Origin of the sequence: Lysobacter sp. OAE881, from assembly GCF_040546665.1 — a bacterium.
Taxonomy (GTDB): domain Bacteria; phylum Pseudomonadota; class Gammaproteobacteria; order Xanthomonadales; family Xanthomonadaceae; genus Lysobacter_J; species Lysobacter_J soli.
Genome location: NZ_JBEPOG010000001.1, coordinates 1,243,559 through 1,299,450, shown reverse-complemented (window position 1 = coordinate 1,299,450; position 55,892 = coordinate 1,243,559). Strand labels below are relative to the sequence as shown.

Annotated in this window: 56 protein-coding genes (2 of these 56 running past the window's edge); 10 read left to right on the top strand and 46 right to left on the bottom strand. The window is 66.1% G+C overall.

All coding sequences use genetic code 11. The features are described 5' to 3' along the window. Positions 1-889 carry the 3' portion of an aldo/keto reductase gene (locus ABIE51_RS06080; protein WP_192631611.1) on the top strand. 137 nt of this gene lie to the left of the window's left edge, so the window shows 889 of its 1,026 coding nt (coding positions 138-1,026); the start codon falls outside the window, past its left edge; it ends in the stop codon at positions 887-889. A 34-nt stretch (positions 890-923) separates the two neighbouring features. Next, a complete protein-coding gene (locus ABIE51_RS06075; RefSeq protein ID WP_192630054.1) occupies positions 924-1,943 on the top strand; it encodes a zinc-binding alcohol dehydrogenase family protein in 1,020 nt (339 codons plus the stop codon). Positions 1,944-2,414: 471 nt separating this feature from the next. Here the strand turns inward: ABIE51_RS06075 and ABIE51_RS06070 are convergent, their stop codons facing one another. From ABIE51_RS06070 to ABIE51_RS06055, 4 genes are read right to left on the bottom strand one after another with little or no spacing between them, the layout of a single operon-like run. Beyond that, complete coding sequence (locus ABIE51_RS06070) at positions 2,415-3,194, bottom strand: fructosamine kinase family protein (RefSeq protein ID WP_354503642.1); 780 nt, start codon at positions 3,192-3,194, stop codon at positions 2,415-2,417. A gap of 10 nt (positions 3,195-3,204) precedes the next feature. After that, a complete protein-coding gene (locus ABIE51_RS06065; protein ID WP_192630052.1) occupies positions 3,205-6,012 on the bottom strand; it encodes an AAA family ATPase in 2,808 nt (935 codons plus the stop codon). Continuing rightward, entirely contained in the window at positions 6,005-6,748 is a 744-nt protein-coding gene (locus tag ABIE51_RS06060; RefSeq protein ID WP_192630051.1) for a hypothetical protein, read from the bottom strand. The genes ABIE51_RS06065 and ABIE51_RS06060 overlap by 8 nt, the downstream gene beginning before the upstream one ends. After that, entirely contained in the window at positions 6,745-8,268 is a 1,524-nt protein-coding gene (locus tag ABIE51_RS06055; RefSeq protein ID WP_192630050.1) for a hypothetical protein, read from the bottom strand. The genes ABIE51_RS06060 and ABIE51_RS06055 overlap by 4 nt, the downstream gene beginning before the upstream one ends. Before the next feature lie 189 nt (positions 8,269-8,457). On the opposite strand from ABIE51_RS06055, the gene ABIE51_RS06050 reads away from it, so the two are divergent. The 4 genes from ABIE51_RS06050 (at position 8,458) to ABIE51_RS06035 (ending at position 13,121) form a co-directional block, all read left to right on the top strand. Next, the gene (locus ABIE51_RS06050) at positions 8,458-8,817 is read left to right on the top strand and encodes a YciI family protein (RefSeq protein ID WP_192630049.1); all 360 of its coding nucleotides are present in this window, start codon (positions 8,458-8,460) and stop codon (positions 8,815-8,817) included. Positions 8,818-9,378: 561 nt separating this feature from the next. Further along, positions 9,379-11,448: an oxidoreductase gene (locus tag ABIE51_RS06045; RefSeq protein WP_192630048.1), complete on the top strand. Its 2,070-nt coding sequence runs from the start codon at positions 9,379-9,381 to the stop codon at positions 11,446-11,448. A 466-nt stretch (positions 11,449-11,914) separates the two neighbouring features. Beyond that, the gene (locus ABIE51_RS06040) at positions 11,915-12,373 is read left to right on the top strand and encodes a cell wall hydrolase (RefSeq protein WP_115843805.1); all 459 of its coding nucleotides are present in this window, start codon (positions 11,915-11,917) and stop codon (positions 12,371-12,373) included. A 136-nt stretch (positions 12,374-12,509) separates the two neighbouring features. After that, entirely contained in the window at positions 12,510-13,121 is a 612-nt protein-coding gene (locus tag ABIE51_RS06035; RefSeq protein ID WP_115843807.1) for a glutathione S-transferase N-terminal domain-containing protein, read from the top strand. A gap of 66 nt (positions 13,122-13,187) precedes the next feature. Here ABIE51_RS06035 and ABIE51_RS06030 read toward each other — a convergent pair whose 3' ends face one another. Beyond that, positions 13,188-13,742 carry a hypothetical protein gene (locus ABIE51_RS06030; protein WP_192630047.1) on the bottom strand — a complete coding sequence of 185 codons (555 nt, stop codon included), beginning with the start codon at positions 13,740-13,742 and terminating at the stop codon, positions 13,188-13,190. Between the two features lie 352 nt (positions 13,743-14,094). Between ABIE51_RS06030 and ABIE51_RS06025 the strand changes: the two genes are divergently transcribed. After that, positions 14,095-16,722: a TonB-dependent receptor gene (locus ABIE51_RS06025; protein ID WP_192630046.1), complete on the top strand. Its 2,628-nt coding sequence runs from the start codon at positions 14,095-14,097 to the stop codon at positions 16,720-16,722. Between the two features lie 78 nt (positions 16,723-16,800). Here the strand turns inward: ABIE51_RS06025 and prpC are convergent, their stop codons facing one another. The 6 genes from prpC to ABIE51_RS05995 form a co-directional block, all read right to left on the bottom strand. Further along, entirely contained in the window at positions 16,801-17,946 is a 1,146-nt protein-coding gene (prpC, locus tag ABIE51_RS06020; protein ID WP_354504817.1) for a bifunctional 2-methylcitrate synthase/citrate synthase, read from the bottom strand. A gap of 261 nt (positions 17,947-18,207) precedes the next feature. Then, entirely contained in the window at positions 18,208-19,095 is an 888-nt protein-coding gene (prpB, locus tag ABIE51_RS06015; RefSeq protein ID WP_192630044.1) for a methylisocitrate lyase, read from the bottom strand. A 95-nt stretch (positions 19,096-19,190) separates the two neighbouring features. Continuing rightward, a complete protein-coding gene (gene prpE, locus ABIE51_RS06010; protein WP_192630043.1) occupies positions 19,191-21,083 on the bottom strand; it encodes a propionate--CoA ligase in 1,893 nt (630 codons plus the stop codon). A gap of 152 nt (positions 21,084-21,235) precedes the next feature. Continuing rightward, positions 21,236-22,219 carry a malate dehydrogenase gene (locus tag ABIE51_RS06005; RefSeq protein WP_192630042.1) on the bottom strand — a complete coding sequence of 328 codons (984 nt, stop codon included), beginning with the start codon at positions 22,217-22,219 and terminating at the stop codon, positions 21,236-21,238. 101 nt (positions 22,220-22,320) lie between these two features. Continuing rightward, positions 22,321-23,526, bottom strand: a complete 1,206-nt coding sequence (locus ABIE51_RS06000; RefSeq protein WP_192630041.1) for a pyridoxal phosphate-dependent aminotransferase — start codon at positions 23,524-23,526, stop codon at positions 22,321-22,323. Positions 23,527-23,804: 278 nt separating this feature from the next. Then, positions 23,805-24,302: a peptidylprolyl isomerase gene (locus tag ABIE51_RS05995; RefSeq protein ID WP_115843821.1), complete on the bottom strand. Its 498-nt coding sequence runs from the start codon at positions 24,300-24,302 to the stop codon at positions 23,805-23,807. A 205-nt stretch (positions 24,303-24,507) separates the two neighbouring features. On the opposite strand from ABIE51_RS05995, the gene typA reads away from it, so the two are divergent. The 3 genes from typA to ABIE51_RS05980 all read left to right on the top strand — a co-directional run bounded on the left by typA (position 24,508) and on the right by ABIE51_RS05980 (position 28,552). Further along, the gene (typA, locus tag ABIE51_RS05990) at positions 24,508-26,337 is read left to right on the top strand and encodes a translational GTPase TypA (RefSeq protein ID WP_115843823.1); all 1,830 of its coding nucleotides are present in this window, start codon (positions 24,508-24,510) and stop codon (positions 26,335-26,337) included. A gap of 32 nt (positions 26,338-26,369) precedes the next feature. Further along, positions 26,370-26,837: a DUF2127 domain-containing protein gene (locus tag ABIE51_RS05985; RefSeq protein WP_115843825.1), complete on the top strand. Its 468-nt coding sequence runs from the start codon at positions 26,370-26,372 to the stop codon at positions 26,835-26,837. Positions 26,838-26,899: 62 nt separating this feature from the next. Further along, positions 26,900-28,552, top strand: coding sequence for an amidase (locus tag ABIE51_RS05980; RefSeq protein WP_192630040.1), 1,653 nt, complete (start codon positions 26,900-26,902; stop codon positions 28,550-28,552). A 70-nt stretch (positions 28,553-28,622) separates the two neighbouring features. On the opposite strand, the gene ABIE51_RS05975 is transcribed toward ABIE51_RS05980, so the two are convergent. From ABIE51_RS05975 to rpoB, 35 genes are all read right to left on the bottom strand, one after another. Continuing rightward, the gene (locus tag ABIE51_RS05975; RefSeq protein ID WP_115843829.1) at positions 28,623-30,011 is read right to left on the bottom strand and encodes a class II 3-deoxy-7-phosphoheptulonate synthase; all 1,389 of its coding nucleotides are present in this window, start codon (positions 30,009-30,011) and stop codon (positions 28,623-28,625) included. 118 nt (positions 30,012-30,129) lie between these two features. Next, positions 30,130-30,633 carry a disulfide bond formation protein B gene (locus ABIE51_RS05970; RefSeq protein WP_192630039.1) on the bottom strand — a complete coding sequence of 168 codons (504 nt, stop codon included), beginning with the start codon at positions 30,631-30,633 and terminating at the stop codon, positions 30,130-30,132. 201 nt (positions 30,634-30,834) lie between these two features. After that, entirely contained in the window at positions 30,835-31,209 is a 375-nt protein-coding gene (rplQ, locus tag ABIE51_RS05965; protein ID WP_115843833.1) for a 50S ribosomal protein L17, read from the bottom strand. Between the two features lie 282 nt (positions 31,210-31,491). Next, positions 31,492-32,490 carry a DNA-directed RNA polymerase subunit alpha gene (locus tag ABIE51_RS05960; RefSeq protein WP_115843835.1) on the bottom strand — a complete coding sequence of 333 codons (999 nt, stop codon included), beginning with the start codon at positions 32,488-32,490 and terminating at the stop codon, positions 31,492-31,494. A gap of 19 nt (positions 32,491-32,509) precedes the next feature. Continuing rightward, positions 32,510-33,139, bottom strand: a complete 630-nt coding sequence (gene rpsD, locus ABIE51_RS05955; protein WP_115843837.1) for a 30S ribosomal protein S4 — start codon at positions 33,137-33,139, stop codon at positions 32,510-32,512. Positions 33,140-33,153: 14 nt separating this feature from the next. Further along, complete coding sequence (gene rpsK / locus ABIE51_RS05950) at positions 33,154-33,546, bottom strand: 30S ribosomal protein S11 (protein WP_115843839.1); 393 nt, start codon at positions 33,544-33,546, stop codon at positions 33,154-33,156. An 11-nt stretch (positions 33,547-33,557) separates the two neighbouring features. Then, positions 33,558-33,914: a 30S ribosomal protein S13 gene (rpsM, locus tag ABIE51_RS05945; RefSeq protein ID WP_115843841.1), complete on the bottom strand. Its 357-nt coding sequence runs from the start codon at positions 33,912-33,914 to the stop codon at positions 33,558-33,560. A gap of 235 nt (positions 33,915-34,149) precedes the next feature. Further along, a complete protein-coding gene (gene secY / locus ABIE51_RS05940; RefSeq protein WP_115843843.1) occupies positions 34,150-35,514 on the bottom strand; it encodes a preprotein translocase subunit SecY in 1,365 nt (454 codons plus the stop codon). A gap of 7 nt (positions 35,515-35,521) precedes the next feature. Then, positions 35,522-35,965 (bottom strand): 50S ribosomal protein L15, encoded by a 444-nt coding sequence (gene rplO / locus ABIE51_RS05935; protein ID WP_181902862.1) that lies wholly within the window; start codon positions 35,963-35,965, stop codon positions 35,522-35,524. Beyond that, positions 35,965-36,165, bottom strand: coding sequence for a 50S ribosomal protein L30 (rpmD, locus tag ABIE51_RS05930; RefSeq protein WP_192630038.1), 201 nt, complete (start codon positions 36,163-36,165; stop codon positions 35,965-35,967). Before rpmD ends, rplO begins: the two co-directional genes overlap by 1 nt. Beyond that, the gene (gene rpsE / locus ABIE51_RS05925; protein WP_115843850.1) at positions 36,158-36,700 is read right to left on the bottom strand and encodes a 30S ribosomal protein S5; all 543 of its coding nucleotides are present in this window, start codon (positions 36,698-36,700) and stop codon (positions 36,158-36,160) included. Before rpsE ends, rpmD begins: the two co-directional genes overlap by 8 nt. A gap of 161 nt (positions 36,701-36,861) precedes the next feature. Beyond that, positions 36,862-37,215 (bottom strand): 50S ribosomal protein L18, encoded by a 354-nt coding sequence (gene rplR, locus ABIE51_RS05920; RefSeq protein WP_115843852.1) that lies wholly within the window; start codon positions 37,213-37,215, stop codon positions 36,862-36,864. 29 nt (positions 37,216-37,244) lie between these two features. Beyond that, entirely contained in the window at positions 37,245-37,772 is a 528-nt protein-coding gene (gene rplF / locus ABIE51_RS05915) for a 50S ribosomal protein L6 (RefSeq protein ID WP_115843855.1), read from the bottom strand. Positions 37,773-37,785: 13 nt separating this feature from the next. Next, entirely contained in the window at positions 37,786-38,184 is a 399-nt protein-coding gene (gene rpsH / locus ABIE51_RS05910; RefSeq protein WP_115843857.1) for a 30S ribosomal protein S8, read from the bottom strand. A 160-nt stretch (positions 38,185-38,344) separates the two neighbouring features. After that, a complete protein-coding gene (gene rpsN / locus ABIE51_RS05905; RefSeq protein ID WP_115843859.1) occupies positions 38,345-38,650 on the bottom strand; it encodes a 30S ribosomal protein S14 in 306 nt (101 codons plus the stop codon). Positions 38,651-38,665: 15 nt separating this feature from the next. Continuing rightward, entirely contained in the window at positions 38,666-39,208 is a 543-nt protein-coding gene (gene rplE / locus ABIE51_RS05900; RefSeq protein WP_115843862.1) for a 50S ribosomal protein L5, read from the bottom strand. Between the two features lie 11 nt (positions 39,209-39,219). Further along, positions 39,220-39,534, bottom strand: coding sequence for a 50S ribosomal protein L24 (gene rplX, locus ABIE51_RS05895; protein WP_192630037.1), 315 nt, complete (start codon positions 39,532-39,534; stop codon positions 39,220-39,222). Between the two features lie 13 nt (positions 39,535-39,547). After that, positions 39,548-39,916 (bottom strand): 50S ribosomal protein L14, encoded by a 369-nt coding sequence (rplN, locus tag ABIE51_RS05890; RefSeq protein WP_056136003.1) that lies wholly within the window; start codon positions 39,914-39,916, stop codon positions 39,548-39,550. 14 nt (positions 39,917-39,930) lie between these two features. After that, positions 39,931-40,200 carry a 30S ribosomal protein S17 gene (gene rpsQ / locus ABIE51_RS05885; RefSeq protein WP_115843866.1) on the bottom strand — a complete coding sequence of 90 codons (270 nt, stop codon included), beginning with the start codon at positions 40,198-40,200 and terminating at the stop codon, positions 39,931-39,933. A gap of 10 nt (positions 40,201-40,210) precedes the next feature. Then, positions 40,211-40,396, bottom strand: coding sequence for a 50S ribosomal protein L29 (gene rpmC / locus ABIE51_RS05880; protein WP_115843868.1), 186 nt, complete (start codon positions 40,394-40,396; stop codon positions 40,211-40,213). After that, positions 40,396-40,809, bottom strand: coding sequence for a 50S ribosomal protein L16 (rplP, locus tag ABIE51_RS05875; RefSeq protein WP_055902334.1), 414 nt, complete (start codon positions 40,807-40,809; stop codon positions 40,396-40,398). The genes rpmC and rplP overlap by 1 nt, the downstream gene beginning before the upstream one ends. Before the next feature lie 3 nt (positions 40,810-40,812). After that, positions 40,813-41,541, bottom strand: coding sequence for a 30S ribosomal protein S3 (gene rpsC / locus ABIE51_RS05870; RefSeq protein ID WP_115843870.1), 729 nt, complete (start codon positions 41,539-41,541; stop codon positions 40,813-40,815). Positions 41,542-41,555: 14 nt separating this feature from the next. Continuing rightward, on the bottom strand, positions 41,556-41,891 hold the full coding sequence (gene rplV / locus ABIE51_RS05865; RefSeq protein WP_115843977.1) for a 50S ribosomal protein L22: 336 nt from the start codon (positions 41,889-41,891) through the stop codon (positions 41,556-41,558). Positions 41,892-41,901: 10 nt separating this feature from the next. Next, entirely contained in the window at positions 41,902-42,171 is a 270-nt protein-coding gene (rpsS, locus tag ABIE51_RS05860) for a 30S ribosomal protein S19 (protein WP_057943874.1), read from the bottom strand. Positions 42,172-42,177: 6 nt separating this feature from the next. Continuing rightward, positions 42,178-43,005 carry a 50S ribosomal protein L2 gene (rplB, locus tag ABIE51_RS05855; RefSeq protein WP_115843872.1) on the bottom strand — a complete coding sequence of 276 codons (828 nt, stop codon included), beginning with the start codon at positions 43,003-43,005 and terminating at the stop codon, positions 42,178-42,180. Between the two features lie 10 nt (positions 43,006-43,015). Further along, positions 43,016-43,312 carry a 50S ribosomal protein L23 gene (gene rplW / locus ABIE51_RS05850; RefSeq protein WP_115843875.1) on the bottom strand — a complete coding sequence of 99 codons (297 nt, stop codon included), beginning with the start codon at positions 43,310-43,312 and terminating at the stop codon, positions 43,016-43,018. Continuing rightward, positions 43,309-43,914: a 50S ribosomal protein L4 gene (gene rplD, locus ABIE51_RS05845; protein WP_157029552.1), complete on the bottom strand. Its 606-nt coding sequence runs from the start codon at positions 43,912-43,914 to the stop codon at positions 43,309-43,311. Before rplD ends, rplW begins: the two co-directional genes overlap by 4 nt. 12 nt (positions 43,915-43,926) lie before the next feature. After that, positions 43,927-44,580, bottom strand: a complete 654-nt coding sequence (gene rplC / locus ABIE51_RS05840) for a 50S ribosomal protein L3 (RefSeq protein ID WP_115843877.1) — start codon at positions 44,578-44,580, stop codon at positions 43,927-43,929. A gap of 10 nt (positions 44,581-44,590) precedes the next feature. Then, a complete protein-coding gene (gene rpsJ, locus ABIE51_RS05835) occupies positions 44,591-44,902 on the bottom strand; it encodes a 30S ribosomal protein S10 (RefSeq protein ID WP_036137876.1) in 312 nt (103 codons plus the stop codon). A gap of 402 nt (positions 44,903-45,304) precedes the next feature. Then, positions 45,305-46,495, bottom strand: coding sequence for an elongation factor Tu (tuf, locus tag ABIE51_RS05830; protein WP_115843879.1), 1,191 nt, complete (start codon positions 46,493-46,495; stop codon positions 45,305-45,307). Between the two features lie 81 nt (positions 46,496-46,576). Continuing rightward, positions 46,577-48,697: an elongation factor G gene (fusA, locus tag ABIE51_RS05825; protein ID WP_115843881.1), complete on the bottom strand. Its 2,121-nt coding sequence runs from the start codon at positions 48,695-48,697 to the stop codon at positions 46,577-46,579. A 147-nt stretch (positions 48,698-48,844) separates the two neighbouring features. Next, positions 48,845-49,312, bottom strand: coding sequence for a 30S ribosomal protein S7 (gene rpsG / locus ABIE51_RS05820; RefSeq protein WP_055902462.1), 468 nt, complete (start codon positions 49,310-49,312; stop codon positions 48,845-48,847). A gap of 56 nt (positions 49,313-49,368) precedes the next feature. Then, positions 49,369-49,743 carry a 30S ribosomal protein S12 gene (gene rpsL / locus ABIE51_RS05815; RefSeq protein WP_115843883.1) on the bottom strand — a complete coding sequence of 125 codons (375 nt, stop codon included), beginning with the start codon at positions 49,741-49,743 and terminating at the stop codon, positions 49,369-49,371. A gap of 316 nt (positions 49,744-50,059) precedes the next feature. Further along, entirely contained in the window at positions 50,060-54,289 is a 4,230-nt protein-coding gene (gene rpoC, locus ABIE51_RS05810) for a DNA-directed RNA polymerase subunit beta' (protein WP_115843885.1), read from the bottom strand. Positions 54,290-54,384: 95 nt separating this feature from the next. Further along, on the bottom strand, positions 54,385-55,892 hold the 3' end of the coding sequence (gene rpoB, locus ABIE51_RS05805; RefSeq protein WP_157029550.1) for a DNA-directed RNA polymerase subunit beta. Its footprint extends 2,662 nt past the window's final position; the window shows 1,508 of its 4,170 coding nt (coding positions 2,663-4,170); its start codon lies beyond the right edge, outside the window; the stop codon is at positions 54,385-54,387.

The window sequence follows — 55,892 nt, the reverse complement described above, 5'->3', positions numbered from 1 at the left end:
CATCTGCTTGGATGCCGGCCTCAACCTGTTCGACAGCGCCGACGTGTACTCCGGCGGCATGGCCGAAAGCATCCTCGGCGAAGCGATCAAGGGCCGCCGCGACAAGGTGCTGATCTCGACCAAAGCGACGTTCCGCTTCGACGAGAACGATCCCAACGGCGTCGGGTCGTCGCGCTTCCACCTGCTGCGCACGATCGACGCGCAGCTCAAGCGCCTGGGCACCGACTACATCGACCTGTTCCAGCTGCACGGCTTCGATGCGAAGACGCCGGTGGAGGAAACGCTGCGCACGCTCGACGATCTCGTGCGCGCGGGCAAGATCCGCTATCTCGGCGTGTCGAACTTCTCCGGCTGGCACCTGATGAAATCGCTCGCCGTCGCCGACCGTTACGGCTGGACGCGCTACGTCGCCAACCAGGCGTACTACTCGCTGATCGGACGCGATTACGAGTGGGAGCAGATGCCGCTCGGCCTCGACCAGGGCGTCGGCGGCGTGATCTGGAGCCCGCTCGGCTGGGGCCGCCTCACCGGCAAGATCCGTCGCGGCCAGCCGCGCCCGGAAGTGAGCCGACTGCCGGGCAGCTCGGACTTCGGTCCGCCGGTGGACGAGGAGCGCCTGTATCGCGTCGTCGATGCGCTCGACAGGATTGCGGAGGAGACGGGCAAGACCGTGCCGCAGATCGCGCTCAACTGGCTGCTGCAGCGTCCGACCGTGTCGACGATCGTGATCGGCGCGCGCAACGAGGAGCAGCTGAAGCAGAACCTCGGCGCGGTGGGCTGGAACCTCACACCCGAACAGGTGGCCGTGCTCGACGAAGCCAGCGCCATAACGCCGGCCTATCCGTACTGGCACCAGCGCACGTTCGAGCGCAATCCGTCGCCGGTGTGATGCGCCCACTTCTTTCTGTCCCTCAGGAAACCCCATGAAAGCCGTCGCCCTCACCCGCTATCTCCCCATCGACGATCCGCAGTCGCTCGTCGACGTCGAACTTCCCGATCCCGCCGCGCCCACCGGCTTCGATCTGCTCGTGCGCGTCGAAGCGGTGTCGGTGAATCCCGTCGACACAAAGGTGCGTTCGCCCAAGCCGCAAGTCGAAGCCCACCCGAAGGTGCTCGGTTATGACGCGGCCGGTGTCGTCGAAGCCGTCGGCGACAAGGTCACCGGCTTCAAGCCCGGCGATCGCGTGTACTACGCCGGAGACATCACGCGGCCGGGCAGCAACGCGCAGCTGCAGCTGGTGGATTCGCGCATCGTCGCGATCGCACCCAAGACGCTCGATGCGGCGCAGGCCGCGGCCTTGCCGCTCACCGCGCTCACCGCGTGGGAACTGCTGTTCCAGCGCATGCCGTTCGATTCCGAGCACGGCGGCAAGGGCAAGTCGCTGCTGATCATCGCCGGCGCGGGCGGCGTGGGTTCGATCGCGATCCAGCTCGCACGTCGCGCGGGTTTCACCGTCATCGCCACCGCGTCGCGCGAAGACACCATCGCGTGGTGTCGCGAACTCGGCGCGCAGCACGTCATCGACCATCGCAAGCCGCTGCACCCGCAGCTGAAGGCGTTGGGTTTCGAAACCGTCGATGCCGCGCTGAATCTCTACGACACCAATCGGTACTGGGAAGAGCTCGGCGAGATCCTCGCGCCGCAGGGCCACGTCGGCCTGATCGTCGAACCGAAGGAACCGGTGCGCCTGGGCGACCCGTACAAGTTCAAGTGCATTGGCATCCATTGGGAAATGATGTTCGGCCGCCCGCGCTACCAGACGCCGGACATGGACGAACAGGGCCGCATCCTCGCGCGCGTCGCCGAGCTGATCGACGCAGGCGAACTGCGTGGCACGCATCGCGACACGCTCTCGCCGATCAACGCCGAAAACCTGCGCGAGGCGCATCATCGGCTGGAGTCGGGAACGACAATCGGGAAGCTGGTGCTCGCGGGTTGGTGAAGCGTTACCCCTCTGCCCTCGGCGACTGAAGGGAGTCCAGAGCTGAGGGGTTTACGTGAGGGTCGGGGCGCGCGATGTCGTGACGCTGACGTCGCTCCCTACCGCACAAGTGAGCAGCGCACTTGGATCAGACCTCACCGCGACGTTGCCCCGGGTGCGCTTCGCTCACCCGGGCCACAACAGCCGCACTCCACGTCCGGGACCACCATGACGGTGATGTGGTTCACCGCCGTCGAAGTACCCGCGCGTTACGGGCCTGGATCCCGGCTTTCGCCGGGATCACGGTGATGTGGTTCACCGCTGCCCGAGTGCCCGGATGTTAAGGGCCTGGGTCCCGGCTTTCGCCGGGATGACGATGATGTGGCTTACCGCTGCCGGAGTGCCCGGCTGTTAGGGCCTGGGTCACGGCTTTCGCCGGGATGACGGTGTCCGTGTGACTGAATACTGCCGGCAGCTGCCGCGCAGCGAAGATCACCCGAACCGCTGCAACACATCCCGCACACCACCCAGATAGCTCCCACCAAACAGATTCAGGTGGTTGAGCAGGTGGTACAGGTTGTAGACCGGCGCGCGCTCACGCCAATCTGGCGCAGGTTTCGCAGCAGCGTCGTACGCACGCCAGAACGCATCCGGCGGCGAACCGAACAGCGTGAGCATCGCCAGCTCCGACTCGGCCCAGCCGAAGTGCACCGCGCCCGCGTCGATCAACGCTGGCGTGCCGTCGGCGCAGCAATGCAGGTTGCCGAGCCATAGATCGCCGTGCAGCAACGATGCCGGCTGCTGGGGAATCAGCTCACGAAGTCGCGAGCACACACGTTCGACCGCGTCCATGCCTTCGGCAGTGAGATGCCCGCCCTCCAGAGCGCGACGCGCCTGCGGACGCAGACGGTGCTCGGCGAAGAACGTCCACCCATCGTCCGTCCACGGATTGGCCTGCGGCGTCGGGCCGCAGAAGCCATCGCGCTTGAAACCGAACCGCGCATTGCGCAACGCGTGCTGCGCGGCGAGGCCTTCGCCGGCGAGCGTCCAGAACTTTTCCTTCGGCGTACCTTCGCCGAGGTCTTCCAGCACCAGCCGTTCCGGTTCCAGCGCGAGCACGCGAGGCACGCGCATCGCACCTGCGCCGGCCAGCGTCGCCAGGCCCGTCGCTTCGGCGGTGAAGAACTCCGCTGGTGCGCCGGGCCAGCGCTTCACGACGACCGCAAGGTTGCGGTACGTCGTGTGCTGGATCTGCTGACGGCCGTTCGTCACGCGCGTCGCCTCACGCCGCCTGCGCGTCGTCGCGACGGTCGCGCTTGAGCACCGCGACGGGTTCCGCCCATGCATTGCCGCCGCGACGCTTGCTCGTCGCCAGCACCAGGTCGGACGGCTCGAACACGTTGAGGTTGTGCGTGATCGGCGTGGTCAGGATGTACTGCGCGTCGGTCGAACGCAGGAAGCGGCCGACCTTTTCGATGTTGAACACGTCCAGGTGCGCGAACGGTTCGTCGATGAAGACGAAGCCGCCCGGCTGGTCCTCGTCGCGCAGCAGCCCGACGAGCAGCAGCAGCGACTTCATTACCTGCTGGCCGCCCGACGCTTCGCCGTCGTCCAGCCCGATCCAGCCCTTGCGGTCGAAGTCGAACTTCACCGTGAGCCCCGCCTGCGCGAGCGCGACATCCTCGTTCACCAGCTCGGGCATTTCGACATCGACGCCGATGCCGGCGAGTTCGCCCAGCGCCGCGAGGTTCTTCTTGTAACGGCGCACCGTGGCGCGCAACACGTTGATGTACGCGCCGCGCGCTTCCTCGGTGATACGGCGCGCGCGATGCAGGTGCGCCTCGCGCTTGCCGATGGTCGATTCCAGCCCGTCGTGGTCGGCGGCGAACTTGTCGCGCAGCGCGATGCAGCCTTCGTCCTCGATGTACCCGCCGCGCTGCAGGCGCTCGTCGATGCGTTCCAGCTCGCGCCGCACGGCGCCCGCGCTTTCGTATTCCTCGCGCGCCTGGCGCAAGGCGTCGGCGCTGCGCCACGCGTGCGGCATCAGCGCGCGCTTGCGGCGGAACTCGACGATGCGCTGCACCAGCTGCTGGCGTTCCTGCGCGATCTGCTGCGCGCGCTCGCGCACTTCGTTGTCGAGCGAACGGATCTCGCCCGCGCGTGTGGCATCGGCGATGCTTTCGGCCTTGTCTTCCGCTTCAAGCCCATCAAGGCGGGAACGCGCCTCCGACAGCGCCACCGCCGCCTGCTGCGCGGCTTCGGCCATCGCGGGAAGTCGTTCGGCGGCGTCGGCGAATTCCGCTGCACGCGTGACCAGTTCCTGACCGGCGTCGAGGCCGAGCAGTCGCGCCTGCTCTGCATCGACGCGCTTGCCCAGCTCGCTCAGTTCGTCCTCGCGCGCATGCGCACGCTGCTGGATGTCGATCTGCTCGGCGCGCAGTTCGTCCAGTCGCGCCTGCCGCGCGCCGCTGCCGAAATGCGGTGCGCCGCCGCCGATGTGGCGACCGCCGCGATGTTCGCGCAGGTAGCCCTTCAGCGTGATCCAGTCCTGCCCCTTCGGCAGGCGACGGCCGTCCTCGATGTCCTCCACGCGCTGGATCTTGTCCAGTTGCTTGGGCAGCCACGACGGCGGCTCGGCGGAGAACTTCACCACTTCCAGCAGCGAGCCCTTCGTCGCCTTCTCCACCGGCGTGCGCGTGGACACCACGAAGTGGCGATACTGCATCTTCTCGCCCAGCTTCCACGCCGCACCTTCGTCGCGCGGATTCTCCAGCACGATGAGGTGGCGATACGGCGCCAGCACGGCTTCCACCGCGACCGACCACTTCGGATCGACAATGTCGACCAGTTCGGTGAGCACGCGGTGTTCGATGCCCGCGTTGTCGAGCGCGGTGCGGAAATCGCGCTCGAACGGCTCGACGATGCGTCCGCCACCGCTGAGCGCCGCGACCTGCGCGGCGATTTCGCCGGTGCGCTGGCGATCGCGTTCGGCTTCCAGCTTCAGTTCGGCCTGACGGCGGCGGCCTTCTTCCACGCGACGGCTGAGCGCTTCGACGTCCACCGCGCCGCGCTGCGCCTGCACGCGCGCGAGTTCGTCGCGACGGCGCACCAGCATCTCGGCATCGCGCGCGTGATCGCGCGCGGCGGTGAATTCGGTTTCGCAGGCACGCACGTCGGCGCGGGCGCGTTCGATCGCCGCGCGCAGTTCGTCACGTTGACCGACGGCGTTGGCTTCACGCGTGCGGAGGTTGTCGAACACGCGTTCGCGTTCGCGCAGCGCGCGGCGCAGGCCGGTCAGGCGCGGACGTGCGCCTTCCAGCGTGGCGCGCAGGTCGGCCAGCTCGATCTTCGGCGCGATTTCGGCCTGCAGTCGCTGGCGCTGGTTGCGCAGCGCCTGGCCTTCCTCGAACGAACGCACGTCCACGCGCGCCGACTCGAGCTTGAAATGCAGCTCGCCCAGGCCGTGGCGCAGTTGTTCGATTTCCTTCTCGACGTCGAGCTGTTCGCTCTTGGCGCGCTGGTAGTCGTCCAGCACCGCCTTGTCCTCGAACACGTCGAACACCAGCTGCAGCAGTTCGCGCGGCGAAAGCTGGCAGAGCTTGTCGGTGGCGCCCTGCTCCAGCGTGAGCACGCGGCAGATCGCGCGCGTGAGTCCGGCGCCGGCAAGCCGCACGCGGTAGTCGCGCACGCCGAGCCATTCGCCGCCGGTTTCGATCTGTTCGACCGGCACGTCGCCGGCGAGGATCTGGTAATCGCGCGACCAGTCGCCGCCGCGCTTGCGGATGCGGCATGCGAGCGTGACGGTCTCGTCCTTGATCGGGAAGAACGGACGACCGCCGCGGCGATCCGGACGATTGCTCACCACCGCGCGCAGCCACGCCTGGCCCTTGCCGTTGTGGCGCAGGTAGGTCTTGTAGTCGCGCGCGGTTTCGCGATCCTCGATGGCGAGCAGCGTGCGCAGCGCGTCGAGCAGCGTCGTCTTGCCCGAACCGTTCGGGCCGACCACGGTGATGACCGAGGCATCGAGCGGCAGCTGGAAACGCTGCCAGTAATCCCAGTGCACGACTTCCAGGCTGCGGAACTCAAACATCGGCCTGCGCCTCTTCAGTGGTGTCGCTGCTTTCGTGGAGGTCGTCGTCGAGCGGTGCGTCGTACGCATCGTCGTCGAGACTGTCGGCGTTGGCCGCCTGCGTCGCGCGGGCCTGTTCGACGACAAACGACAGCGCGCCATTCATCACGCGGCTGGCGATGCGTTCGTAATCGAAGGCGAGATCCAGCAGCGGGCCTTCGGCAATGCGTTCCTTGCGGCGCACGATGAAGCCGTGTCGCTGCAATGCGCCGAGTGAAAGATTGATGCGGAACTTGCCGCCGAGCTTGTCGCCGAAGTCGGCCACGAGCGTGCGTTCGTTGATCGGTTCGACCATGTCCTGCCCGACGGGCACCGGTTTGAGTTCGGCGAACATCTGCTCCTGGTCCTGCTGGCGTTCGCTTTCCTGCCGCGCGATCTGGCGCTGGCGCTTGGGCAGCACCAGCAGCGACCACAGCACGACCAGCAGCGCGAGCGCGTCGCGGTCGAGTTGCAGGTTGCTCGCGGCCCACGCGCGCGCACTGCCGAAGACGTCGTTTTCCTGTGCGCGCGCCACGCCGACGGCGACGTGCGCGGCGAAGGGATGTTCGAGCAGCCGCAGGCCGGCACCGGCGAGGCGGCGATCGAGTTCATCGCGCAGTTCGGCGTCGACCAGGACCTGGCGCACCGCGTGGTCGTCGCGCGGCAGCCAGCGCTCGGCGAGCAGGCGGGCGATGAGGGTGGCGGTGGGATCGCTCATGGGGTTTCCGTTGTTGCGGCGGATTTTTTCTTCCGCTTTGGTTTCTGCTTCGGCTCGTCATTCCCGCGAACGCGGGAATCCAGTGTCTTCGCCTTCGGCGAGCTTGCAGGCCTCAAGTCGCTGGATCCCCGCCTTCGCGGGGATGACGCAGAGGGGGCGGCCGCGTCGTGGGCTTCGGGAGAGTGCTCGTTTTCGACGTCGGTCGCCTCGGCTCCGTCGCTCGTCACGATGGCTTCGACGTCCGCACCCTCCGCCTTCCCCGTCAGCCACGCCCGGCTCATGTACGCCACGCCCGCGCGGTTGACCTGCTCGAACTGCGTGCCGACCTTCCAGCGCAGCGGCAGCTGGGCGATCGATGCGCTGACGCCGTTGCGGTTTTCCGCGCCGGGGTCGCCGATCAAGCCCAGCAGCGACAACCGGTACGCGCTGACCGCGAAGCCGTCCTGCGGCACCCAGTCGGACAGCGCCGTGTCGGCATCGCGTTCGAGCGAGGCCAGCTGCGACAGCCATTGCTCGGCGTGCGCGTAGTCGTTCTCGGCCACCGGTGCCTGCGTGTCGTCGGGCGCGTCCTGCGCGGGCGGCAGCGACGCGTCTTCCTGCGCCTCGCGCTCGCGTTCGACCAGTTCGTATTCGGCGATGTCCAATGCGATGGGCGCCAGCATGAAGGCCGGCGCGACCACGCGCGCGAGCGCATCGTCCGCCAGCGCGGCGAGCGCGTCGGTGTCCATGCCGCGCAGGAACCGGTTGACGTCGGTGGACGACAGACCGCTCGCGCCGATATGCACGCGATGGCGGTCGAGCTGGTTCAGCGCACGCTGGAACACCGACGCCTGCCGCAGCATCGAACTCTGCGCGCGGCCGATCTGCTGCGCGACGCGGTGCGTGGCGGCGTCGAGTTCCTCGTCGGCGGCGATCTCCTTGACGATCGCCGTGCCCTTCTCGACCCACTGCCACACCTGCTGCAGCGTGCCGGCGGCGCGCTGGATGCGGTGCTCGGAGCCGCTGAGCACGGCCTGGTCGAAATCCTCGCGGTATTCGTTGAGGCGCGACAGCAGGTGCTGCAGGTCGTCGCCGCGCACGCGCCCCACGGCCTGGCCGGCGGCGAGTTGCGCGGTGACGTAGGCCAGCTCGTCGCCCTCGCGGTTGAACTGCAGCAGCAGGCCGATCGACGACAGCGCCTGTCTGCCGACCGGGCTGATGCGATACCGCTGCGTGTCGTTGTCCCAGCGCAGCAGGTCGTTCTCGCGCAGGCGGCCCAGCACGGTGTCGAACTTCACCGGGTCCAGGTAGGCGAAGTGGTCGCGCAACTCCTGCGGGCTCCAGTCCGGCGCGGCGCCGCGCTCGCCGATGGCGCGCAGCACCAGCAGGCGCACCATCACGCTCTCCTCGCCACCGTGGAACAGGGTCGAGAAGGCGCGCAGGAGGTCGCGGGCGGACAGGAGCGGATGCAGGTCGGGCAGGTCGGCCGCGACGATGCCGGCGCGGAGATAGTCCTGCAGGGGTGCGGAAGCGTCGTCCATACAGGACCGGAAACTACGGGTGAGCCATGGTGGGTGAGCGCCGGGCGCGAGACAACTCTTGCGCTGAGGCCTTTTTTAGGCAGTGGCGGCGACGTCCGTCGGAAGGCCCGGCGATGTCGATCCGGGGAGGCGCAATTCGTCGTACCAGGAGGGCCGGCGACCCGCCGCCCCACTGATCAGGAGCCACCGATGAAGCGATTCCTTGCCGTTTTCCTGGGCACCCCGGCCTCCCTCGACGCCTGGAAGGCCCTGCCCGAGGACGAACGCAACCGCCGCGAGCAGGACGGCATGGCTGCCTGGGGCGACTGGGTGAAGAAGCATGAGAAGGCGATCGTCGACCACGGCAGCCCGCTGGGGAAGACGAAGCGCATCGCCGCCAAGGGCATCTCGGACGTCCGCAACGAGCTGGCCGCCTGGACGGTCGTCGATGCCGAGTCCCACGAGGAGGCGGCCCGGATGTTCGAAGGCCATCCGCATTTCTCGATCTTCCCCGGCGACGCGGTGGAGGTGATGGAGTGTTTGCCGATGCCGGAGGGCGCGGGGCAGTAGACCGCGGTCTTCTTCCCTGCCTGCGCTTTGAAGCCCCTCTCCCGCGCGCGGGAGAGGGTTGGGGTGAGGGCGACGGCACGGGGACGTTTGAGTCACAGACGACAGCCACGCATGCGACAGGCGGAGGCGAGCGATTCGGCGGTACAGGCGCCTCCCCTCATCCCAACCCCTCTCCCGCAGGCGGGAGAGGGGCTTCGTCGAGCTCCGGGCTCGGCGGGTGGAGCAAAACACTCGGCGTCCCGAGCTCCGAGCTCGGCGGGTGGAGCAAAACGCCCGGCGTCCCGAGCTCCGAACTCGGCGCGCGGAGCAAAACGCTCGGAGTGCCGAGCTCCGAGCTCGGCGCGTGGAGCAAAACACTCGACCTCCCGAGCTCCGAACTCGGCGCGTGGAGCAAAACACTCGGCGTCCCGAGCTCCGAGCTCGGCGCGTGGAGCAAAACGCCCGGCGTTCCGGGCTCCAAGCCCGGCCGCGCGCGCCGTCGCCCCGCAACCCGACGAACGCGCTTGAACGCCGCCGCCATTCGCGGCATCGTGCCGGCTTCCGTACGCCAGCGTATTCAACATGACGATCGCCAACCCGGCCGGGCCGCTCCACTTCGACGAAGCGGAGCCGCATCCGCTCTATCCCCATCTGTTCGCGCCGCTGGACCTGGGCTTCTGCACCCTGCCCAACCGCGTGCTGATGGGATCGATGCACACGGGGCTGGAGGACAAGGCGGCCGACTTCCCGAAGCTCGCCGCCTACTTCGCCGAGCGCGCAGCCGGCGGCGTGGGGCTGATCGTCACCGGCGGGTTCTCGCCGAACCTCGCCGGCTGGCTCAAGCCCTTCGGCGGGACGATGCGCTTCCCGTGGGAAGTGCGCCGGCACCGGCAGGTCACCGGCGCGGTGCACGCGCACGGCGGGCGCATCTGCCTGCAGATCCTGCACGCCGGCCGCTATGGCTACAGCCCGCTGCAGGTCGCGCCGAGCCGGCTCAAGGCGCCGATCAATCCCTTTACCCCGCGCGCGCTCTCGGCCGGCGGCGTCGAGCGGCAGATCCGGGCCTTCGTGCGCAGCGCGACGATGGCGCGCGAGGCCGGCTACGACGGCGTCGAGGTCATGGGCTCGGAGGGCTACTTGCTCAACCAGTTCACCGCACCGCGCACCAATAAACGTCACGACGCGTGGGGCGGCGATGCCGCCAGGCGCATGCGCTTCGCGGTGGAGATCGTCCGCCGCATCCGCGAGGCCTGCGGGCCGGACTTCATCATCGTCTATCGCCTTTCGATGCTGGACCTGGTTGACGACGGGCTGGCGTGGGACGAGGTCGTGCAGCAGGCGAAGGCGATCGAAGCGGCCGGCGCGACGCTGATCAACACCGGCATCGGCTGGCACGAGGCGCGGGTACCGACGATCGCCACGTCGGTGCCGCGTGCGGCGTTCACCGGGATCACCGCGCGCCTGAAACCGCACGTCGGCGTGCCGCTGGTGACGACCAACCGCATCAACATGCCCGAGGTCGCCGAGGGCGTGCTCGCCCGCGGCGAGGCCGACATGGTGTCGATGGCGCGACCGCTGCTGGCCGACCCGCAGTGGGTGAACAAGGCGCGCGAGCGGCGCGCGCTCGACATCAATACATGTATCGCCTGCAACCAGGCGTGCCTGGACCACGTGTTCGAGAACAAGACCGCCAGCTGCCTGGTCAACCCGCGCGCCTGCGCCGAGACCGAACTGAACTACCTGCCGACGAAGAACCCCAAGCGCATCGCCGTGGTCGGTGCCGGTCCCGCCGGGCTCGCGGCGGCGACGGTCGCGGCCGAGCGCGGTCACCAGGTCACGCTGTTCGAAGCGACAGGCGAGATCGGCGGCCAGTTCAACCTCGCCAAGCGCATCCCCGGCAAGGAGGAGTTCCACGAGACGCTCCGCTACTTCGGCCGCAAGCTCGAACAGACCGGCGTGGACGTCCGGCTGGGCACCTACGCCGATGCCGCGATGCTGGCCGGCTTCGACGCAGTCGTGCTGGCCTCGGGCATCCGCCCGCGCGAAGTGGACTTCCCGGGCGCCGACCACGCCAAGGTCGTCAGCTATCTCGATGTGCTGACCGGCCGCGCCGTGCCGGGCCGCAGGGTGGCGGTCGTCGGCGCCGGCGGCATCGGCTTCGACGTGGCGGAGTTCCTGGTCGAACACGGCCCCAGCGCCGCGCTCGATGCCGCCCGCTGGCGCGCCGAGTGGGGCGTCGACCTGGGGTACGACGGCAACCGGGGCGGTCTCGCCGCGCCGAAGCCCGAGGCGCCCGCACGCGAGGTCTGGCTGCTGCAGCGCAGCTCCGGCCGACCCGGCGCCCGCCTGGGCAAGACGACGGGCTGGATCCATCGCGCCACGCTCAAGGCGAAGAAGGTGCGGATGCTCGGCGGCGTCGAATACCTCGGCGTGGACGACGAAGGCTTCCACGTGCGCGTGGACGGCAGCGAACAGGTGCTGCCGGTCGATCACGTGGTGATCTGCGCCGGCCAGGAACCCTTCAAGCCGCTGGCCGACGAGCTGGCTGCGAACGGCGCGACGGTGCACGTCATCGGCGGCGCGGATGTCGCCGCGGAGCTCGACGCCAAGCGCGCCATTGCCCAAGGGAGCCGCGTCGCTTCCATGCTGTAGCGAATTGCGCAGCCCTTGCTGGGCAAGGGCTGCAGGGGTGTTGCGGGCTCGACGGAGGAGCCCGCTTTCACGCTGGTACCCGGCCGGGCCGGGCTTTCCTGAATGGGCGTTCGGGTTTTGGATGGCCGGATCGCTGACCTGAATTCCGTTTACAGACAACAAGTTGCATTCGGCGGGAGAAAAATCCAGCCGGATCCCGGAGGCCCGGTCAAGCCCCCGGTATTCACCCCGTGTTTATCTTGGCGCCGCTACCTTGCGCCAACTTTTTCGGCCACCCCTCTTGGTGGCGACCCTCACCGCCCGCGCATCCAACGACCTGCGCGCGGATTTGGTGAATGGGCAAAAGCGCGCCGCAGAGTGCGCTGCCCTCCCCAGTACGCCATGCCGGCACGTGCCGTGGCCCGCCTCCCCTTCCGGGAAGCGGCCACGAAGCGGACCGGCGCAACGGAGCAAGGAGTCCGATTAGATGAAACTGGCTTGGATCCTGTGGCTGGCCTCGGTGCTTCCGCCACAAACCGCCGACTCGCTGTGCCTGAGCACCACCGTCTACCTGGAAGCGCGCGACCAGTCGGTCCGTGGCCAGAAGGCGGTCGCCGAGGTCGCCCTGCGTCGCCGCGACAGCGGGCTGTGGGGCAACACCGTCTGCGACGTGGTGACCGCGCGCAAGCAGTTCGCCCCCACTCTCGTGTCGCCGGGCACGCGCCTGAGCAACACCGATGCCTGGGCCGAGGCCGTCACCATCGCCCTCGACGCCGAACGCAACTGGGCGCTGCCGCCCGGCGAGCGCAAGGAAATCGTGCCCGGCGCGAGCCACTTCGCCGCCCACGCGATCGCCAGCCCGTCGTGGCGCACCGCGTACCAAGTGGCGACGATCGGCGATCACACCTTCTATAAGGTGCAATCGCTCAAGCCGCGTCGTTCGTAAGCGCGGCTTCTCGAACCCGGACGCGCGTCGTCCGGGTGCGTCGATGGCAATGGTCCGTTGCATGCCGCGACGTTGAGCCGCGCCCCGCGCGTCGGCCATAGTGTCGGGATTCGCTTTCCTTGAAGGGATCCCCGCAATGAAGCTCTACACCAAGCCCGGCGCGTGCTCGACCGCCGATCACATCGCGCTGCAGTGGACGGGCCAGCCGTTCCAGCTCGAGATCCTGGACAAGGAATCGATGAAGGCGCCCGCCTTCCTCGCGATCAATCCGGCCGGCGCGGTGCCGGCGATCGTCGACGGCGATTTCGTGCTGACGCAGAACGCCGCGATCATGGGCTACATCGCCGATTCCTTCCCCGAAGCCGGCCTCGCCGGCGACGGCAGCCCGCGCCAGCGCGCCGAGGCGGCCCGCTGGCTCGCCTTCGTCAATTCCGACCTGCATCCGGCCTTCAAGCCGCTGTTCGGGCCGGCGGCCTTCATCGGCGACGAGAGCCAGCACGAGGCCGTGAAGCTGGCCGCCCGCAAGCGCCTGCGCTCGCTGTTCGAATCGGCCGACCGCCAGCTGGCCGGCAAGCAGTGGCTGGCGGGCTTCCGCAGCTACGCGGACCCCTACCTCTACATCACGCTGCGCTGGGCGCAGGGCCTTTCCATCGACCTGTCGGGCCTGGACCACCTGGCCGCGTTCAAGGCACGCATGGAAGCCGATCCGGCCGTCCAGAAGGCGCTGAAGATCGAAGGCCTGGCGTAAACCCCAAACCGTGATGCGCATGAAGGCGGCCCAGGCCGCCTTCATGCGTTTAGGGCCCGGCGAAACTCAGGCCTGCGCGAGCATCCGGAAGCGGCTTTCCATTTCGGCCGCGAACGCGGAATCGCGCGCCTTGCCCAGCGCGGTGCTGAAGTCCGGCAACAGCGCCATCAGTTCGCCGACATCGGTGCAGCGTTCGACCTTCAGCTGAAGGAAGTAGCCGCGCAGGCCGAGGTGCTCGCGCACCGTGTCGGACATCAGCGTGTAGAGCGCGGAGTAACCCGAGGCTCCGGCCGAAGGCGTTGCGGCCGGTACGGCGACGGCGGGCGCGTTGTAGTCCGGCGCCGGCGCTGCGGGCGTCGGTGGACGCGCGGCATCGCGGATCGTCGCCGCGGCGGCTGCGGCCAGGCTCTGCGGCACGGCGATCAGCTTCAGCGCTTCGAGCTGCTGGAGCGCATCGTCCGGCGATTTCAGCCCCGCCATGACGCCGCGCAGCTGCGCCACGGTGCGTTGGCCGTCCACCATCAGCAGGATCGACCGGAGCCCGTTGGGCAGCTTCAGCGCGCGACTGGTGATTTCATCGCGCCCGGCATCGGTCTTGTTCGGCACTTCGTCGTCGCGCATGGTTCCCCCCGGACCATTGGCTGCGAAAGCCGCCCGACTATGCCACGGTTGGCGACCGCGTGTACGGACGGCGGTCAAGTGGCTGAACAGGCGGGACTTTGCCGAGTCTGTCGTTATCACGAGGCGCGGCCAGCGGCGCCTGACGATTCCGGCGCGCCGACGAACGCCGCAAGCATCGCGACTTCGCTCGCGACGCACTGCAAATCACGCGCTGTCGCGCAACACGCTTCGACGTCGATGCGCGTGACATGCCTCGTGCTCTTTCCGATCCGACTGTCGCCATTCCGTTCCTTCATTTCGGGCGACGAAAGGTGCGTGCCCTACTGTGCCGCCCTCACCCACACGCTTCCGCATGCGCAACGTCGCACCTCTGGCCATGGCGATCGCCGTGGCACTCGCTCCAGGAATCCTCTTCGCGCAGACCACCGATGACGGCAAGACGCTCGACGCCGTCGTCGTGACTGGTTCCAACATCAAGCGCACCGACGCCGAAGGCCCAAGCCCGGTGCAGGTGATCGATCGCGTGCAGCTCGAACAATCCGGCAAGCAGACCGTCGCCGACGTGCTGCGCTCGATCTCGGCCAACACCGGCAACGCCTACAACGAGACGTACAACAACGGCTGGGCGTCGGGCGCGGCGGGCATCGGCCTGCGCGGGCTGTCGCAGAAGAACACGCTGGTGCTGCTCAACGGCCGGCGCCTGGCGAACTACGGCTTCCCGCAGGGCGGCCTGTCGGACACCTTCGTCAACCTCAACGCGCTGCCGCTGGTCGCGGTGGAGCGCATCGAAGTGCTGAAGGACGGCGCGTCGGCCGTGTACGGCTCCGATGCGGTGGCTGGCGTGGTGAACATCATCACGCGCCAGAACGCGAGCGGGCTGGAGATCGGCGCCGACGTCGGCACCTCCACCGAAGGCGGTGCCGACCAGCATCACTTCACGCTGGTGGGCGGCACGGGCGATCTGGATACCGACCGCTACAACGTGCTGTACAGCTTCGAGTACTTCAAGCGCGACCGCCTCGACCAGGACGAACGCGACCTCACGAAGTCCGGCATCTACACCGACCTGCCGGGCGGCCGCTGGAACGGCTGGTCGGCGAAGGGCGCGCGACTGCTCGGCGCGAACGGTGCGTCGATTCCGCTGCTCGACGCGAACGGCAACTGCCCCGAAGGCACGGTGCTGACGGCGAGCGCGCCGATCGATGGCCGCGCCGGCAACACCTGCGCGTTCAACCTGGCGCCGTACACGACGCTGATTCCCGGCACCGAGCGCTACCAGGCGTACGTCGCGGGCACTTACCGCATCACCGACAACGTCGAGGCGTTCGGCGAAGCGCTCTACAGCTACATCCGCGGCGACTCGATCTTCGGTTCCAGCCCGTACTTCACGCTCGAAAGCGGCCGTTTCGCGCTCAACGCCGCCACCGGCCTCGCCGAGCCCGTTCCCGCCGTGTTGCCGGCGAACAATCCGTACAACCCGTTTGGCGTCGACACGCCGATCGAGTACACGTTCTTCAACCTCGGCCAGTCGCAGAAGATCAATACCTCGCGCTTTTATCGCGTGCTCGGCGGCGTGCGCGGCCGCACCGAACGCTGGGATTGGGAAACCGGCGTGTTCACCTCGCGCAGCACCGAGCGCGAAACGGTCACTGCCGGCTTCGCCAACCGTTACGGCCTGGCGGCCGCGCTGGCCGATGGCACCTACAACCTGCTCGATCCTTCGGCCACGCCGCAGTCGGTGCTCGATTCGATCAACCTGCGCACGGTGCGTCCAGCCGAATCGGAACTCAACGGCGTGGACTTCAAGTTCAGCGGCAACCTGTTCGACCTGCCCGCCGGCAGCGTCGGCTTCGCCGCGGGCGCGGAGTGGCGACAGGAAAAGCTGCAGTCGACGAACCCGTGGCAGATCGACGCCGGCCTGCAGGTCCGCCCGGCCATCGCCGAAGTCGACGGCAAGCGCGACGTGAGCGCGCTGTACGCCGAGTTCAACGTACCGGTGGCCACCGGACTCGAGCTGCAACTCGCCGGGCGCGGCGACTACTACAGCGATTTCGGCAGCGCGTTCTCGCCCAAGGCGAGCCTGCGCTGGCAGCCGCTGGACTGGCTGCTCCTGCGCGCCGCGGCGTCGCGCGGCTTCCGCGCGCCGTCGCTGTCGGAGAACGCCAACAGCACCAACATCTCCTACGGCGCGGTGGTCGATCCCTTCGATCCCGACCTGCCGAACTCCACGCAGCGCCCGACCTTCTTCACCGTCGGCAACAGCGACCTGGATCCGGAACGCACGCGCAGCTACAACCTCGGTTTCGTGCTGTCGCCGCTGGCCGACACGAGCGTGAGCGTCGATTACTACCGCATCAAGCTCGACAACCTCATCGGCACGAACAACACCACCGCCATCGTCAACCGCAACGATCCGGCCGACGTGATCCGCGATGCCGACGGCAAGCTCGTCGCGATCTACAACCGCTACCAGAACCTCAGCGAGCTGGAAACCAGCGGCTTCGACGTCGAACTGAGCCAGCGCTGGCCCACGGCGAGCGCGGGCGATTTCAACCTGTCGAGCGTGTACACGCACGTGCTGGAATACAAGCGTCCTGCGACCGTCGGCGGCCCGAGCGTGGATTACGCCGGCAGCAACCTCGGCCCGGCATTGCCGCGCAACAAGGCCACGACGACGCTGGGTTGGGACATCGGCGACGTGAGCACGAGCCTCACCTGGTACTACACCGGCGGCTACGACCAGCGCACCGTCACCGCCGCGAACGTTCCCCGGCGCGTGGATGCGGGCAACCAGTTCGATCTGTACTTCGGCTACAAGGGCTTCGAAGGCTGGACGCTGTTCGCCAAGGTGCAGAACGTGTTCGACGAGGAACCGCCGTACGATCCGGCCGGCTTCGCCGGGCTGCGCGTGCCGTACGAGATCACGCAGTACGACCTGCGCGGACGCTACGTCACGGTGGGTTTCGACTACAGGTTCTGACGCGTTACGCGATCGATAGGCTGAAAAGGAAAAGGCCGCGTAATGCGCGGCCTTCTCCGTGGTGCCTGTTGCGAGCAATCAGCGCTTGTCGATCGCCACGTACTCGCGGTCTTCGGGACCCACGTAGTTCGCGCTCGGGCGGATGATCTTGCCGTCCTCGCGCTGCTCGATCACGTGCGCGCTCCAGCCGGTGGTGCGCGCGATGACGAACAGCGGCGTGAACATCGGCGTCGGGATCCCCATCATGTGATAGGCCGACGCGCTGTACCAGTCGAGGTTCGGGAACATCTTCTTGGTGTCCATCATCAGGTTCTCGATGCGCTCGGACACGTCGAACAGCGTCTGGTTGCCGCCGTCGGCGCACAGCTTGCGCGAGAGTTCCTTGATGATCGGATTGCGCGGATCGCCGATGGTGTACACCGGGTGGCCGAAGCCGATGATGATTTCCTTCTTCTCCATGCGCGCGCGGATGTCGGCCTCGGCTTCGTCGGCCGTGCCGTAGCGGGCGATGATGTCCATCGCGACTTCATTGGCGCCGCCGTGCTTCGGGCCGCGCAACGCGCCGATCGCACCGGTGATGCACGAATGCAGGTCCGAACCGGTACCGGCGATCACGCGCGCGGTGAAGGTCGACGCGTTGAACTCGTGCTCGGCGTAGAGGATCAGCGACTTGTCGAGCGAATCGGCGTGCAGCTTCGACGGCTCTTCGCCATGCAGCAGGTGCAGGAAGTGCGCGGCGACGGAGTCGTCGTCGGTCTCCACGTCGATGCGACGGCCGTTGCGCGTGAAGTGCCACCAGTACAGCAGCATCGAACCGAAGCTAGCGATGAGCTTGTCGGCGATGTCGCGCGCTTCGGACGCAGGATGGCCTTCGCGCTCGGGCAGCACCGTGCCCAGCACCGAGCAACCGGTGCGCAGCACGTCCATCGGGTGCGCGTTGGCGGGAACCAGTTCCAGCGCTTCGGACACGATCGCCGGCAGGCCGCGCAGGCGCTTGAGCTTGGCCTTGTATTGCTTCAGCTGCGAGGACGTGGGCAGCGCGCCGTGCACGAGCAGGTGGGCGACTTCCTCGAAGGCCGACTTGGTCGCCAGGTCGTGGATGTCGTAGCCGCGGTAATGCAGGTCGTTGCCGCTGCGGCCGACGGTGCACAGCGCGGTGTTGCCCGCGGCGGTGCCGCTGAGCGCGACGGATTTCTTGGCCTTGGGCAGGACCCTGGGGCGTATCGGTCATCGGGGTTCTCCTCGTGCGTGGCCGGGCCGGTGGTGACCGGTCGGGCCGGGGTGCGACGTTGTCAGGACTGAAGGGGTAACAGTGGGGTCATTCGAACAAAGCCAGCCTGCGACGAACGGGTCGCAGCCGACCGTGGTGGGCCGGATCGCGCCCGCCACGGTCGCAGGGCGACGGACGCGCCGGCGGAGATGGGGACAGGGGGACTCACGTCGAAGGCCCTGTACGCTCCGTCGGCCGACCTTTTCCGCCGGGCCTTACTTCTTGCCGCTCGCGAACAGCGAATCGAGCTTGTCCTCGTAGGCGTGGTAGCCCAGGAAGTCGTAGAGCTGCGCGCGCGTCTGCAACGTGTCGACGATGTTCTTCTGCGTGCCTTCGCGGCGCACCGTCTCGTAGAAGTTCAGCGCCGCCTTGTTCATCGCGCGATACGCGCCGCAGCAGTACAGCGCGATGTCGACGTTCGCATCGCGCAATTCGTCGGTGGTGAAGAACGGCGTGGAGCCGAACTCGGTCAGGTTCGCCAGGATCGGCACCTTCACCGCGGCCTTGAACCTGCGGTAGTCGTCGAGCGAATTCATCGCTTCCGGGAAGATCATGTCGGCGCCGGCTTCGACGTAGGCGACGGCGCGCTCGATGGCGGCGTCCACGCCTTCGGTGGCGGCGGCGTCGGTGCGCGCCATGATCACGAAGCCTGCGTCGGTGCGCGCGTCCACGGCGGCCTTCACGCGATCGACCATCTCGTCCTTCGGCACGACTTCCTTGCCCGGACGGTGACCGCAACGCTTCTGTCCGACCTGGTCTTCCATGTGCACGGCGGCGACGCCGACGTTGATGAAGGAGCGGATGGTGCGCGCGATGTTGAACGCGCCGCCCCAGCCCGTGTCGATGTCGACCAGCAGCGGCATCTGAGTGGCATCGACGATGCGGCGGGCGTCGGTGAGGACGTCCTCCATCGTGCTGATGCCCAGGTCCGGCATGCCCAGCGAGTTCGCGGCGACGCCGCCGCCGGACAGGTACAGCGCCTTGTAGCCGGTGCGCTTGGCCATCAGGCCGGCGTAGGCGGTGATGGCGCCCATCACCTGCAGCGGGGTTTCTTCGGAGAGCGCGGCGCGGAAGCGGGCGCCGGCGGAGTTCGAGGGATTCATGGCGTCTCCTGGTGAGACGGACATTTTAGCCGACGGGGGATTTCGAGGGGTTTGCGCCGCAGGACGCGTGGCCTCCGGGATGAAGCCCCACCCATTCACCCGCCCGCGTCCGCCCCGCGCTCCAGCGCGCGCTTCACTTCCTCCAGCGCGGCCGGGTCGTCCAGCGTGGACAGGTCGCCGGGGTCGCGGCTTTCGGCCAGCGCCTGCAACGAGCGGCGCAGCAGCTTGCCCGAGCGCGTCTTCGGCAGCGCGTTCACCACGTACACGCGTGCCGGCTTCGCGACGCCGCCCAGTTGCTCGACCACGCGCTGCTGCATGCCGGTCGCCGCGTCCGATGCCGATTCGTCCTGCCGCTTGAGCGTGGCGAACACCACCGGCACCTGCCCTTTCAGTTCGTCGTGCACGCCGATCACCGCCGCTTCGGCGACGCTGGGATGGGTCGAGCACGACTCCTCGATCTCGCGCGTGCCGAGTCGATGTCCGGCGACGTTGATGACGTCGTCCGTGCGGCCGAGGATGAACGTGTAGCCGTCCTCGTCGCGGATCGCCCAGTCGAGCGAGCTGTAGACGAGTTGCCTGAAATGACTGAAGTAGCTCGACAGGAAGCGTGCATCGTCGTTCCACACGGTCGTGAGACACCCGGGCGGCAGTGGCGGCTCGATCACCAGCACGCCCTTCGTTCCGGCCGGCACGTCATCGCCGGTGACATCGTCGATCACGCGCAGCCTGTAGCCGGGCGTCGGCAGGCCCGGGGAGCCGAACTTCACCGGTTTCAGCTCCAGCCCCGGCATCAGCGACAACACCGGCCAGCCGGTTTCGGTCTGCCAGTAGTTGTCGATGATGGTCTTGCCGATGCCGTCGGTGATCCACTGCGCGGTCGGTTCGTCCAGCGGTTCGCCGGCGAGGAACAGCCACTGCAGCTTCGACAGGTCGTGCTTCTTCAGGAACGCCGCGTCCTGCTTCTTCAGCACGCGGATGCCGGTGGGCGAGGAGAACATCGTGCGCACGCCGTACTGCTCGCAGATCTTCCACCAGATGCCGGGGTCCGGATTCGTCGGCAAACCTTCGTACAGCACCGACGTCGCGCCGGCGATCAGCGGGCCGTACACGTTGTACGAATGGCCGACCGCCCAGCCGACGTCGGACGTGGAGAACATCACCTGTCCCGGGCGCACGTCGTAGATCGACCACATCGACAGCGCGAGGGCCACCGCGTAGCCACCGACGTCGCGCTGCACGCCCTTGGGTTTCCCCGTCGTGCCGGAGGTGTAGAGCAAGTAGCTCGGCTCGTTCGACTCGAGCCATTCGACGTCGACTTCGGCGCCGTCGTATTGCTGGCGCAGCGGCGCGTAGTGTTCGTCGCGGCCTTCGATGACCGCGTGGTCCGGATCCAGCCCGCGTTGGACGATGAGCACTTTGGGCGGTGGCGTCTTCGCAGCGTCGCATGCCGCATCGACCAGCGGCTTGTACGGAATCACCTTGCCGCCGCGCATGCCGGCGTCGGCACAGATGAGCAGTTTCGGCGTCGCATCGTCGATGCGCAGTGCGAGGTTGTGCGCGGCGAAACCGCCGAACACGACCGAATGCACCGCACCGATGCGCGCGCAGGCGAGCATCGCAAACACCGCTTCGGCCATGTTCGGCATGTAGATCACCACGCGATCGCCACGCCCGACGCCGAGCGCGCGGATGACGGCGGCGAAGGTGTTCACTTCGCGATGCAGCTGGCGATACGTGATCTCGCGCGTGATGCCGGTTTCGCTGGAAATGGCGACGAGCGCCAGCTGGTCTGCGCGTTCGTGCAGGTGACGATCGATCGCGTTGAAGCACAGGTTCGTTTCGCCGCCACAGAACCACCGACGGAACGGCGGATTGGAGTAGTCGAGGATCTGCTCCGGCGCCTTGTGCCAGTGGATCGCCCTCGCCTGCTCGCCCCAGAACTCCTCGGGTTGCTCGATCGAGCGGCGGTAGAAGTCTTCGTACTGCATGGCGATGCCTCCGACGACGATGTGTCGAGGCTAGCGCCGCGCGGGGAAGGAACGCGTTACGACCTTGGTCGAAGCGCACGGCTTCGACACGGCTCCCAAAACGCAACGGGGCGGCCAGTGGCCGCCCCGCGGTGCAACACGATCGCGATGGATCAGAGCAGGTGGGCGACGCCCGAACGCTCTTCTTCCAGCTCGGCCAGCGTCTTGTCGATCGCCTTCCGGCTGAAATCGTCGATCGGCAGGTCGCGCACCATCGTGTACTCGCCGTTTTCGGTGGTGACGGCGAAACCGAACATCACGTCCTTCGGGATGCCGTAGCTGCCATCGGACGGAATGCCCATCGTCACCCACTTGCCGTTGCTGCCCAGCACCCAGTCGCGCACGTGGTCGATGGCGGCGTTGGCGGCCGAGGCGGCCGACGACAGGCCGCGCGCTTCGATGATCGCCGCGCCGCGCTTGCCGACCTTCGGGATGAACTCGTTCGCGTTCCAGTCGGCGTCGTTGATCTTGTCCTTCAGCGACTGGCCATTGACGGTGGCGAAGCGGTAGTCCGGGTACATCGTCGGGCTGTGGTTGCCCCACACGACGAGCTTCTCGATGTCGCCCACCGGCACGCCGGCCTTGCCCGCCAGCTGCGACAGCGCGCGGTTGTGGTCCAGGCGCAGCATCGCGGTGAAGTTCTTCGCCGGCAGGTCCGGCGCCGACTTCATGGCGATGTAGGCGTTGGTGTTGGCCGGGTTACCGACGACGAGCACCTTCACGTTGCGCGAGGCGACCTTGTTCAGCGCGGCGCCCTGGGCGGTGAAGATCTTCGCGTTCTCCAGCAGCAGGTCCTTGCGCTCCATGCCCGGGCCGCGCGGACGCGCGCCGACGAGCAGTGCGATGTCGGCGTCCTTGAACGCGACTTCCGCATCATCGGTGCCGACCATGCCGGCCAGCAGCGGGAACGCGCAGTCTTCCAGCTCCATCATCACGCCCTTGAGCGCGGCCTGGGCCTTCTCCATCGGCAGCTCGAGCATCTGCAGGATGACGGGCTGGTCCTTGCCGAGCATTTCGCCGGACGCGATACGGAACAGCAGCGAGTAACCGATCTGGCCGGCAGCACCGGTGACGGCAACGCGGACGGGGGTTTTCATGGGTGACTCCGTGATTCGTGATTCGGGATTGGTGATTCGTAAGAGCAGTGAGGACGGCGTTCGTGACCCGCTTTCGCGAATCACGAATCACCCATCACGAATCACTGCAATTCAGCGAAGAATTCCTGGAAACGCTGCAGGCCCGGGGCGAGCTGCGGCGTCGGGCAGGTGTAGCTGATGCGCAGCGCGCGCGGCTCACCGAACGCCGAGCCCGGCACGCAGGCCACGCCCTTGGTTTCCAGCAGCGCGTTGCAGACATCGACGTCGTTGCCGATCTTGATGCCGCTGGGCTTGTGCGTCTTGCCGAAGGCGACGCTGATGTCCGGGAAAACGTAGAACGCGCCCTGCGGACGCGGGCAGACGACGCCCGGGATCGAGTTCATCACGTCCATCACCTGGTCGCGCTTGGCCTGGAACTCGGCGCACTTCTGCGTCGGAACGTCCTGCGGACCGTTGAACGCGGCGATCGCGGCGGCGCAGACGACTTCCGGCACGTTGGTGATGTGGTTGGAATTCATCGTCACCAGCGCCTGCGCCACGACTTCCGGACCGGCCATGAAACCCACGCGCCAACCCGGCATGCCGTAGGTCTTGGATAGCGAATCGAGGAAGATCACGCGGTCCTTCAGCTCCGGGCGCGAATGCACGAAGTTGTGGTAGCCGATGCCGTCGAACACCATGCGGTTGTAGATGTCGTCGGTGATGATCCAGGTGTCCGGATACTTCGCCACGACGTCGGCCAGCGCGTCGATTTCTTCCTTCGTGTACACCATGCCCGTCGGGTTGGACGGGTTGTTGAACAGGAAGACCTTCGGCTTCTTCGCGAGGGCGGCATCGAGCTGCGCGGGCTTGAGCTTGTAGTCCTGTTCCGGCGGGCACGGCAGCAGGTCGATCTTCGCGCCGACGATCTCGGCGATGTCGAGGTAGCTGGTCCAGTACGGCGTCGGGAACGCGATCGTGTCGCCTTCATCGAGCAGCGCTTCGGCGAGGTTGTAGATGACGTGCTTGGCGCCGATGCCGGTGGCGCAGTTGACGCGCCCGTAGCCGGTCAGGCCGATTTTCGCCATGTGCTCGACGAAGGCGTCGAGCAGCGCGTCGGGGCCGCGGTTGCTGCCGTACTGGCCGCTGTCTTTCGACAGCGCCTCGCGTGCGGCGGCGTAGACGTGCTCGCCGGGCAGGAAGTTGGGAACACCAATCGAGAAGCTGATGATGTCGCGGCCTTCGGCCTTGAGCCGCTTGGCCTTCTCGGCAACCTGCATGATCGCGCTGGGCTTGGCGCGACCGATGCGCCGGGCAAGCTGGGGCATCGCGGAACCTCGTGGGAGTCGGATGTGGGGTGTGCCCGAGCCTCGAAAACCGCCGGCGATCGAGCCCCAGAATGTTAACACGCAGCGCCCGCACGGCTCGGCTGCGCGCAAAGAAACGCCCGCTCAGGCAAGCCGGAGCGGGCGTCTGGATCAAGGAGCTTTGCCGGTCGCCACAAGCCCTTCGGTAAAGGGGCTGCGCGGCAGCGCGGGGACCTGGAGGACCTGTCGCGTGGCCCGAAGTTTGCGCAGCAAACTTTGGGGGAAACCGGCAACGCCGGTTATCGCGCGTCCAAGGTCTTGTTCCACTCGGCGACGCGGTCGGCCTTCGCTGCCAGCACGCCGGCGGTGTCGCCTTCGATCTTCACCGACTTGATCGTGTCGCCCTGCTTCACGCTGTCGACGATTTCCTGGCCCTCGAGCACCTTGCCGAACACCGTGTGCTTGCCGTCCAGCCACGGGCACGGGACGTGCGTGATGAAGAACTGGCTGCCGTTGGTGCCCGGGCCGGCGTTGGCCATCGAGAGCACGCCGCGCTCGTGGCTCAGGCCGTTGCGCGTTTCATCTTCGAAACGGTAGCCCGGGCCGCCGGTGCCGGTGCCCAGCGGGCAGCCGCCCTGGATCATGAAATCGTTGATGACGCGGTGGAAGCTCAGGCCGTCGTAGAAGCCGCGCTGGGCCAGGTTCACGAAGTTGGCGACGGTGAGGGGCGCCTTGTCGGCGGCCAGTTCCACGCGGATCGGGCCGCGGTCGGTATCGAAGGTGGCAATGACGCTCATGAATCCGTCTCCTGGACGTTCGGGGAAGTAATGCGGGGCAAGGATGGGGAAAGGCTTCGCCGTTCAGATGGCGGCGGCGGCGACCCTTCACAAGGGCCCTCGCGCCTGCTCCGCCGACCGGTTGGCTGAACAAGCAACCGCCATGTTTGACAGGTATAATATTCGGCTACCCCTCGCTCGAGCGCCGGTCTGCCGGCCTGTCCGCATGTCCATCGAACGCCTGCGCAATATCGCCATCGTCGCCCACGTCGACCATGGCAAGACCACCCTCGTCGACTGCCTCCTGAAGCAGTCCGGCACCCTGTCCGAGCGCACGGTGCTTGCCGAGCGCGCGATGGACAGCAACGACCAGGAAAAGGAACGTGGCATCACGATCCTCGCCAAGAACACGGCCATCACCTGGCAGGGCAACCGCATCAACATCGTCGACACCCCCGGACACGCCGACTTCGGCGGCGAGGTCGAGCGCGTGCTGTCGATGGTCGACTCGGTGCTGATCCTGGTCGACGCGATGGACGGCCCGATGCCGCAGACGCGCTTCGTGACGCAGAAGGCCTTCGCGATGGGCTTCAAGCCGATCGTCGTGGTCAACAAGATCGACCGTCCGGGCGCGCGTCCGGACTGGGTCATCGACCAGGTGTTCGACCTGTTCGACAAGCTTGGCGCCACCAACGAGCAGCTCGACTTCCCGATCGTCTACGCCTCGGCGCTGCACGGCTACGCCAGCCTCGACGACGCCGCGCGTTCGGGCGACATGACCCCGCTGTACGAAGCGATCATGAAGCACGTCGCGCCGCCGCAGGTGGACGAAGAAGGCCCGTTCCAGATGCGCATCAGCCAGCTGGACTACAGCAACTTCGTCGGCCTGATCGGCATCGGCCGCATCCAGCGCGGCAAGGTGAAGAAGAACATGCCGGTGAGCGTGGTCGGCCGCGACGGCAAGAAGCGCCAGGGCAAGATCGTGCAGGTGCTCGGCTTCATGGGCCTTGAGCGCATCGAGACCGAAGAGGCCAGCGCGGGCGACATCGTCGCGATCGCGGGCATCACCGACCTGTCGATCTCCGACACCGTGTGCGCGCTCGACGCGCCCGAAGCGCTGCCGGCGCTGACGGTCGACGAGCCGACGATCAGCATGACCTTCCAGGTGAACAACTCGCCGTTCGCCGGCCACAAGGATTACAGCGGCGGCAAGTTCCTCACCAGCCGCCAGCTGCGCGAGCGCCTGGAGCGCGAGATGCTGCACAACGTCGCGCTGAAGGTCGAGGAAGGTTCGGATCCGGACAAGTTCCTGGTCTCCGGTCGCGGCGAGCTGCACCTGTCGGTGCTGATCGAGAACATGCGCCGCGAAGGCTTCGAGCTGGCCGTGTCGCGCCCGGAAGTGATCATCAAGGAAATCGACGGCCAGCTGATGGAGCCGATCGAGCAGCTCGTCGTCGACATCGAGGAGCAGCACCAGGGCGGCGTCATGGAAAAGCTCGGCATCCGCAAGGGCCAGCTGAAGAACATGGAGCCGGACGGCAAGGGCCGCGTGCGCCTTGATTACATGATCCCGGCGCGTGGCCTGATCGGCTTCCAGAACGAATTCCGCACCCTGACTCAGGGCTCGGGCCTGCTGTTCCACGTCTTCGACCATTACGGTCCGAAGGAAACCGGCGCGATCGCCAAGCGCCTCAACGGCGTGATGATCGCCAACGCCGCCGGCGTCACCCCCGCCTACGCGCTGGGCCCGCTGGAAGAGCGCGGCCGCCTGTTCGCGGCCGAAGGCGACAACGTGTACGAAGGCCAGCTGGTCGGCATCCATTCGAAGGACAACGACCTGACCGTCAACGCGATCAAGACCAAGCCGCTGACCAACATGCGCGCTTCGGGCAAGGACGACGCGATCAAGCTGACGCCGGCGATCAAGTACTCGCTGGAACAGGCGCTGGACTTCATCGAGGACGACGAGCTGGTCGAAGTCACCCCGAAGGAAATCCGCCTGCGCAAGAAGCAGCTGACGGAAAGCGAACGCAAGCGCGCGTCGCGTGCTGCGTGAACCAACGGGGCGTCGCCATGTCTGACGAGGCCATGACCGACGCCCACTACAACCCGGATCCGCACGCGCATCCGGGTCTGCATCTCATCGCGATATTCGAGGCCGGCAAGGGCCTGCTGGCCTTTGCGGCGGCCTTCGGGCTGGAACTGCTCGGCCCGGCGCCGCTGCTGCGCTGGCTGCGCGAACTGACGCTGCGATTCCAGATCAGCACCGACCACGGTGCGCTGGCGTGGCTGTCCAACGCCATCAATCCCGACAGCGTGCACCTTGCCGCCGCGCTGATCTTCGCCTACGGCGTGCTGCGCATGATCGAAGCCTGGGGCCTGTGGCGAGTGAAGGTCTGGGCGTCCTGGCTGGGCTGTATCAGCGCCGCGATCTACCTGCCGCTCGACGTCTACGCCCTCTTCCGGCATCCGGGCTGGATGTCCGTCGCCGTCCTGGTGGTCAATTTGATCGTCGTCGCAGTGCTGGCACGCGACATCTTCAAGCGCGGCCGCTAAGCCTCGCGCGCGAACCTGAATGGCGTATCCTCCGGTCAGCCACCTGCGACCGGGGAATCGCAATGCGCTCTTTGATCGTCAAGACGTTGCCGCTGGCGACGCTGCTCGCCTTGCTGCCTGCCTGCCAGCGCGCCGACGCGCCCGGCACCGCCCGCGCGGGCGTCACGACTACCGCCAAGCCGGCTGCCGCCGCTGCGGCGCCACGCGACGGGTTCGCCTTCGCCGAAGTGGGCATCGACGAACTGCAGGCCCGGATGGGTCGCGGCGAACTCACCAGCCACGCGCTGACGCAGGCTTACCTCGATCGCATCGCCGCCATCGACGACGCCGGCCCGACGCTCAACGCCGTCATCGAACTCAATCCCGCCGCGCTGAAGGAAGCCGACGCGCTCGATGCGGAGCGCAAGGCCGGCCGCGTGCGCGGCCCGCTGCACGGCGTGCCGGTCCTGCTGAAGGACAACATCGATGCGACGCCGATGGCGAACTCCGCCGGCTCGCTCGCCCTCGCCTCGCACCATCCGCGTACCGACGCCTTCGTCGTCGCACGCCTGCGCGAAGCGGGCGCGGTGATCCTGGGCAAGACGAACCTCAGCGAGTGGGCGAACTTCCGCTCCTCGCGCTCGAGCTCCGGCTGGAGCGCGCGTGGCGGGCAGACGCGCAATCCGTATGCGCTCGACCGCTCGCCCTGCGGCTCCAGTTCCGGCAGCGGCGCCGCCGTCGCCGCGAACCTCGCGGCCGCAGCGATCGGCACCGAAACCGACGGCAGCATCGTGTGCCCGTCGTCGGTCGCGGGCCTGGTCGGCATCAAGCCGACGGTCGGCCTGGTGAGCCGCAGCGGCATCATCCCGATCTCGCACAGCCAGGACACAGCGGGTCCCATGGCGCGCAGCGTCGCCGATGCAGCCATCCTGCTGTCGGCCATGGTCGGCCGCGACGATACCGACCCGGCGACCTCCGAAAGCACGGGGCGCGCGATCTTCGACTATCACGCCCGTCTCAACCGCGACGGCCTGCGCGGCGCCCGCATCGGCGTGCTGCGCAAGTCGATGGGCTTCCATCCCGCGGCCGACGCGGCGCTGGAGCGCAGCCTCGACGCGATGCGCCAGGCGGGCGCGGAAATCGTTGACGTCGAGCTCCCCACCGCTGGCCAGTGGAACGACGCGGAAATGGACGTGCTGCTGTACGAGTTCAAGCACGGCCTGGACGGCTACCTGTCGCGCAGCGGCGCGCCGGTGAATTCGCTGGCTGCGCTGATCGAATACAACCGCCGCAACGCGAAGACCGAAATGCCGTTCTTCGCGCAGGAACTGTTCGAGCGCGCGCAGGCGAAGGGCACGCTGGACGAGATGGCCTACATCGACGCGCGCAGCAAGGCGCGGCGACTGGCCGGTGCGGAAGGGCTTGAAGCGGTGCTATCTGCGTCCTCGCTCGACGCGATCGTCGCTCCTGCGACGGCGCCGGCGTGGCTGATCGATCCGGTCAACGGCGACCATTTCCTTGGTGAAGGCTATGGCGCCGCCGCAGTCGCCGGCACGCCGAGCATCACCGTGCCGATGGGTGATTACTTCGGATTGCCGATGGGCATCGTCTTCATGGGCGCCGCGTGGAGCGAACCGCGCCTGATCGAACTGGCCTACGCATTCGAGCAGAAGACCAAGGCGCGCAAGGCGCCGCAGTTCCTGGCGACCGTGCCGCTGGGCACGACGAAGGGCTGAGGCCCGCGCCGTAACGAAAACGGCCTCCCCGCGTGCGGAGAGGCCGTCCGGATCCAACGCGTTACACCGCTTACGCCGGCGCGGCGATCTGCGCCTGCTTGCGCACGATCAGCATTGCGATTTCCAGCGCCTGCTCGTAGTTCAGGCGCGGATCGACCGTGGACTTGTAGGCGCGTTCGAGATCGCTCTCGGTGAGTTCGCGTGCGCCGCCGAGGCACTCGGTCACGTCCTCGCCGGTGAGCTCCAGGTGCGCGCCGCCCAGGCGCGTGCCGGCCGCGGCATGCAGCTCGAATGCCTGTTCCAGCTCGCTGCGGATATTGCGGAAGCGGCGCGTCTTGTAGCCGTTGCTCGTGCTTTCGGTGTTGCCGTGCATCGGATCGCAGACCCACAGCACGCGACGCCCATCGCGACGCACGGCGTCGAGCAGCGGCGGCAGCTTCTCGGCGATGCCGGTCGCACCCATGCGGTGGATGAAGGTCAGGCGGCCTGGCTCGTCTTCCGGATTGAGCAGGTCGATCGTGCGCAGCAGCTGGTCCGGCGTGACCGACGGGCCCACCTTCAGCGCGATTGGGTTACGGATGCCGCGGAAGTACTCCGCATGCGCGCCGTCGACCTGCGCCGTGCGCATGCCGATCCACGGGTAATGGGTGCTCAGGTTGAACCAGCCCCAGTGGCGCGGCACCTGGCGCGTCAGCGACTCCTCGTACGGCAGCAGCAGCGCTTCGTGCGAGGTGTAGAAGTCGACGCGGTTGAGGTTGTGGACCTCGCTGCCCGAGAGCGTCTCCATGAAGCGGACCGCATCGCCGATCGCGGTGACCATGCGGCGGTATTCGTCGGCGAGCGGCGAATGGCCGACCCAGCTGAGGTTCCAGTATTCGGGGTGGTGCAGGTCGGCGAATCCACCATCGATCAGCGCCCGGACGAAATTCATCGTCATCGCCGAGCGCGCATGCGCCTTGATCATGCGGCGGGGATCGGGCGTGCGCGACTCGGGCGTGAAGTCCGGCGCGTTGACCATGTCGCCACGATAGCTGGGCAGCGTCACCTCGCCGATGGTCTCGGTGTCGGCCGAACGCGGCTTCGCGTACTGGCCGGCGAAACGACCAACGCGCACGACCGGCTTGCGAAGGCCGTGCACGAGCACCAGGCTCATCTGCAGCAGCACCTTGAGCCGGTTCGAGATGACATCGGAACGGCAGCCGTCGAAGGTCTCGGCACAATCGCCGCCCTGCAGCAGGAAGCGCTTGCCTTCCTGCGCGTCGGCGAGCTGCTGCTTCAGCGACAGGATTTCCCAGGACGTAACCAGCGGCGGCAGCGTGCGCAGCTCGGCGAGGGCCTCCTCCAGCGCCCGCGCGTCGGGATACTGCGGCAACTGCATCGCGGTGCGGGTGCGCCAGGACTCGGGCGACCAGTCGGCGGGCAGGTTCACGGCGCGGAGGGTGCGGTCTGGCGTAGGCATGACACGATGCTGCAATGCGGCGAACCACTATGGGCGCTCGCCCGGCGCGCTGCAACCGTTACAGCGGCAACCGAGCCGGAACGCCCTTCACGGGTCCGGGATACCGGATAGAACGCGCTCAGGCGCGACGAAAGGCCGCGTAGCCGGCCCAAAGGGCGAGCAGCACGAACCAGATCAGGCTCCACCACGGCATGGACAGGCCAAGGAAGGTCCAGTCGACGTCGCCGCAGTTGCCCGTCGCGGTCATCACCTTACGCACGACATCCCACGTCGACATGGTTTCGCGCATGAACGACAGGGGCGCACCGCACGAGACCTCGCCCGCCGGCTGCATCTGCGCCCACACGTGGCGACCGGCGATCGCGATGCCGGCAATCGATGCGATGAGCGCACCCACGCCGTACGCCGTGCGTGCACCGCGACGCTTCGGCCCATGCAGCGCACCGATCAGGAACACGATGCCCAGCGCCGCGAATGCGACGCGCTGGAAGATGCAGAGATTACAGGGCTCCAGTCCGTCGTGCAGTTGCAGGTAGATCGCGTACGCCAGCAGTCCCGCACACGCGAGGAAGCCGAGGAAGAACTGGAGGCGGAACGAGCCGCGCAGGAGTTGGGTCGTCATGGCGGGAGAGCTTAACCGCCCTTCCCGCTCAAGTGCACGACAGCCATTCGGCTGCCCGCATACGGCACACGCTTCGGCGCATACGCACGCATCGTCATGCGTGTGCCACTGCCATCAGGGACGCAAAAAACAAAACCCCGGCCGAAGCCGGGGTCCTGCTGGATCGTCCGTGCGCGGCCTGGGCCGCTCACGCCGGCGGATTTACTCCGCAGCGGCTTCCGGACGGTCGACGAGTTCGACATAGGCCATCGGCGCGTTGTCGCCAGCGCGGAAACCGCACTTGAGGATGCGCAGGTAGCCACCCGGACGCGCCTGGTAACGCGGGCCGAGCGTGGTGAACAGCGTGCCCACGGCTTCCTTGTCGCGCAGGCGCGAGAAGGCGAGGCGGCGGTTGGCGACGCCGTCGACCTTGGCGAGCGTGATGAGCGGCTCGGCAACGCGACGAAGTTCCTTCGCCTTGGGCAGCGTGGTGCGGATGATGCCGTGCTTGATCAGCGACGCGGCCATGTTGGTGAACATCGCATCGCGATGGGCGCTGGTACGGCTGAACTTTCGGCCGGCTTTCTGGTGGCGCATGACGGTGATTCCTGTGGAATGTTGAAACGTTGAGGTTCGCTGTCGCCATCCCGGCGTTGTTACCTGGACTGCGGATGGTCCGAACCGGCGCTCCGTTGCCGGCTATGCCGCGGGGCTTGGGCCCTGTCGGCGAAAACGCGACGCTTCTTCTCAGAAGCGCCGCGCTTATTGCTTCGCTGCTGCCATCCATGGCGCTACGGGGGCGGCTTCGGAGAGCCTGGCCCGGGCTTCCTGCCCGGGCGTTCGCATCGGCGCGCGGCAGTGCCGCGCAGGCGCCGATGCTTACCCCATCATGCCGTGGGAGGCGATGCCTGCCGGCGGCCAGTTCTCGAGCTTCATGCCGAGCGAAAGACCACGCTGGGCGAGGACTTCCTTGATCTCGGTGAGCGACTTCTTGCCGAGGTTCGGCGTCTTGAGCAGTTCGACTTCAGTCTTCTGGATCAGATCGCCGACGTAGTAGATGCTCTCGGCCTTGAGGCAGTTGGCCGAACGCACGGTCAGCTCGAGGTCGTCGATCGGACGCAGCAGGATCGGGTCGATGCCGCTGGTCGCCGGCTTCGCCGCACCGCGATCGCGGTGGGTGAAGTCGCCGAACACCGAGAGCTGGTCGGTGAGGATGTCGGCCGCAGTGCGGACGGCTTCCTCGGCGTCGATCGTGCCGTTGGTCTCGATGTCCAGGACCAGCTTGTCCAGGTCGGTGCGCTGCTCGACACGAGCCGCTTCCACGGCATACGCGACGCGGCGGACCGGCGAGAAGCTGGCATCCAGCATCAGGCGGCCGATGGCACGGGTTTCCTCATCCGGACGACGACGCGCGGCAGCCGGCTGGTAGCCGAAACCGCGCTCGATCTTCAGACGCATGTTGAGCGCGGTGTCCTTCGTCAGGTGCGCGATCACGTGCTCGGTGTTGAGGATCTCGACGTTGTGGTCCGTCTTGATGTCGCCGGCGGTCACGATGCCCGGGCCCTGCTTCGCCAGCGACAGCGTCGCCGACTCGCCGGTGTGCATGCGGATCGCCACGTCCTTGAGGTTCAGCAGAACCTCAAGCACGTCTTCCTGCAGGCCTTCGACCGTGGTGTACTCGTGCAGCACGCCATCGATCTCGACTTCCGTGATTGCGAAGCCCGGAATCGACGACAGCAGCACACGGCGCAGCGCATTGCCGAGCGTATGGCCGTAGCCACGCTCCAGCGGTTCGATCACGACCTTGGCACGGTTGCCCGTAAGGCGCTCGATCTGGGGGCCGCGCGGGCGCAGCACCTGGTTTGCGGTAACCGTCATGTGTTGGCGTCTCCTGGGATTACTTCGAGTACAGCTCGACGATCAGCGCTTCGTTGATGTCGGCCGGCAGGTCGGCACGATCCGGAACGGCCTTGAACACGCCAGAGAACTTCTTGCTGTCGACTTCAACCCACGACGGCGAGAGGTCCATCTGCGATGCGACGGTCAGGGATTCCTGCACGCGCAGCTGCTTCTGGGCGCGCTCGGCCAGCGCGATCGCGTCGCCAGCCTTGACCTGGTACGACGGCAGATTGACCGGCTTGCCGTTGACCGTGACGCCGCGGTGCGAAACCAGCTGGCGGGCGGCCGGACGGGTCACCGCAAAGCCCATGCGGTAGACGACGTTGTCCAGGCGGGTCTCGAGGAGCTGCAGCAGGTTTTCACCCGTGTTGCCCTTCTTGGTCGAGGCCTTCTTGTAGTAGTTGCGGAACTGACGCTCCAGCAGACCGTAGATACGCTTGACCTTCTGCTTCTCGCGCAGCTGGGTGGCGTAGTCCGACAGCTTGCCCTTGCGGGCGGTCGGGCCGTGCTGGCCGGGCTTCTGCTCGAGCTTGCACTTGGAATCGAGGGCGCGAGCCGACGACTTAAGGCCAAGGTCAGCGCCTTCGCGACGGGCGAGCTTACAGGTGGGACCGATATAACGAGCCATGTTCTTTCAGCTCCTCAGACGCGACGCTTCTTCGGCGGACGGCACCCGTTGTGCGGGATAGGCGTCACGTCGATGATGTTGATGATCTTGTACCCGACGTTGTTCAGCGAACGAACGGCGGATTCACGGCCCGGACCCGGGCCCTTGATGCGGACTTCCAGCGACTTCACGCCGTAGTCCAGCGCGGCACGACCCGCCTTCTCGGCGGCGACCTGAGCTGCGAACGGGGTCGACTTGCGCGAGCCGCGGAAACCCGCGCCGCCCGAGGTCGCCCACGACAGCGCATTGCCCTGGCGGTCGGTGATCGTGACGATGGTGTTGTTGAAAGAAGCGTGGACGTGGGCGATGCCGTCGGTGACGACACGCTTGATCTTCTTCTTGGTCTTGGTAGCAGCCGGCTTAGCCATGGTCTAAGTCCTTACTTCTTGATGGCCTTGCGCGGACCCTTGCGGGTACGAGCATTGGTACGGGTGCGCTGGCCACGCAGCGGCAGGCCGCGGCGGTGACGCAGGCCGCGATAGCAGGCCAGGTCCATCAGGCGCTTGATCGCGATACCGACTTCGCGGCGGAGGTCACCCTCAACCACGTACTTGCCGACTTCGGCGCGCAGGCGCTCGACTTCGGGCTCGGACAGATCACGGATCTTGGTCGTCGACGTAACGCCGGCGGCCACACAGACCTTCTTCGAACGGGTACGGCCAATGCCGTAAATGCTTTGCAGGCCGACCCAGACATGCTTCTGGGCAGGCAGATTGACGCCCGCAATACGCGCCATAACGGCGATCTCCAAACTGATTGGCGGCCAGGACGGATTAATCCCGGCGGAGTGAACTGGAAAGTTTAACAAGGTCTCGGGTTAATAGGAAGCCCTGCCGCATCCCGGAGGACGCGGCAGTGCCCGGCATGGGGAGTGTGCCCATGCTCCGGCGACGAAACCGGACTGGTCGGACATCGCGGCGAACCGCCCTGCCCGACCCCGCGCGCTACTCTGGCGCGCGTAAGGTCCGGGATCACCCGCGCGCGAGACCGCCGCGCGAGCCGCCCTTCAAGTTCGCCTTCTTCAGCAGGCTCTCGTACTGATGAGACATCAGATGAGCCTGGATCTGGGCGATGAAATCCATGACCACCACGACCACGATCAGCAGCGAGGTGCCGCCGAAGTAGAACGAGGTGCCCAGTTCGGTGCGCATGACCTCCGGAAGGAGGCACACCAGCACCAGGTAGATCGCGCCGGCCGCCGTCAGACGGGTGAGGACGCCATCGATATAGTCGGCGGTCGCCTTGCCCGGACGGATGCCCGGAATCAGCGCGCCCGACTTCTTCAGATTATCGGCCGTTTCCTGCGAGTTGAACACCAGCGCCGTGTAGAAGAACGCGAAACCGATGATCAGACCTGCGTACAGGATCATGTGGAGCGGCTCGCCCGGGTTCAGCCACTGGCTGACACGGTGGAGGGTCGACCCCGAATTGCCCTGGCTGAACCAGTTGGCCGCCGTCGCCGGGAACATCACGATGCTCGAGGCAAAGATCGCCGGGATCACGCCCGCCATGTTGAGCTTCAGCGGCAGGAACGACGACTGGTTCATGTACGCGCTACGGCCACCCTGCCGACGGGCGTAGTTGACCGTAATGCGACGCTGACCGCGCTCGACGAACACCACGAAGTACGTGAAGCCCAGCACGATCGCCACCACCACGATGGCTACCAGCGCGCTCATGTCGCCGTTGCGGATCTGCTCGAACATGCCGAACACCGCTGCCGGAAGACCCGCCACGATGCCTGCGAAGATGATCAGCGAAACACCGTTGCCGATACCGCGCTCCGTCACCTGCTCGCCCAGCCACATCAGGAACATGGTGCCCGCCGTCAGGGCGATCACCGCGGTCAGGATGAAGCCCGGACCCGGGTTGTAGACCACCGCGATGCCCTGGCTTGCGCCACCGGCCTGAAGCGCGGTCGCGATACCCCAGGCCTGGAACACGGCCAGCGGGATCGCACCCATGCGCGACCACTGGTTGATCTTGCGCCGACCCGACTCGCCTTCCTTCTGGATGGCCTTCAGGCTAGGCACGATCTGCACCAGCAGCTGCACGATGATCGAAGCCGAGATGTACGGCATCACGTTCAGCGCGAACAGGCTGAAGCGATGGAGGGCGCCACCGGAGAACATGTTGAACATGTCCACGATGGTGCCCTTCTGGGTTTCCATCAGCCGGAGCATTGCTTCCGGATTGACGCCCGGCACCGGGATGTAGCAGCCGATGCGGTAGACGATCAGGGCACCGACCACGAACAGCAGGCGCTGGCGGAGCTCGGTGAACTTACCGAGTCCGCCACCGAGGCCGGCTACCGCGTTGCTACCGCTGCGCGCCATCCGTCGATTACTCCTCGACCTTGCCGCCGGCCGCTTCGATCGCGGCCTTGGCGCCGGCCGTGGCGGCCACGCCCTTCAGCACAAACTTCTTGGTCAGTTCGCCCTTCACCACGATCTTGGCCTGCTTCGCGGTGCTCGGCACCAGCTTGGCAGCCTTCAGCGCGGCGAAATCGACGTCGCCGGCCGGCAGCTTGTCCAGCTGGTACAGCAGCACTTCGGCCGTGTCCTTGGACAGCTTCGAACGGAAACCGATCTTCGGCAGACGGCGCTGCATCGGCATCTGGCCGCCTTCGAAGCCGGCCTTGATCTTGCCCTTGCCCGAGCGCGCGAACGAGCCCTTGTGGCCGCGACCCGCGGTCTTGCCCAGGCCGGAACCGATACCGCGACCGACGCGGGTGCGCTCGGTGCGGGCGCCCTCGGCAGGCTGCAGAGTGTTGAGACGCATCTTGATTACTCCTCGACTCGGACGAGGTAATGGAGCTGATTGATCAGGCCGCGAACCTGCGGGCTGTCCTTCAGTTCACGCACGTCGTTGAGCTTGTTCAGGCCCAGCGCACGCACCGACAGGCGGTGACGCGACTGGGTGCCACGAAGACCCTTGACCAGGCGCACCTTCACGGTGCCGCCGGCGACTGCATCGTTCTTAGCCATTGATCAGGTCCTCCACCTTCTTGCCACGCTTCGCAGCGATCTTCGCCGGCGAATGCATGTCGGACAGGCCCTTCAGCGTGGCGCGAACCAGGTTGATCGGGTTACGCGAACCGACGGCCTTGGCCAGCACGTTCTTCACGCCGACAGCTTCCAGGACGGCGCGCATCGCGCCACCGGCGATCACGCCGGTACCTTCGGAGGCGGGCTGCATGAACACGCGGGCAGCGCCGTGACCGGCCTTGACCGAGTGCCACAGGGTGCCGTTGTTCAGGTCGACGTTCGCCATCGACTTGCGGGCGTACTCCATCGACTTCTGGATCGCGACCGGCACTTCGCGCGCCTTGCCGTAACCGAAGCCGACCTTGCCGTTGCCGTCGCCCACCACCGTCAGCGCGGTGAAGGTGAACTGGCGACCGCCCTTGACGGTCTTGCTGACGCGGTTGACCGCGATCAGCTTCTCGATCATGCCGTCGTCGATCTCTTCGCGGTTGCGGTCGCGATCACGACCCCGCGGTGCACGTTGTTCTTCTGCCATTTCGATTGCTCGGTAGTTAAAGGATTTGCGGCGTGGCCGCTTATCGTTGTGAGGTGCTGCGGATGTTTCGCGAACATGGGAATCCATGGTCGCGCCCGGCATTCCCCATGCCGGCGGGCAGAAATCCAGGCGTGGGGACGGATCCCCACGCCTTCAAGACATCAGAACTGCAGGCCACCTTCGCGGGCGGCGTCAGCCAGGGCCTTGATGCGGCCGTGGTAACGGTAGCCCGAGCGGTCGAACGCGACCTTCTCGATGCCGGCAGCCTTCGCCTTCTCGGCGATCATGCGACCGACCTTGGCGGCGGCGTCGGCGTTCTTGCCGTTCTTCAGGCCTTCCATCACGTCGGACTGCACGGTCGAAGCCGAAGCCAGGACCTTGGAACCGTCGGAGGTGAAGACCTGGGCGTACAGGTGCTGGCCGGTGCGCAGCACCGACAGGCGCGGCACGCCGAGTTCGCGGATGTGCGCGCGGGTCGACTTGGCGCGGCGCAGGCGGGCGGTGTTCTTGTTCATTTGCGTATCTCCGAAAGCTGAAGCGCCGATTAGGCCTTCTTGGCTTCCTTGCGGATGATGACTTCGCCGGCGTACTTCACGCCCTTGCCCTTGTAGGGCTCCGGCGGACGGACAGCGCGGATCTTGGCTGCGAACTCACCCACCGCCTGCTTGTCGGCACCGGCGATGACGATTTCGGTCTGCGTCGGCGTGGCGATCGTGATGCCGGCCGGAGCCGCCAGCACGACGGGGTGCGAGAAACCCAGCGCCAAGTTCAGGTCCTTGCCCTGCATCGAGGCGCGGTAACCGACGCCGACGAGCTCGAGCTTGCGCTCGAAGCCTTCGGAGACGCCCTTGACCATGTTGGCCAGGATCGCGCGCAGCGTGCCGGCCAGCGGGATCAGCGCCGCATCCTCGGAGGAGAACGTGGCGGTACCGTTGTCGACGTTGACGTTGATACCAGCCGGCTTCGCGACGCTCAGGGTGCCCTTCGGGCCCTTGGCGCTGATCGAATCGGCCTGGATGTTGAGTTCGACGCCCTTCGGGAGGGCGACCGGCTTCTTGGCAACTCGGGACATGTCTATTCCTCCCTTAGGCCACGAAGCACAGGACTTCACCGCCGACGCCCTGCTGGCGCGCCTGCGCGTCGGTCATGATGCCCTTCGAGGTGGAGATGATGGCGATGCCGAGGCCGCCCAGGACCTTCGGCAGCTTGGCCTTGCCGCGGTACTGGCGCAGGCCCGAACGGGAGTAGCGCTCGAGGCGCTCGATCACCGGCTTACCTTCGTAGTACTTCAGCGAGATTTCGAGTTCGGACTTGCCGGCGCCGACATCGGTCACGCGGGAATCCAGGATGTAGCCCTCGTCCTGCAGAACCTTGGCGATGGCCACCTTGATCTTCGAAGACGGCATCTTCACCGTCTGCTTCCGGACAGCCGCCGCATTCTTGATGCGGACCAGCATGTCGGCAATGGGATCAGTCATGCTCATGAATTAATGCACCTATGAGTAGCACCGATATCCGCGGGATTGCGAATTCAGTTGTAGTGCCTGGCGGGAACGTGGAAGTTCCCTTCAGGCGCCCCGCCCTGCCGGCCGGGGCCTGACGCGAGCGAGCCGGCAAGTCTAGCAGACTTGCCGGCGTCCGGTGTTACCAGCTGGCCTTGCGCAGACCCGGAACGTCGCCGTTCATGGTCGCCTTGCGCAGCATGTTGCGGCCGAGGCCGAACTTGCGATAGACGCCACGCGGGCGGCCCGACAGCTCGCAGCGGTTGCGCTGGCGGCTCGGCGAGGAGTCGCGCGGCAGCTTCTGCAGCTTGGTGACCGCGTCCAGCTTCTCTTCGTACGAAGCGGTCTGGCTGGAGATGATCTTCTTCAGCGCTTCGCGCTTGGCACCGTGCTGCTTGGCCAGCTTCGCCCGCTTGATCTCGCGGTTGACCATGGAGGTCTTAGCCATTGTTCAATCCTCGAGTTAGTTGCGGAACGGGAAGCGGAAGGCTTCCAGCAGCGCCTTGGCTTCGGCGTCGGTCTTCGCGGTCGTGGTGATCGCGATGTCCATGCCGCGGATCGCGTCGACGGCGTCGAAGTCGATTTCCGGGAAGATGATCTGTTCCTTGACGCCCATGTTGTAGTTGCCACGGCCATCGAACGAACGACCCGACACGCCGCGGAAGTCACGCACGCGCGGCAGCGAGATGTTGATCAGACGGTCGAGGAACTCGAACATGTGGGCGCGACGCAGCGTCACCTTGCAGCCGATCGGCCAGCCGTCGCGGATCTTGAACGAAGCCACCGACACGCGGGACTTGGTCACGATCGGCTTCTGGCCGGCAATCTTCGTCAGGTCGGCGACCGCGTTCTCCAGGATCTTCTTGTTCGTCGCGGCTTCGCCGACGCCCATGTTGATCGTGATCTTGGTCAGGCGCGGCACTTCCATCGGGTTCGTGTAACCGAACTTCTTGGTCAGGGCCGGGACGACTTCGTCCTTGTAGAACTTTTCGAGACGGGTGGTCATTTCAGCATTCCTCAGGCGTCAACCGCCTCACCGCTGGAGCGGAACACACGCAGTTTGCGTCCATCCTCCAGCACCTTGAAAGCAATGCGCTCACCCTTGCCGGTAGCCGGGTTGAAGAGCATCACGTTGGAAATGTGGATCGGCGCTTCGCGCTCGACCACGCCGCCCGGCTGGCCAGCCTGGGGGTTCGGCTTGGTGTGGCGCTTGACGACGTTGAGGTTCGACACGACGACCTTCTCGCCGAGCACGCGCACCACTTCGCCCTTCTTGCCCTTGTCCTTGCCGGTGGTGACGATCACCTGATCGCCCTTGCGGATACGGTTCATATAATTCCTCCGCTCAGAGCACTTCAGGAGCGAGCGAGACGATCTTCATGAACTTCTCGGTACGCAGCTCGCGGGTCACAGGCCCGAAGATGCGGGTACCGATCGGTTCCTGCTTGTTGTTCAGGAGCACGGCGGCGTTGCCGTCGAAGCGGATCAGCGAACCGTCCGGACGACGCACGCCCTTGCGGGTGCGCACGACGACGGCGTCGTAGACGTCGCCCTTCTTGACCTTGCCACGCGGGATCGCGTCCTTGACGGTGACCTTGATGATGTCGCCGATGCCGGCGTAACGGCGCTTCGAGCCGCCCAGCACCTTGATGCACATCACTTCCTTGGCACCGGAGTTGTCAGCCACATCGAGGTAGCTCTGCATCTGGATCATGACTCAGCCTCCTCTTATTCGGCCGCGCGGCTGACGATCTCAACCACGCTCCAGTTCTTGGTCTTCGACATCGGCGCAATTTCCTTCACCCGCACGACATCGCCTTCCTTGCAGGCGTTGTCGGCGTCGTGGGCGTGAAGCTTGGTCGAGCGGCGGATGTACTTGCCGTACAGCGCGTGCTTGACCTGGCGCTCGACGAGCACGGTGACGGTCTTGTCCATCTTGTTGCTGACGACCCGGCCTTCAACCGTGCGGACAGCCTTCTCTGTATTGTTGTCGGTCATGACAGGGTCCTTACTTCTTCTCGCCGAGCAGCATGTTCACGCGAGCGATCTCGCGGCGCACGCGGCGGGACTCATGGGTCTTGGCGAGCTGGCCCGTGGCCTTCTGCATGCGGAGGGCGAAGCTCTCCTTGTGCAGCTCGGCCAGGTGGGCCTTCAGTTCGTCGGCCGACTTCTCGCGCAGTTGCTTGAGTTCCATTAGCGCACCGTCCGGGTAACGAAAGTGGTGGTCACCGAGAGCTTGGCGGCGGCCAGACGGAACGCTTCACGCGCCACGTCCTCTGCCACGCCTTCGATCTCGTAAATCATGCGACCGGGCTGGATCTGGGCGACCCAGTACTCGACGTTGCCCTTACCGGAGCCCATTCGGACTTCGATCGGCTTCTTGGTGATCGGCTTGTCGGGGAACACGCGGATCCACATCTTGCCGCCGCGCTTGACGTAGCGGCTGATGGAACGACGCGCGGCCTCGATCTGGCGCGCGGTCAGCTGACCATGCGCCGTCGCCTTCAGGCCGTACTCGCCGAAGCTGACGGCGTTGCCGTTCCAGCTCAGGCCTTCATTGCGGCCCTTGTGTACCTTGCGGTACTTGGTTCGCTTGGGTTGCAACATGGCTTAGTCCCTCGCCTCGCGGTTGGCGCGCGCCGGACGGGCCGGACGCTCGCTGCGCTCTGCACGCGGCGCTTCTTCCTGCTTCTCCTGGCCCACCTGCGAGAAGTCGAACACCTCGCCCTTGTAGATCCAGACCTTGATGCCGATGATGCCGTAGGTCGTCTTGGCTTCAGCGAAGCCGTAGTCGATGTCGGCACGCAGCGTGTGCAGCGGCACGCGACCTTCGCGGTACCACTCCGAACGCGCGATTTCCGCACCGTTCAGACGACCACCCACGTTGACCTTGATGCCCAGGGCGCCCAGGCGCATCGCATTGCCCACGGCGCGCTTCATCGCGCGACGGAACATGATGCGGCGCTCGAGCTGCTGCGCGATCGACTCGGCGACCAGCTGCGCGTCGAGTTCCGGCTTGCGGACCTCGGTGACGTTGATGTGCGCCGGAACGCCCATCACGTCGCTCACTTCCTTGCGCAGCTTCTCGATGTCCTCGCCGCGCTTGCCGATCACCACGCCCGGACGGGCGGTGTGGATCGTCACGCGGGCGTTGTTCGCCGGACGCTCGATGAAGATCTTCGAGATGCCGGCCTGAGCCAGCTTCTTGCGCAGCAGATCACGGACCTTCAGGTCCGCCGCCAGGAAACCGGCGTACTGCTTCTTGTTGGCAAACCACTTGGAGTTCCAGTCCTTGGCGATGCCCAGGCGGATGCCGGTGGGATGTACTTTGTGACCCATTGTCTGACTCCGCCTTACTTGCCCGCGCCCACAACCACAGTGATGTGGCTGGTGCGCTTGAGGATGCGGGTGCCGCGGCCCTTCGCACGCGCCATGAAGCGCTTCAGTGCGGGACCCTCGTCCACCATGATGGTCTTGACCTTGAGCTCGTCGATGTCGGCGCCCTGGTTGTTCTCGGCGTTGGCAATCGCGGACTCCACCACCTTCTTGATCAGGTGGGCAGCCTTCTTGTCCGAGAACTTCAGCAGGTTGACGGCGCGCTCGGCCGACAGACCACGCACCTGGTCAGCGACCAGGCGGGCCTTCTGCGGGGAGATGCGCGCGGTGCGCAGGATGGCTTTCGCTTCCATGGTCATCTCCTTACTTGCCCGACTTCTTGTCGCCGCCGTGACCCTTGAACGTACGGGTCAGGGCGAACTCGCCAAGCTTGTGGCCAACCATGTTTTCGTTGACCAGCACCGGGATGTGGTTCTTGCCGTTGTGCACCGCGATGGTGAAACCCACCATCTCCGGCAGCACCATCGAGCGACGCGACCAGGTCTTGATCGGCTTCTTGTTGTTGCCCGCGGTCTCCACCTTCTTCATCAGGTGGTGGTCGACGAACGGGCCTTTCTTCAGTGAACGTGCCATGGCCGATTAGCTCCTGCGATCGCGCACGATGAACTGCTGGGTGCGCTTGTTCTTGCGGGTCTTGTAACCCTTGGTCGGCACACCCCACGGGGTGACCGGATGCGGGTTACCCTGGCCGGCCTTGGCCTCACCACCGCCGTGCGGGTGGTCGACCGGGTTCATGGCCGCACCGCGGACGGTCGGCTTGATGCCGCGCCAACGCGCCGCACCGGCCTTGCCCAGCTTCTCGAGGTTGTGCTCGTCGTTGCCGACTTCGCCGATGGTGGCGCGGCACTCGGCCGGCACCTTGCGCATTTCGCCGGAGCGAAGACGCAGCGTGGCGTACCCCTGCTCGCGAGCGACCAGGTAGGCGCTGGCGCCGGCCGCGCGGGCCAGCTGGGCGCCCTTGCCCGGCTTCATTTCGACGCAGCACACCGTCGTACCGACCGGAACGTTGGTCAGCGGGAGCGTGTTGCCCACGCGGATCGGAGCGTCACGGCCCGCGATCACCTGGTCGCCATCCTTCAGGCCCTTCGGGGCGATGATGTAACGGCGCTCACCGTCGACGTAGCACAGCAGCGCGATGTGCGCGGTGCGGTTCGGATCGTATTCAATGCGTTCGACACGGGCGGGGATGCCCTCCTTGTCGCGCTTGAAGTCGATGATGCGGTAGTGCTGCTTGTGACCACCACCGATGTGACGGGTGGTGATACGGCCGTGGTGGTTACGACCGCCGGTCTTGCCCTGCTTCTCGACGAGCGCCGCGTGCGGCGCGCCCTTGTGCAGGCCCGGGGTCACCACGCGAACCGCGCTGCGGCGGCCGGCGGAGGTGGGCTTGAAAGTCATCAATGCCATGGGTCTTTCCTCAGGCCTTGGCCATCACGTCGATCGACTGGCCTTCGGCCAGCGTCACGTACGCCTTGCGCCAGCTGCCGCGGCTACCGGCGCGAAAACGGAAGGACTTGTTCTTGCCCTTGACGTTCACGACGTTGACCGCTTCAACCTTCACTTCGAACAGCTTTTCCACGGCGACCTTGATGTCGGCCTTGGTGGCGTCCGTCGCGACTTCGAAGACGTACTGGTTGGAAACTTCCTGCAGACGAGCGGTCTTTTCGGACACGCGCGGCGCACGGATGATGTTGTAGAGCTTGGCCTCGTTCATGCCAGCCACTCCTCGATCTTCTTGACCGCGTCGGCGGTGACCACGACCGAGTCGGCGCCCACGAGGGAAACCGGATCCAGGCCCTGGACGTCACGCACTTCGACGTACGGCAGGTTGCGCGCCGAGAGGTACAGGTTCTCGGTGGCGTCTTCGGTGACGATCAGCGGACGACGACCGACTTCCAGGCCCTTCAGCTTGGAGATCAGGCCCGAGGTCTTCGGAGCGTCCAGATCGAACGACTCGACAACCTTGATGCGGCCCTGGCGGTTCAGCTCGGACAGGATCGCGGCCATCGCGGCGCGGTACATCTTGCGGTTGACCTTCTGCGCGAAGCTGCGCGGCTTGGCCGCGAAGGTCACGCCGCCGCCGACGAAGATCGGAGCCGTCAGCGCGCCATGACGCGCACCGCCGCCCTTCTGCTTCTTCGACTTCTTGGTCGTACCATTGACTTCAGAACGGGTCTTCTGCGCCTTGGTGCCGGCGCGACCGGCGTTGCGATACGCAACGACAACCTGGTGGACCAGGTCTTCGCTGAATTCGCGGCCGAAGATCGCGTCGGAAACCGACACAGTCTTGCTGCTGTTGGTGATGGCGAGTTCCATCGTCATCTCTCCTTATGCCTTGCTCGAGGGACGCACGATGACGTCGCCACCCGGCGCACCCGGCACGGCACCCTTGATGGCGATCAGGCCGCGCTCGGCGTCGACCTTCACCACTTCCAGGCGCTGCGTGGTCTGGGTTTCGTCGCCCATGTGGCCGGACATCTTCTTACCCGGGAACACACGGCCCGGCGTCTGGCGCTGACCGATGGAGCCCGGCGAACGGTGCGACAGCGAGTTACCGTGCGTCGCGTCGCCCATCGTGAAGTTCCAGCGCTTGATCGTGCCCTGGAAGCCCTTGCCCTTCGTCACGCCCTGGACGTCGACCAGCTGGCCGGCGCTGAAGATGTCGGCCTTGATCTCGCCGCCCACTTCAAAGCCACCGATCTGGTCGGCTTCCACGCGCAGCTCCCACAGGCCACGACCGGCTTCGACCTTCGCCTTGGCGAGGTGACCGGCTTCCGGCTTGTTGACGAGCGCGGCGCGGCGCACGCCGACGGTGACCTGCACGGCGCTGTAGCCGTCGGTGTCGTCGGTCTTGATCTGGGTGATGCGGTTCGGGGTCGCTTCGATCAGCGTCACCGGAACCGACTTGCCGTCTTCAGTGAAGAAACGGCTCATGCCGGCCTTGCGACCGACGATGCCCAACGAATACTTCTTCGCGGTCATGGTGGGAGCCTCAGGTCAGCTTGATCTGGACGTCGACGCCAGCCGCGAGTTCGAGCTTCATCAGCGCGTCCACGGTCTTGTCGTTCGGATCGACGATGTCGAGCACGCGCTTGTGCGTGCGGGTCTCGTACTGGTCGCGCGCGTCCTTGTCGGCGTGCGGCGAAACGAGAATGGTGTAGCGCTCGATCTTGGTCGGCAGCGGAATCGGGCCCTTGACCTGGGCACCGGTGCGCTTAGCCGTCTCGACGATCTCGCTGGCCGAGCGGTCGATCAGGCGATGATCGTACGCTTTGAGCCGGATTCGGATCTTTTGGTCCGCCATGACGGAATTCCTTGGTTAAAAGAGCGACGGGCCGGCCTCTGGGTGTGCCGTACCCCTGAAAAATGCAAATACCCCGGAGCTGCACCCTCGCCCCGGAGCTTCCATGCCTCAAAAAACAAGGCAGACCGGTCACCCGGCCCGCCCAGACGGAGTAGAACGCACGAAGAGCCCCGTTTAGCGTTCCTTGGAAGCCCGAAGGCCCGGAACGTACGGAGCGCGCCGTGCGACATGTCCCTGTCTGGCGAACACGAGGCGCTTCCTGCACCTCATTTCGCTGGTTGCGGCCCTTTCCCGAAGGAAAGCGCCGCAGTGGTCGTGCATTCTAACCGGATATCCACAGCCTGTGCAAGCGCCGGGTCCGACAAGACAAAGCCCGGCGCGCGAGGCGCCGGGCTTCGTTCATTACTTCAGGATCTTCGCCACGACGCCGGCGCCGACGGTGCGGCCGCCTTCGCGGATCGCGAAGCGCAGGCCTTCGTCCATCGCGACCGGGTTGATCAGCGTGACAACCATCTTGATGTTGTCGCCCGGCATGACCATCTCGACGCCTTCCGGCAGCTCGACCGCACCGGTGATGTCGGTGGTGCGGAAGTAGAACTGCGGGCGGTAGCCCTTGAAGAACGGCGTGTGACGGCCGCCTTCGTCCTTCGACAGCACGTACACCTCGGCTTCGAACGTGGTGTGCGGCGTGATCGAACCCGGCTTGGCCAGCACCTGGCCGCGCTCGACGTCGTCACGCTTGGTGCCGCGCAGCAGCAGACCGGCGTTGTCGCCCGCCTGACCCTGGTCGAGCAGCTTGCGGAACATCTCGACGCCGGTGACCGTGGTCTTCTGCGTCGGGCGGATGCCGACGATTTCGATTTCGTCGCCGACCTTGATGATGCCGCGCTCGATACGGCCGGTCACCACGGTGCCGCGGCCCGAGATCGAGAACACGTCTTCCACCGGCATCAGGAACGGCTTGTCGACGTCACGCTGCGGTTCCGGGATGAACGTGTCCAGCGCTTCCACCAGCTTCAGGATCGCCGGCACGCCGATCTCCGACTGGTCGCCTTCCAGCGCCAGACGGGCCGAACCGTGGATGATCGGGGTATCGTCGCCCGGGAACTCGTACTTGCTCAGCAGCTCGCGCACTTCCATCTCGACGAGCTCCAGCAGCTCGGCGTCGTCCACCATGTCGGCCTTGTTCAGGAACACGACGATGTACGGCACGCCGACCTGGCGCGACAGCAGGATGTGCTCGCGCGTCTGCGGCATCGGGCCGTCAGCGGCCGAGCACACCAGGATCGCGCCGTCCATCTGCGCCGCACCCGTGATCATGTTCTTCACGTAGTCGGCGTGGCCCGGGCAGTCCACGTGCGCGTAGTGACGCGTCGGGCTTTCGTACTCGACGTGCGCCGTCGAGATCGTGATGCCGCGCGCCTTCTCTTCCGGCGCGGCGTCGATCGCGTCGTACGCCTTGAACTCGCCGCCGAAACGCTCCGCACCCACCTTCGTCAGTGCCGCCGTCAGCGTGGTCTTGCCGTGGTCGACGTGACCGATCGTGCCCACGTTCACGTGCGGCTTGGTGCGCTCAAACTTACCCTTGGCCATGGCTATCTCTCTTTAAAAAGTTGTTGCTAGTTGATCTGGCGTAACGGATGCCGGCGGGGGCCGGCATCCGGGATCCGGCTATCAGCCGCCCTTCTTCATCACCGCGTCGGCGATGTTGGTCGGCGCTTCGGCGTAGTGGTCGAATTCCATCGTGAACGTGGCGCGGCCCTGCGACATCGAACGCAGCGAGGTCGCATAGCCGAACATTTCGCCCAGCGGCACCATCGCGTTGATGACCTTGCCCGACGGGCTGTCGTCCTGACCGGACAGCAGGCCACGACGGCGGCTCACGTCGCCCATGACGTCGCCGACATAGTCTTCCGGCGTCACGATCTCGACCTTCATCATCGGCTCCAGCAGGACCGGATCGGCCTTGCGGAAGCCTTCCTTGAAGGCCATCGACGAAGCGAGCTTGAACGCCATTTCGGACGAGTCGACGTCATGGTACGAACCGAAGACGAGCTTGACCTTGACGTTCACGACCGGGAAGCCAGCCAGCGGACCGCTGGTGATGGTTTCGCGCAGGCCCTTCTCGACCGCCGGGATGAATTCCTTCGGGATCACGCCGCCGGTGATGTCGTTGACGAACAGGAAATCGTTCTCGACGTCCGGATTGGCGCGATCGGCTTCGGTCATCGGCGACAGCTCGATCACGACGTGACCGTACTGACCCTTACCACCCGACTGCTTGGCGTGCTTGTAGTCCGACTTGACGTCCGACTTGCGGATCGTTTCGCGGTAGGCCACCTGCGGCTTGCCGACGTTCGCTTCCACGTTGAACTCGCGACGCATGCGGTCGACGATGATGTCCAGGTGCAGCTCGCCCATGCCGGCGATGATGGTCTGACCCGATTCCTCGTCGGTACGGACGCGGAACGAGGGATCTTCCTGCGCGAGACGCGACAGGGCCATACCCATCTTTTCCTGGTCCGACTTCGTCTTCGGCTCGACCGCCATCGAGATGACGGGCTCCGGGAACGTCATGCGCTCAAGGGTGATGATGTGATCGCCCGAGCACAGCGTGTCGCCGGTCGTCACGTCCTTCAGGCCCACGGCGGCGGCGATGTCGCCCGCGCGGACTTCCTTGATTTCGTCGCGCTGGTTGGCGTGCATCTGCAGGATGCGGCCGATGCGTTCCTTCTTCGACTTGACCGGGTTGAACACCTGGTCGCCCGAATTCAGCACGCCCGAGTAGACGCGGAAGAACGTAAGCGCGCCGACGAACGGGTCGGTCATGATCTTGAACGCGAGCGCGGAGAACGGCTCGGAATCCGACGCCTTGCGGCTGTCTTCCTTCTCGTTCTCGTCGATGCCTTGGACCGGCGGACGATCGGCCGGCGACGGCAGCAGGTTGATCACGCCGTCGAGCATGGCCTGCACGCCCTTGTTCTTGAACGCCGAGCCGCAGAACACCGGCACGATTTCAACGCGCAGGGTGCGCTCGCGCAGGCCGGCGATGATCTCGGCCTCCGTCAGCTCGCCTTCGGACAGGTACTTGTCCATCAGCGCTTCGTTCGCTTCGGCAGCGGCTTCGACCATGAAGCTGCGCGCAGCCTCGGACTTCGCCTGGAGCTCGGCCGGGATGTCGCGGTACTCGAACTTCGTGCCCTGCGAGGCGACATCCCAATGGATGGCCTTCATCTTGAGCAGGTCGATCACGCCTTCGAAGCCGTCTTCGGCGCCGATCGGCACCTGCATCGGCACGGCGTACGCACCCAAGCGGGCCTTCAGCTGCTCAACGACCTTGTCGAAGTTGGCACCGGTGCGGTCCATCTTGTTGACGAACGCCATGCGCGGCACCGAGTACTTGTTGGCCTGGCGCCACACGGTCTCGGACTGCGGCTGCACGCCACCGACGGCGCACAGCACGAACACCGCGCCGTCGAGCACGCGCAGCGAACGCTCGACTTCGATGGTGAAGTCGACGTGCCCGGGGGTATCGATGATGTTGAAGCGGTGCTCCGGCAGGGACTTGTCCATGCCCTTCCAGAACGCGGTCGTCGCGGCCGACGTGATCGTGATGCCGCGCTCCTGCTCCTGCTCCATCCAGTCCATCGTCGCGGCACCTTCGTGCACTTCGCCGATCTTGTGGCTGACACCGGTGTAGAACAGGATGCGTTCGGACGTGGTGGTCTTGCCGGCATCGATGTGGGCCATGATGCCGAAGTTGCGGTAACGCTCGATGGGAGTGGTGCGAGCCACGGGACCCTCTCGTAAATTTTGGAATTCCAGATGGCCAGATGCCGGCACTGGGCCGGCGTCCGGTTCGCATGGCGGCTCTTTTGCCGCCGCGGCAGCTCAGTAGGCTGCCGGGGCCGGCGACCCCGATATGGGGCCGCCTCGCTCAGATCACCAGCGGTAGTGAGCGAACGCCTTGTTCGCTTCCGCCATGCGGTGGGTTTCTTCGCGCTTCTTGATGGCGCCGCCGCGGTTTTCCGAGGCGTCCAGCAGTTCCGCCGCGAGCTTGCGCGGCATGGTGTTTTCACCGCGCTTGCGGGCCGACTCGATCAGCCAGCGCATCGCGAGCGCCATGCGGCGCGAGGAGCGCACTTCGACCGGCACCTGGTAGGTGGCGCCGCCGACGCGACGCGACTTCACTTCCACGGCCGGAGACACGTTGCCGAGCGCCTTCTCGACGAGCTCGAGGGCGTTCGGGTTCTTCTCGCCGATGACATCCATCGCGCCGTAGACGATCTTCTCGGCGACCGACTTCTTGCCGCTCTGCATGACCATGTTGATGAAACGGGCGATGGTCTCGCTGCCGTGCTTGGGGTCCGGCAGGACCGAACGCTGGGGGGTGGAACCTTTACGCGACATGGTGCGTACCTATTCTGTGATTCTTGTACGAAGGGCCGTTGTAGCGACCGACCGGATTAGGACTTCGGACGCTTGGCGCCGTACTTGGAGCGGCTCTGCCGACGCTTGGTCACGCCGGCGGCATCGAGCGAACCGCGCACGGTGTGGTAACGCACACCCGGCAGGTCCTTGACGCGGCCGCCGCGGATCAGCACGACCGAGTGCTCCTGCAGGTTGTGGCCTTCGCCGCCGATGTACGAGATGACCTCGTAACCGTTGGTGAGACGAACCTTGGCCACCTTGCGCAGCGCCGAGTTCGGCTTCTTCGGGGTGGTGGTGTACACGCGGGTGCAAACGCCACGACGCTGCGGGCAGTTCGCGAGCGCCGGCGAGGCGCTCTTGTAGGTGGTCGCCTGCCGCGGCTTGCGGACCAGCTGATTGATCGTCGCCATCTGGAACTCTTTGAGGAAGGCCGTACGGCCCGTGGAAAAACACAAACGGCACGCCGGAACAACCCGGCATACCGAGACGAAAAAGTATAGCCCGCGCCTGACGTTACCGTCAACGCGGACTAAACCGGATGCCCTGCCCGGCCGCAATGGCGGCACAACGCATGGACTTCACTGCGATCCCGCCCTTCCTGGGCCGAACACGAGGCGCATCCGTTGCGACCTCATTTCGTGATCTGGGCGGACCACGAGGGTCCGCGAAAGCGCCGGAATTGTACCGGCAAACCGGGCGGGTGGGAACCCGCCCGGCATGCACTCCTTACGAAGCGCTGGACTCCTCGCCCTGCACGTCGGCCGTTTCGGCCGCAGGCTCGGCGGCGGTCGTCACCGGGGTGGCAAGCGCCTCCAGTTCCGACTCCGTCAGGCCCGTGGCGCCGCGGCGGCGCTGGGTGTGGTAGGCCAGACCCGTACCCGCCGGGATCAGGCGACCCACGATCACGTTCTCCTTCAGGCCACGCAGGCCATCGCGCGTACCGCGCACGGCGGCCTCGGTCAGCACGCGGGTGGTTTCCTGGAAGGAAGCCGCCGAGATGAACGACTCGGTCGCCAGCGAGGCCTTGGTGATGCCCAGCAGGACAGGCTCGAAGCCAGCCACGATCTCGCCGCGGGCGGCCAGGCGTGCGTTCTCCTCGATGAGGCGCTGACGCTCGATCTGCTCGCCGTTGAGGAACTTGCTGTCGCCCTGGTCGGTGATCTCGACCTTGCGCAGCATCTGGCGAACGATCACCTCGATGTGCTTGTCGTTGATCTTCACGCCCTGCAGGCGGTAGACGTCCTGGATTTCCTTCGTCAGGTACACGGCCAGCGGCTCGACACCCAGCAGGCGCAGGATGTCCTGCGGGCTCGGCTCGCCGTCCACCACGGTCTCGCCCTTCTCCACGTGCTCGCCTTCGAACACGATGATCTGGCGGTACTTCGGGATGAGCTCTTCGTGCTCGTTGCCGTCGGTGTCCTTGATGATCAGGCGCTGCTTGCCCTTGGTGTCCTTGCCGAACGACACGATGCCCGAACGCTCGGCCAGCACGGCCGGGTCCTTCGGCTTGCGGGCTTCGAACAGGTCGGCCACGCGCGGAAGACCACCCGTGATGTCGCGGGTCTTCGACGCTTCCTGCGGGATCTTTGCGACCACGTCGCCCACGCCCACCGGCGCGCCGTCCTGCAGGTTGACGATCGAGCGCGGCGGCAGCAGGTACTGCGCCGGCAGGTCGGTACCCGGGATGGACAGGTCCTTGCCGTTCTTGTCGACGATGCGGACGATCGGACGCAGGTCCTTGCCCTGCGAGCCGCGACGCTTCGGATCGGTGATCTCGCGCGAGGCCAGGCCGGTCAGTTCGTCGGTCTTCTCGATGACGGTGACGCCGTCGACGAAGTCGATGAAGCGCACGAAGCCCGCCACTTCCGACACGATCGGGTGGTTATGCGGATCCCAGTTGGCGACCGTCTGGCCAGCCTTGATGTCCGCGCCGTCCTTCACGTTGACGGTCGCACCGTACGGCAGCTTGTAGCGCTCGCGCTCGCGGCCGTGGCCGTCGAGCACCGACAGTTCGCCCGAACGCGAGACTGCCACCAGGTTGCCCGTGGCGTGCTCGACGTGCTTGAGGTTGTTGAACTTGATCGTACCGGTGGTCTTGACCGTGACGTTGTCGATGGCCGCCGCACGCGACGCCGCACCACCGATGTGGAACGTACGCATCGTCAGCTGCGTCCCCGGCTCGCCGATCGACTGCGCGGCGACGACGCCGACCGCTTCGCCGTGGTTGACCAGGTGACCGCGACCCAGGTCGCGACCGTAGCAGTGCGCGCACACGCCGAACGAGCTGGAGCAGGTGATCGTCGAGCGCACCTTGATCGACTGGACGCTGGCGTCCTCGAGCTTCTGCACCCAGGCTTCGTCGAGCAGGGTGTTGCGCGTCACGATCGGCTCGTCGTCGTTGCCCGGCAGGAACACGTCCTCGGCCACGACGCGACCCAGCACGCGGTCGCGCAGCGGTTCGACCACGTCGCCGCCTTCGACGATCGGGGTCATCGTCAGACCTTCGAACGTGCCGCAATCGGTCTCGGTGATCACCACGTCCTGCGCCACGTCGACGAGGCGACGGGTCAGGTAACCCGAGTTCGCCGTCTTCAGCGCGGTATCGGCCAGACCCTTACGGGCACCGTGGGTCGAGATGAAGTACTGGAGGACGTTCAGGCCTTCGCGGAAGTTCGCGGTGATCGGCGTCTCGATGATCGAGCCGTCGGGCTTGGCCATCAGGCCGCGCATACCGGCCAGCTGGCGGATCTGCGCCTGCGAACCACGCGCGCCGGAGTCGGCCATGATGTAGATCGAGTTCATCGACTTCTGGTCGATGGTCTCGCCCTTCGCGTTCTGCACCTTCTCGGTGCCGATCGCGTCCATCATCGCCTTGGCCACGCGCTCGTTCGTGCGCGACCAGATGTCGACGACCTTGTTGTAGCGCTCGCCGGCGGTGACCAGGCCCGACTGGTACTGCTCCTGGATTTCCAGGACTTCGGCTTCGGCCTCGTCCAGGATGCCCTTCTTCTCGACCGGGATGAGCATGTCGTCGATGCCGATCGACACGCCGGCACGCGTGGCGTAGCCGAAGCCGGTGTACATCAGCTTGTCGGCGAACACGACCGTGTCCTTCAGGCCGAGCATGCGGTAGCACGAGTTGATCAGGCGGCTGATGTTCTTCTTGGTCAGCTCGACGTTGGCCAGCGCGAACGGCAGGCCTTCCGGCAGGATTTCACGCAGCAGGGCGCGACCCACGGTCGTGTCGACGATCGAGGTCTTCTGCTCGGTGGTGCCGTCCTCGTTCTTCACCGTCTCGGTGATACGCACCTTGCACTTGGCGTGCAGCTGCACGACGCGGTTGTCGTAGGCGCGCTTGACTTCGGCGACGTTGGCGAACGCCATGCCCTCGCCCGCCTTGTTCTCCAGGGCGCGGGTCATGTAGTACAGGCCGAGCACGACGTCCTGCGACGGCACGATGATCGGCTCGCCGTTCGCCGGCGACAGGATGTTGTTCGACGCCATCATCAGCGCACGCGCTTCCAGCTGGGCTTCCAGCGAGAGCGGCACGTGGACGGCCATCTGGTCACCGTCGAAGTCCGCGTTGAACGCGGTGCAGACCAGCGGATGCAGCTGGATCGCCTTGCCTTCGATCAGCACCGGCTCGAACGCCTGGATGCCCAGGCGGTGCAGCGTCGGCGCGCGGTTCAGCAGGACCGGATGCTCGCGGATCACCTCTTCGAGGATGTCCCACACCTCGGCCTCTTCGCGCTCGACGAGCTTCTTGGCGGCCTTGATCGTCGTGGCCAGGCCACGGCGCTGCAGCTTGGCGAAGATGAAGGGCTTGAACAGCTCCAGCGCCATCTTCTTCGGCAGGCCGCACTCGTGCAGGCGCAGGGTCGGACCGACCACGATGACCGAACGGCCCGAGTAGTCCACGCGCTTGCCGAGCAGGTTCTGACGGAAGCGACCCTGCTTGCCCTTGATCATGTCGGCGAGCGACTTGAGCGGGCGCTTGTTGGTGCCGGTGATGGCACGACCGCGACGGCCGTTGTCCATCAGCGCGTCGACCGATTCCTGCAGCATGCGCTTCTCGTTGCGCACGATGATGTCGGGCGCGTTGAGTTCGAGCAGGCGACGCAGGCGGTTGTTGCGGTTGATGACGCGGCGGTACAGGTCGTTCAGGTCGGAGGTCGCGAAGCGGCCGCCGTCCAGCGGAACCAGCGGGCGCAGGTCCGGCGGCAGCACCGGCAGCACGGTCATGACCATCCACTCCGGACGGTTGCCGGATTCGAGGAAGGCTTCGACCAGCTTGATGCGCTTGGTGAGGCGCTTGAGCTTGGTCTCGCTGTTGGTCGCGGCGATCTCTTCCTTCAGCGTGACCATTTCCGACTGCAGGTCGATCGTGCGCAGCAGCTCGTAGACGGCTTCGGCGCCCATCGCGGCCTCGAAGTCATCGCCGTGCTCCTGGCGCGCCTGCAGGAACTGCTCTTCGGTGAGCAGCGTGCCGCGCTCGAGCGCGGTCAGGCCCGGCTCCGTCACCACGTAGGCTTCGAAGTACAGGATGCGTTCGATGTCGCGCAGCGTCATGTCCAGCATCAGGCCGATGCGGGACGGAAGCGACTTCAGGAACCAGATGTGCGCGACCGGCGAGGCCAGGTCGATGTGGCCCATGCGCTCGCGACGCACCTTGGCCAGCGTCACTTCCGTGCCGCACTTCTCGCACACCACACCGCGGTGCTTCATGCGCTTGTACTTGCCGCACAGGCACTCGTAGTCCTTGATCGGACCGAAGATCGCGGCGCAGAACAGGCCGTCGCGCTCGGGCTTGAAGGTGCGGTAGTTGATGGTTTCCGGCTTCTTCACTTCGCCGTAGGACCACGAACGGATCAGGTCCGGCGAAGCCAGCGCGATCTTGATGGCGTCGAAGTCGATCGCCGTGCGCTGCTGGTTGAAGAGGTTGAGCAAATCTTTCATGTCTTTCTCCAATCGGAGGAATTCGTCGATGGGCTGTAGATCGCTGGATCAATGCAGCGGGAAGCGCGCGTTCCGCGGCGCTTCCCGCCAGCCGATCAGTTTTCTTCCAGCTCCATGTTGATCGCGAGCGAGCGGATTTCCTTCACCAGGACGTTGAAGGACTCCGGCATGCCGGCCACCATCTCGTACTCGCCGTCGACGATGTTCTTGTACATCTGGTTGCGGCCCTGCACGTCGTCGGACTTCACCGTCAGCATTTCCTGCAGGGTGTAGGCCGCGCCGTAGGCTTCCAGCGCCCAGACTTCCATTTCGCCGAAACGCTGGCCGCCGAACTGCGCCTTGCCGCCCAGCGGCTGCTGGGTGACGAGCGAGTACGGACCGGTCGAACGCGCGTGCATCTTGTCGTCGACCAGGTGGTTCAGCTTCAGCATGTGCATGTAGCCGACGGTGACCTTGCGCTCGAACGCTTCGCCGGTGCGACCGTCGAACAGTTCGGTCTGGCCGCTGGACGGAAGATCCGCCAGTTCCAGCATGCGCTTGATCTCCGACTCGGCCGCACCGTCGAACACCGGCGTCGCCATCGGCACGCCATCGGTGAGGTTCTTCGCCAGACGCAGCAGTTCCTCGTCGGTGAACTGCGTCAGGTCGACGCGCTCACCCACCACCGAGTTGTCGTGGTTGTAGATGTCGTTGAGGAACTTGCGCAGCTCGCCGATCGCCTGCTGTGCTTCCAGCATGCGCTGGATCTTCTGGCCCAGGCCCTTGGCGGCCCAGCCCAGATGCACTTCGAGGATCTGGCCGATGTTCATACGCGACGGCACGCCCAGCGGGTTCAGGACGATGTCGACGGTCTGGCCATCGGCCGCGTACGGCATGTCCTGCACCGGCACGATGGTCGACACGACACCCTTGTTGCCGTGACGGCCGGCCATCTTGTCGCCCGGCTGGATGCGGCGCTTCACCGCGAGGAACACCTTCACCATCTTCAGCACGCCCGGAGCGAGGTCGTCGCCCTGGGTGATCTTGCCGCGCTTGTCGGCGAAGCGCTTCTCGAACTCCGCCTTGTGCACTTCGATCTGCTTCTGCGCGCGCTCGATCGCCTCGACGGCTTCGTCGTCCTTCATGCGCAGCGTGAACCAGTCCTTGCGCGACAGGCCATCGAGCACCAGCGAGGTGACGGTGTCGCCCTTCTTCAGGCCACCGCCGCCGTTGGCGATGCGGCCCACGAGCTGCGACTTCAGGCGGTCGTAGATCGCCGCTTCGAGGATGCGGAACTGGTCGTCGAAGTCCTTCTTGACGCGACGGATTTCCGATTCCTCGATCTGGCGGGCGCGCTTGTCCTTCTCGATGCCATCGCGGGTGAAGACCTGCACGTCGATGACGGTGCCGTCCATGCCCGGCGGCACGCGCAGCGAGCTGTCCTTAACGTCGGACGCCTTCTCGCCGAAGATCGCACGCAGCAGCTTCTCTTCCGGCGTCAGCTGGCTCTCGCCCTTCGGCGTGACCTTGCCGACGAGGATGTCGCCCGCGCGCACTTCGGCGCCGATGTACACCACGCCCGACTCGTCGAGGCGGTTCAGCGCCTGCTCGGAGACGTTCGGGA

Excerpts from the sequence above, each read along its gene's own strand:
- rplW (WP_115843875.1), bottom strand. The coding sequence starts at position 43,312 with ATGAACGAGGCCAAGCTCTACAACATCATCCGTGCGCCGCGCGTGTCC.
- ABIE51_RS06030 (WP_192630047.1), bottom strand. The coding sequence starts at position 13,742 with ATGCGCGACGACGAAGTGCCGAACAAGACCGATGCCGGGCGCGATGAA.
- rpsC (WP_115843870.1), bottom strand. The coding sequence starts at position 41,541 with ATGGGTCACAAAGTACATCCCACCGGCATCCGCCTGGGCATCGCCAAG.
- rpsE (WP_115843850.1), bottom strand. The coding sequence starts at position 36,700 with ATGGCAGAAGAACAACGTGCACCGCGGGGTCGTGATCGCGACCGCAAC.
- ABIE51_RS06025 (WP_192630046.1), top strand. The coding sequence starts at position 14,095 with ATGCGCAACGTCGCACCTCTGGCCATGGCGATCGCCGTGGCACTCGCT.
- ABIE51_RS05995 (WP_115843821.1), bottom strand. The coding sequence starts at position 24,302 with ATGAGCGTCATTGCCACCTTCGATACCGACCGCGGCCCGATCCGCGTG.
- prpE (WP_192630043.1), bottom strand. The coding sequence starts at position 21,083 with ATGCAGTACGAAGACTTCTACCGCCGCTCGATCGAGCAACCCGAGGAG.
- ABIE51_RS06060 (WP_192630051.1), bottom strand. The coding sequence starts at position 6,748 with ATGAGCGATCCCACCGCCACCCTCATCGCCCGCCTGCTCGCCGAGCGC.
- rplV (WP_115843977.1), bottom strand. The coding sequence starts at position 41,891 with ATGGAAGCGAAAGCCATCCTGCGCACCGCGCGCATCTCCCCGCAGAAG.
- ABIE51_RS06035 (WP_115843807.1), top strand. The coding sequence starts at position 12,510 with ATGAAGCTCTACACCAAGCCCGGCGCGTGCTCGACCGCCGATCACATC.
- rpsN (WP_115843859.1), bottom strand. The coding sequence starts at position 38,650 with ATGGCTAAGACCTCCATGGTCAACCGCGAGATCAAGCGGGCGAAGCTG.
- typA (WP_115843823.1), top strand. The coding sequence starts at position 24,508 with ATGTCCATCGAACGCCTGCGCAATATCGCCATCGTCGCCCACGTCGAC.
- rpsQ (WP_115843866.1), bottom strand. The coding sequence starts at position 40,200 with ATGACCGACAACAATACAGAGAAGGCTGTCCGCACGGTTGAAGGCCGG.
- secY (WP_115843843.1), bottom strand. The coding sequence starts at position 35,514 with ATGGCGCGCAGCGGTAGCAACGCGGTAGCCGGCCTCGGTGGCGGACTC.
- tuf (WP_115843879.1), bottom strand. The coding sequence starts at position 46,495 with ATGGCCAAGGGTAAGTTTGAGCGCACCAAGCCGCACGTGAACGTGGGC.
- ABIE51_RS06075 (WP_192630054.1), top strand. The coding sequence starts at position 924 with ATGAAAGCCGTCGCCCTCACCCGCTATCTCCCCATCGACGATCCGCAG.
- rpsK (WP_115843839.1), bottom strand. The coding sequence starts at position 33,546 with ATGGCTAAGCCGGCTGCTACCAAGACCAAGAAGAAGATCAAGCGTGTC.
- rplF (WP_115843855.1), bottom strand. The coding sequence starts at position 37,772 with ATGTCCCGAGTTGCCAAGAAGCCGGTCGCCCTCCCGAAGGGCGTCGAA.
- rplX (WP_192630037.1), bottom strand. The coding sequence starts at position 39,534 with ATGAACCGTATCCGCAAGGGCGATCAGGTGATCGTCACCACCGGCAAG.
- ABIE51_RS06045 (WP_192630048.1), top strand. The coding sequence starts at position 9,379 with ATGACGATCGCCAACCCGGCCGGGCCGCTCCACTTCGACGAAGCGGAG.
- rplC (WP_115843877.1), bottom strand. The coding sequence starts at position 44,580 with ATGACCGCGAAGAAGTATTCGTTGGGCATCGTCGGTCGCAAGGCCGGC.
- ABIE51_RS05975 (WP_115843829.1), bottom strand. The coding sequence starts at position 30,011 with ATGCCTACGCCAGACCGCACCCTCCGCGCCGTGAACCTGCCCGCCGAC.
- ABIE51_RS06005 (WP_192630042.1), bottom strand. The coding sequence starts at position 22,219 with ATGAAAACCCCCGTCCGCGTTGCCGTCACCGGTGCTGCCGGCCAGATC.
- ABIE51_RS06065 (WP_192630052.1), bottom strand. The coding sequence starts at position 6,012 with ATGTTTGAGTTCCGCAGCCTGGAAGTCGTGCACTGGGATTACTGGCAG.
- rpsH (WP_115843857.1), bottom strand. The coding sequence starts at position 38,184 with ATGAGCATGACTGATCCCATTGCCGACATGCTGGTCCGCATCAAGAAT.
- rpmC (WP_115843868.1), bottom strand. The coding sequence starts at position 40,396 with ATGGAACTCAAGCAACTGCGCGAGAAGTCGGCCGACGAACTGAAGGCC.
- ABIE51_RS05960 (WP_115843835.1), bottom strand. The coding sequence starts at position 32,490 with ATGACGGTTACCGCAAACCAGGTGCTGCGCCCGCGCGGCCCCCAGATC.
- rpoC (WP_115843885.1), bottom strand. The coding sequence starts at position 54,289 with ATGAAAGATTTGCTCAACCTCTTCAACCAGCAGCGCACGGCGATCGAC.
- rplE (WP_115843862.1), bottom strand. The coding sequence starts at position 39,208 with ATGACCACCCGTCTCGAAAAGTTCTACAAGGACGAAGTCGTCCCGGCC.
- rpsL (WP_115843883.1), bottom strand. The coding sequence starts at position 49,743 with ATGGCGACGATCAATCAGCTGGTCCGCAAGCCGCGGCAGGCGACCACC.
- rplD (WP_157029552.1), bottom strand. The coding sequence starts at position 43,914 with ATGGAACTCGCCATCACCAACAGCAGCAAGACTGTGTCGGTTTCCGAC.
- ABIE51_RS06040 (WP_115843805.1), top strand. The coding sequence starts at position 11,915 with ATGAAACTGGCTTGGATCCTGTGGCTGGCCTCGGTGCTTCCGCCACAA.
- ABIE51_RS06050 (WP_192630049.1), top strand. The coding sequence starts at position 8,458 with ATGAAGCGATTCCTTGCCGTTTTCCTGGGCACCCCGGCCTCCCTCGAC.
- rplP (WP_055902334.1), bottom strand. The coding sequence starts at position 40,809 with ATGTTGCAACCCAAGCGAACCAAGTACCGCAAGGTACACAAGGGCCGC.
- rpsD (WP_115843837.1), bottom strand. The coding sequence starts at position 33,139 with ATGGCTCGTTATATCGGTCCCACCTGTAAGCTCGCCCGTCGCGAAGGC.
- rplB (WP_115843872.1), bottom strand. The coding sequence starts at position 43,005 with ATGGCATTGATGACTTTCAAGCCCACCTCCGCCGGCCGCCGCAGCGCG.
- rplQ (WP_115843833.1), bottom strand. The coding sequence starts at position 31,209 with ATGCGCCACCAGAAAGCCGGCCGAAAGTTCAGCCGTACCAGCGCCCAT.
- ABIE51_RS05980 (WP_192630040.1), top strand. The coding sequence starts at position 26,900 with ATGCGCTCTTTGATCGTCAAGACGTTGCCGCTGGCGACGCTGCTCGCC.
- rplR (WP_115843852.1), bottom strand. The coding sequence starts at position 37,215 with ATGAACAAGAACACCGCCCGCCTGCGCCGCGCCAAGTCGACCCGCGCG.
- rpsJ (WP_036137876.1), bottom strand. The coding sequence starts at position 44,902 with ATGGCGGACCAAAAGATCCGAATCCGGCTCAAAGCGTACGATCATCGC.
- rpsM (WP_115843841.1), bottom strand. The coding sequence starts at position 33,914 with ATGGCGCGTATTGCGGGCGTCAATCTGCCTGCCCAGAAGCATGTCTGG.
- rpmD (WP_192630038.1), bottom strand. The coding sequence starts at position 36,165 with ATGGCTAAGAACGATGCAGTCGCCGGCGGCACCGTGAAGGTGCGCCTG.
- ABIE51_RS05970 (WP_192630039.1), bottom strand. The coding sequence starts at position 30,633 with ATGACGACCCAACTCCTGCGCGGCTCGTTCCGCCTCCAGTTCTTCCTC.
- rplN (WP_056136003.1), bottom strand. The coding sequence starts at position 39,916 with ATGATCCAGATGCAGAGCTACCTCGATGTGGCTGACAACTCCGGTGCC.
- ABIE51_RS06055 (WP_192630050.1), bottom strand. The coding sequence starts at position 8,268 with ATGGACGACGCTTCCGCACCCCTGCAGGACTATCTCCGCGCCGGCATC.
- rpsG (WP_055902462.1), bottom strand. The coding sequence starts at position 49,312 with ATGTCGCGTAAAGGTTCCACCCCCCAGCGTTCGGTCCTGCCGGACCCC.
- rpsS (WP_057943874.1), bottom strand. The coding sequence starts at position 42,171 with ATGGCACGTTCACTGAAGAAAGGCCCGTTCGTCGACCACCACCTGATG.
- prpB (WP_192630044.1), bottom strand. The coding sequence starts at position 19,095 with ATGAATCCCTCGAACTCCGCCGGCGCCCGCTTCCGCGCCGCGCTCTCC.
- ABIE51_RS05985 (WP_115843825.1), top strand. The coding sequence starts at position 26,370 with ATGACCGACGCCCACTACAACCCGGATCCGCACGCGCATCCGGGTCTG.
- ABIE51_RS06000 (WP_192630041.1), bottom strand. The coding sequence starts at position 23,526 with ATGCCCCAGCTTGCCCGGCGCATCGGTCGCGCCAAGCCCAGCGCGATC.